We start from the raw sequence: 56733 nt of genomic DNA on the forward strand, positions 1-56733 counted from the left end.
GACGGCCGCATCAAGGCGATGAACCTGGACGTCATGGAGGACGACAAGCAGTTCTTCCCCAACTACACCGCCGCCCCCGCCATCCACACGGCGACCCTCGACAAGTACCCGGAGATGGCCGAGCTGCTGGCGCCGATCACCAAGAAGCTGACGACGCCGCTCGCGCAGGAGTTGAACTCCAAGGTGGACGTCGACGGGCAGGACCCGCACGAGGTGGCGAAGGACTGGCTGGTGAAGGAAGGATTCATCAAGGAGGGCTGAGCGGAACGGCGACTTCCAAAGAAGTCGTTGCAAAAAACGTGTTGCAAAGCTGTCTTTGCAACTCTATGGTCGTGACATGCCCACGAACGAGCCGTCGGAAGACGGCACCTCCCCGCATGCCGATGACCTGAAGATCCACCACGTCGACACCCGCACCCTGCGTGGCCTCGCACACCCCCTGCGGATCCGGCTGCTGAACGCCCTGCGGGAGTTCGGCCCCGCCACCGCATCTGGACTCGCCGACCGGCTCGGCGAGTCCAGCGGGGCCACCAGCTACCACCTGCGCCAGCTCGCGACGTACGGCTTCGTCGAGGACGACCCGGAGCGCGGCAAGGGGCGCGAGCGGTGGTGGAAGGCCGTCCACATGGGCACGTCCTTCGGGCACAGCGAGAACTTCCTGCAGCACCCGGACCCCGAGGTACGCGGCGCCATCGGAATCGTCCTTCACGAGGTCGCCGGCACACACACCCAGGAGCTGAACACCTGGCTGGGGACGATGCACGAATGGCCCGAGGAGTGGCGCCGGGGCTGGGACCTCAGCGACTTCAAGGTGCGTCTCACCCCGGAGCTCTCCCTGGAGCTCGCGGAGAAGATGCAGGAGCTGGTGAACAGCTACCGCGGCCGCGTCCCCGAGGACACCGAGGGATCAGCCGTCGTCCGCACCCACGTGCACGTTTTCCCGCGCCCCACCGACTGAGGGGATCACCGTCATGCACAGCGACATCCACACCCTGCTGCACACCTACCGGGCCACCGAACTCCAGCGCGAAGCAGTCGAGTTCAGCCCGCAACCACGCCCCCGGCTGCGCCAGCGCATGGGCTGGACGATGATCGAGCTGGGCCTCCGGCTGGCACAGAGCCGGCCGCACCCCATGCGCGCCGCACGAACGGCCTGACGGTGGACGGGGGGTACTTCCTGGCGACGCTGAGCCCGCTGGTCTTCCCCGCGTGGCGGACCATGGAGGGCCCCCAGCCGCAGGTCAGCAGCCCGGGGCCTTGCCCCCCTGGTCCAGGGCCCGCAGCGAGGACACCGCGCTCTTCAGCGTCGTGACGGAGATCAGCCGCAGGCCCTCGGGCCGCTCGGCCTTCGCCTCGTTGCACTCGGCCTTCGGCACCAGGAAGACGGTCGCCCCGTCACGCCGGGCGGCCTGCGTCTTCAGGGAGACCCCGCCGACCGGGCCGACCGTACCGTCGGACTCGATCGTCCCCGTACCGGCGATGGTGCGGCCGCCGGTCAGGTTGCCTCCGGAGCCGTTGTCGGAGAGCTTGTCGATGATGCCGAGTGAGAAGAAGAGGCCCGCGCTCGGGCCTCCGACGTCGGCGAGGTGCAGGGTGACGTCCACCGAACCGGGCTTCATGTCCAGGTAGTTCAGAGCCGCGTCGACGGCGACGTTCTGCGACTCCTCCATGTCCTGGAGGTTGTGCTGCTCGATCTCCTTCTCGGAGCCACCGGTCGGATAGACGGCGTCTCGCGGCATGACCGCCCGGTCCGTCCTGAACCAGCTGTCCACCACGTCCCCGACGCCGACGTCGGCCGTCGGCGACGTCGCGAGGATCGTGGTCATCAGCAGCTTGCCGTCGGTGGGGTGGGTCGGCGCGCCCTTGATCGTGATGACCGGTGCCCCCTTGTCGTCCCCCAGGACGTTCGCGGTGGTGCCGGGCTGCGCCAGGGTGAAGGGCAGCGGCGCGAAGGCGGCCGTACCGAACAGTGCGAGGACCGGCAGCGCGCAGAGGGCGAGAACGCGGGGGCGAGAGAGACGAATGGCCACCCGACCAATCTATCCGCCGCGCACCGCCGGCTCCGACCGCCCCGGCGCGGATCCGGCACCGCGGGCGGTCGCAGGCCGGCGCGGCGGCCGGCCGGAGCCGGCACCGCAGCCGGTCGCTCTAACGCAGCGCGTCGGCGACCTCACGGGCCGCGTCGAGGACCCTCGGCCCGACCCGTTCCGGCACGGCGTCCGCGAGCATGACCACACCCACGCTGCCCTCCACGCCGGAGACCCCGACGAGCGGCGCCGCCGCCCCGCAGGCACCGGCTTCGAGCTCGCCCTGGGTGAGGGTGTAGCCCGGGTGGTCGACCGTCTTCTGCCGGGCGGTGAGGATCGCCCGGCCCGCGGCGCCCCTGTCCAGGGCGTGGCGGAAGCCGGCCCGGTAGGCCACGTGGTAATCCGTCCAGGTCGGCTCGACGACGGCGACCGCGAGCGCGTCCGACCCGTCGACGAGCGTGAGGTGGGCGGTGGCCCCTATGTCCTCGGCCAGGGAGCGCAGCGCGGGCAGCGCCGCCTCCCTGACGAGCGGATGCACCTGCCGGCCCAGCCGCAGCACGCCCAGGCCCACTCGGGCCCGGCCACCCAGATCACGGCGGACGAGGGCGTGCTGTTCCAGGGTGGCGAGCAGTCGGTAGACCACGGTGCGGTTGACACCGAGTTTGTTCGACAACTCGGTGACGGTCAGGCCGTGATCGGTATCGGCGAGCAGTTTGAGGACACGCAGTCCCCGGTCGAGCGTCTGAGAAGTCTCCGCGGTCACGACGCCCATCTCCCTCGTGGTGAGCGGGGCGGTTGTCTCTCCGGAATGCCGACGCCGGTCCCACGGCGACGCACCGAGAGGCCGCCGACTGGCCATGGCACCGGCTGCGCTCCGCGGCCACACTGCCACGGGGCGTTCATGTTTCGGGGACATTAGCGAGGGAGTCCGCTCAGCGGAAGACCTCGTCCAGAATCCGGTCTCCCTCCGGGACGGCGTTGCATAACCGCCGGTCAGCGGCGGACCGTCCGGAACGCGAACATCTACGCGCGTTCAAGTCGGGTGACGCGGCCGCCACGCTCCGTGCATCATGCGTGAACGATTGTTAACACACCGTGAATAATTTTCGTAAAAATCTTCCCGCCCGGGCGCCCGGCACACCCTCACGCGCCCCGAAGGACGGAGCGCGCCCCGCGTCGCTCCGGCACCGCGACGCCCGCAACCTCCGCACTGAAACTCCCCGCATCAGCTGTTACCAATTCTCCACACATTACTTACAATTGATCACTTCAATGCATGGTCGACTCTTGGGAAAAGTGCCGGTCCCGATCGATGGAGCGGCCCGCCGTAGACCCACCGCAAGAGGGGCATACGGGAATATATCGGTGACACGGGGAGGGCATCCGCCAATGGCGTGGGACGAATGGGAACAGCTGAAATCCGAGGCGGCCGAGAGGAACTCGGCGCGCATGCAGTTGAACCAGCTGCCGCCCGAAGCGGGAGGCGGGCCGCCACCCCAGGGCGACCTGAAGGTGAACCAGAAGGATCTGGCGGCGATCGGCAATGTCGCGTACCGGATGTACGGCGACCTCGAGAAGGCCGGTGACCACGCCCGCGCCTCCACCCAGAAGGCAGCCGGAACGCTGAAGACGGAGACATTCGCCCTGGGCGGGGCCCTCGAACACGTGGCCACACGCTGGATCGACCAGGTCCGCTCCCTGATGGACGCGTGCGCACACATCTCGAACCACCTCGACTACACCAAGGGCGCCCACGCCGGCGACGAGGTCTACATCGGCACGGTGGTCAGCAATATCGACATCCTCGGCAAGGGCTTCGACGAAAAGGCGGGCGGCTGATGGATCTCGACTCCCTGCGCTTCGCGAACTTCACCGACCTGGACGCGGCGATCACCGACTGGGAACAGATGGTCGCCAAGCTCAAGATTCTCCAGGAAGACGCGAAGGACGACCTCAAAGCCAAGTCCGACAAAGCGAACTGGGCCGGCGAGAACGCCACCGTCACCCGCACCTTCGTGGACAAGACGGCCGGAGAGTTCGCCGACGCGCACACCCAGGCCGAGACGATCAAGAAGATCATCACCGACACCCGCGGTGAACTGGTCGGATACCGCACCCAGCTGAACGCGGCCATCGAGCGCGGGCTGACGAAGAACCTCACCGTGCGCGACACGGGAGAGGGGGCCTTCACCGTCACCATGAACATCCACCCCGACCGGGCGGCGAAGGGCACCACGGTGCCGGAGCACTCCCAGGACGACGTCGACAAGTTCTGCACAGAGATCCAGCACATCCTGAAGAACGCCACGGAGAGCGACACCTCGGCCGCCAAGGTGCTCACGCTCTTGGTCGACCAGGCGAAGTACGGCTTCTCCGACGCCAGTTACGCGGACCGGGACTCCGCGGCCAAGGCCGTGGCGGAGGCGGAGAAGCTCGCCAAGATCCTCAAGAAGGACCCGCACGACGTCACACTGACCGAGCTCAACACGCTCAACACCACCCTGGCCGCATACAAGAACGACCCGCTCTTCGCCGAGCGGTTCGCCACCCAGGTGGAGCCCAAGAAGATCCTGGACTTCTACGCCGGAGTCGCCGACCCGTACCAGGGCATGGGAAGGGACCCGAAGTTCTTCGAACAGGCGAAGCAGCTCCAGAAGAACCTCGGCATCACCCTGGGCACGGCCACGATCTCCGACAGCGACAAGATGCAGGAGTGGGAAGGGAAGATGGTGAAGCTGGGCCCGGGCCGGCTCGGCATCGACGACGCCAACGACCCGACGGGCTTCGGCGTCATGAGCAACCTCATGCGGTTCGGTGACTACGACGACCAGTTCCTCAACTCCTATGGCGACAAGCTCATCGCGTACGACAAGGAACGCAACGTCGAGGACATGAGCCCCTGGGTCAACAACTGGAACCAGGGCGACCTCAACTTCTGGGACAAGAACGACCGGGGCCGCGACCCGATGACGGGCTTCATGCAAGCCCTGGGCCACAACCCGGAAGCCTCCACGCAGTTCTTCGCACAGCCCGAGGGCGCGGGGGCCACGGTCGACAAGGACGGCGAGGTCAACGAGCACCTCAAGTACCTGACCCAGGACCGCATCTGGCTTGCGGACCCTACGCTGGACGGCGACGCCAAGGTCAATGCGGGCAAGGACGCACTCGGCTACGCGATGGAGTCCGCCACCACCGGCTACTCGTATGACTCCGATGTAATGACAGGGAAGGAGCCGATGATCCCCGGCAGCGGGGACCGCCGAACAGCCGCCGCAGCCGGTGTCATGGAGCAGGTGGCGTACTTGTACGGGAGCGAGAAGGGTCCCGACATGCTGCACGAGCAGTCCGAGCTGGCGGACAGCCTGGGCAAGATGGCCGGCGCCTACATCGACGATATCGACTACAGCTTGTCGGGTATCGGGGACCACGCGAAGGACGACGGCGCCTTCCCCGCCAAGTACGACGGGCGGGCGAACTTCGGCAACACCGGCGCCGTCAACTTTCTCAGTGTTCTGGGACAGGACGAGACATCCCACAAAGCGGTCACGACGGCGCAGCACCTCTACACGCTCAGCGCACTGGACGCCTACCCGGCCACCAGTGAGAGGAATATCGACAACGCTCACGACGCGTTGACTACTGGTGCCGAGGCGCGAGGCATCCTCGACCACGCGCGCGTACAGCAGGCGGAGATGGACTTCGAGAAGGGCTCCGAAGAGGCCAACAAGTCCCTGGGCCGTTCCGGGGACTGGATCAAGCTGGGTACCGGAGTGGTCGTAGGAGGCGGTATCGCGGCTGTCCCTCTGCCCGGTAGTACCGCCGCAGCCCTGGTCATTGCACCGATGGTGGCAGACACGGCGGGGGAGGCCATCAATACGTTCATCGGCCACCAGGTCGACAAGGGTATCGACGCCGCCGAAGAGAGCCCCACGGCGCAGGCACAATTGACCAGCCAGCAATTCTACGATCAGGGCACCTCGCAACTCGGGCAAGCCTACGTGGATTACACCGAGAGGAATCCGAAGATCGGGGAGTTCGTCGATGACGCGAACTGGACGCAGGAGATCGAGTACAGCTACGACTCAGGGTCAGGCCAGGGCGACCGACAGGGACGCAGCCCGCACGAGGACTGACAAGCAGTGCAGCAAACAGTCAGCTATGCACATGTCGGAGCGTTCATGAAGACAACAACGTACTGGGCTGCATTCGCGGCTCTGGTCATCGCTGGGGTGACCGGATGCAGCAATGACAGCAGTGAGGTTGAGGAACCGGACGTGCTCTCGTCCTCCCAGGTCTGCGACGGAACCCTGTCCCCTGCAGCGGCCGCCGCGCTGGAGCGCATCGGGGGCACTGATGGTTTCACGGAGATCCAGATCGCAGGCGACAAGGACTACCGATGGTCGCTGGAGGAGGCTGAAAAGCACCTCCAGGGCGCAGCGTTCTCTCACCGCTGCCATGTGTACAAGGAAGACGACGAGAGCGGGCATCCGCTCATGAGCATCCGCTTCTCAGCAAAGTCGAGCCACCCGGACCCGGTCGAGGCTGCACCGAATAGAGATCGCGACAAATTCATCTACCCTCTCGGCCTTTACGCAGCCACGACGGGGTATATCGGAGCTGATCTTTACTTCGCTTGCCCCACTGAGGGAGCCAAAGGCCGAATGCCCTATGTGCAGGCCGACATGTTCTCACTGGAGAACCAGATGAAACCCGGCAGCTCCGTCAAGGACCGCATGACAATCCTCAACTCCGTATCCCGCGCCCTGGCCGAGGAGCTCGGCTGCACCGCCCAGGCCAAGCTGCCCGCCAAGGTCCCCGACGCCCTGTCCGAATAACACCGAGGCCCCGGTGCACGCGCGGATCACACCGCCCGAGCACCGGGGCCTGTCGGACCTCCAAGCTCACCGCATCCGGGTGGCCCACTCCTGGACCTTCTTGATCCGGTCCTGGATCTGCCCGGCCGTCGCCTCCGCGCTCGGCGGGCCGCCGCACACCCTCCGCAGCTCGGTGTGGATCACCCCGTGCGGCTTGCCGCTCTGGTGCGTGTACGCCGAGACCATCGTGTTGAGCTGCTTGCGCAGCTCCAGCAGCTTCTTGTGCGTGACCACCGGCCGGTTCTCGGCCGCCTTCTCCAGCAGGTCCGCCTCTTCCGCCGGCTTCTGCCGACTGTGCGCGATCTGCCGGGTCTGCCGCTTCTGGAGCAGCAGTTGCACCTGGTCGGGTTCGAGGAGGCCCGGGATGCCCAGGTAGTCCTGCTCCTCCTCGCTCCCCGGGTGCGCCTGCATGCCGAACTCGGCGCCGTCGTAGAGCACCCGGTCGAAGACCGCGTCGGACTCCAGCGCCTCGAAGGGCAGCTGCTCCTCGGTCTCCTCGTCCTCGAGCTTCTCCGCGTCAGCGAGGAGCTGGTCCTCCTCGGCGAACGGGTTCTCCTCGTCGCTGCCCTTCTTCGGCTTGTCGAGCACGTGGTCGCGCTCGACCTCCATCTCGTTCGCGAAGTCGAGGAGCATCGGGATGGTCGGCACGAAGACGGAGGCGGTCTCTCCCCGGCGCCGCGACCGTACGAAACGTCCGACGGCCTGGGCGAAGAAGAGCGGCGTCGAGATCGTCGTGGCGTACACGCCGACCGCGAGACGCGGGACGTCGACGCCCTCCGACACCATCCGAACCGCGACCATCCAGCGCGACTCGTCCTCGCTGAACTTGTCGATCTTCTTCGACGCCGCCTTCTCGTCGGAGAGGACCACGGCAGGGGACTCCCCCGTCACCTTCTTGAGGATCTTGGCGTACGCGCGCGCCGACTCCTGGTCCGTCGCGATGACGAGCCCGCCCGCGTCCGGAATGCCCTTGCGTACCTCCGTCAGCCGCTTGTCGGCGGCGGACAGCACGTTGGGGATCCATTCGCCGGTGGGCGCGAGCGCGGTGCGCCAGGCCTGCCCGATGGCGTCCTTGGTCATCGGTTCGCCGAGCCGGGCCGCGATCTCGTCCCCGGCCTTGGTGCGCCAGCGCATGTTGCCGCTGTAGCTGAGGAAGATCACGGGGCGGACGACCCCGTCGGCGAGGGCGTTGCCGTAGCCGTAGGTGTAGTCGGCCGAGGAGCGGCGGATGCCGTCGTTGCCCTCCTCGTACGCGACGAAGGGGATCGGGTTGGTGTCGGACCGGAAGGGCGTACCGGTGAGCGCGAGCCGCCGCGTCGCCGGGTCGAACGCCTCCTGGCAGGCCTCGCCCCAGGACTTCGAGTCACCGGCGTGGTGGATCTCGTCGAGGATCACGAGCGTCTTGCGCTGCTCGCACCTGTTGCGGTGCAGCATGGGACGCACGCCGACACCGGCGTACGTGATCGCGACCCCGTGGTACTCCTTGCTCACGGGGCCGGCGCTGTAGTCCGGGTCCAGCTTGATGCCTATGCGGGCGGCGGCCTCCGCCCACTGCTTCTTGAGGTGCTCGGTGGGCGCCACGACGGTGATCTGCTGCACCACGTGGTGGTGCAGCAGCCATGAGGCGAGGGTCAGCGCGAAGGTGGTCTTCCCGGCGCCGGGCGTCGCAACCGCGAGGAAGTCGCGCGGCTGGTCCTGGATATACCTCTCCATCGCACCCTGCTGCCAGGCTCGCAGCTTCCCTGCCGTGCCCCAGGGGGCGCGGCCGGGAAAGGCGGGTGAGAGGTGGTGGGAGGCGGTAGTAGTCACGGTCTCCGGTTCGGGTCTCTCGGGTACGTGGGCGGCTGCCGATACGACAACCGGGCCACCCTACCGGCGGGCGGCGCGGAACCCCCCTGGGCGACGCCTCTCGGGAGGATAGTGCGACAGCGGTCACACCTCGGCGACGACCAGCTCGCGCAGCCCCTGGGCGATGACCTTCACCTCGTCCACCTCGCCGGTCGCCACCGCGATGACCAGCCGTTCCGCCGCATCGATGTCCGGGCGCAGATCGACTCCGTTCATCGCCAGGAACGAGACGCAGGACAGCCATGCAGTCCGCTTGTTGCCGTCGAAAAGTGGATGGTTGACCGCAAGCGACTGGAGGAGCGCCGCGGCCTTGTCGATCACGTTCGGGTAGGCCTCCTCCCCGAACATGGCAGCGGACGGACGGTGTGCCGCGGACTCCAGGAGACCGACGTCCCGCACGACGACCTGCATGTCGTCGCAGGCGTATCCCGCGATGACGAGGATGTCCTCGGAAGAGAGATAGACGCAGGTCACTTGAGCCGGTCCATGAGCTCGCCCCACTTGGCTGCCTGCTCCTTGGCGGTCTTACGGACGATGGCTTCCTGAGCCGTCCGGGCGAGGTAGTCGTCCACAGCCTTGAGCAGTATCGCGTGCATGCTGGTGCCCTCCTGCTCGGCCCGCTGCTTGAGTGCCTCGGTCTGGTCGTCGCGGAGACGCAGGTTCATGGCCATACCAGAACGGTACCACCGCGTGGGGCCACACCAGTACCACTCATTCCCGGCGAGGCTGTACTCGGCCCGCCACCCACACCCCCACCAGCGCCACAGCCGCCATCGGCAGGAACACCACCGCGAACGCCCCGGGATGCGCCGTGGCCGTACCGCTCCCCACGGCCCCGTGCGCGGCCGCACCCACCGAGCCGCCGCCGAGTGCGGCGAAGGCGGCACCACCGGCGGCGAGCAGCAGCGCGTTGGACAGCCCGTCCGAGATCTGGAGGGCTGCCGAGTTGGCGCCCGCTTCGTTCGGGGCCGACAGCTTCAGCAGCAGCACGCTCGTCGACGCGATCACCATGCCCATACCGAAGCACCCGAAGCCCCAGACCACGGCGAGCGTCCACACCGGTACCGCTTCGATCAGCACGCTCGGCGCGGCGAGGATCGCCAGCGTCACGAGCACCATGCCCACGGCCATGAGGGCCCCCCGGTGGGGCTCCATCCTCGGCCGGGCCAGTACGTACGAGCCGAGCGCCCAGGTCAGGCCACCGGCGGCCAGGGAGAGACCCGCCAGCGTCGGGGACAGGCCGCGCTGGGTCACGAGCATCAGCGGGACGAAGGACTCCGCGACGATGAACGAGCCGGCCGATATCCCCCGCAGCAGGATCACGGCAGGCAGCCCACGCGCGGCCCGCACGGTCCCCCGGGGCAGCAGCCCGCGCACGGCGGGAACGAGCAGCGCGGCACCGGCCAGCGCCGGAACCAGGGAGACCCACCGCAGCTCCTGCCCCGCGTACTGGAGCAGCCCGGCACCCGCCGAGATCCCGAGCGCGAGCCGGATACGGCGCCGGTCGAACGGCTCCGCCGCGGCCTCCGCGTCCACGGGCCCTCCCGCCATACGCCGGATCGCGGGCAGCGCCAGGCCGAGCGGCAGGAGGATGAGGACCGGGATGCCGACGAAGACCCAGCGCCACCCGAGGTGCTCGGTCACGGTCCCGGAGGCCAGCGGGCCGACGACGGACGGGACGATCCAGGCGGCCGAGAACCCGGCCATGATGCTCGGCCGGATCCGCTCCGGGTAGGCCCGCCCGATGACCACGTACAGCGCCACGATCACGAGACCGCCGCCTATGCCCTGGACGGCACGCCCCAGGATGAACGTCCACATGTTCGCCGCGGTCCCGGAGAGCAGCAGCCCGGCTCCGAAGGCGCCGATCCCGGTGGCGAGCGGGGCGAGCGGCCCACGCCGGTCGGCCCACTGCCCGGAGAGCACCATGGCGAAGAGGCTGGTGGTGAAGTACGCGGAGAAGGCGAACGCGTAGAGAGGGATGCCGTGCAGCTCACGGGCGGCGACGGGCATGGCCGTACCGACGGCGGTCGCCTCGAAGGCGATGAGCAGGACGACGGACACGATGCCGACGCTGAGCGCCCGATAGGTCCGCCCGAGCACGCTTTCCGCCGGTTCGGCGACGGTGGTCTCCACGAGGGCGGCGGTGACCTCGGCGTCACGGGGTTCCAGGGCGGTCATGCGCTCCAGAGTAAGGGCCACAACCACGGGTGACCCCTGTCGGTGGGCGGGATCAGGCTGGTCCCTTCGTCGTACGACCACGGCCACCGCTCGGCCTCTCCCGGGCCGCGAACGTGAACGCGGTATGGCAGTCACGTTGCGGCCGGCCCGGACCCCTTGGCCCGGCCACCCCGGCCCCGTACGGTCGACAGCAGATCAAGAAACGCACGGCCGTGTGCCCGAGAGGTTCAGGGGCTCGACTGCAACTCGAGTTACACCGGTTCGAATCCGGTCACGGCCTCCACGCGGGAGAAGCGAAAAGGAACGGCCGCCCCCATGGCGCGGGGGCGGCCGTCTCTGCGTGCGCGGGCCTGCCACCACCTCAGGATTTTGGCCGCGCCTTCTGCCGGGCCCGCTCCTCGGACTCCTGCATTTCAAGGATCCGGAAGACATGGGAACTCGCCCGCTTGCGTGCGCTCCCGCTCGTGAACAGCGCCGCACCCGCGACGGCGGGGGGTACGGCAAGAAATCCGATTCCGAGGAGTTCCGGCCAGTCTCGCTCGGCGCTGCACAGCTCTCCCGCGCCTTGGCTGTACGAGGTGCTCTCGCTGTCGTAGAACACCGGGGCCTCGCAGGCGATTTCATCAAGATGACCCTGGCCCTGCACACTGAACGGGATCAGCAGCAAGTACCCCAACCAGAGGAACAGGGCTGCGGACACCGCCATCAGACCGGCGCCCCAACTCTGCTGCCGTCCAGCCCGACGATCGAATTCCTGTCGCGCCGGCCATTGCATGAGAAATCTCCCAGTGGTTGTTCAACTCGCTTGTCCGGACACAGAGAGCAACCAGCGGGCCTGGACTGCGACGGACCGTTGGTGCGGTCAGGCCTTGGCCGCACTCGTCACGAAGGCCGTCCACACGGCAGGGGCGACGGTGAAGGTGGGGCCGTCGGTGACCTTGGAGTCGCGGACGTGGACGGTGTGGGGGCAGGTGGCGACCTCGACGCAGGCACCGCCCTCGTTGCCGCTGTAGCTGGACTTGAACCAGGTCAGCCGGGGTCCGTCGCTCACAGTTGCCTCACCTTCGTCTCGATGATCTCCGCAGACTTCCAGGGGTTGAGCGCCTGCGCCCAGGATGCCGAAGAGGTCGAGCTGGTCGCTCACTTGCTCCGGCTTTGAGATCAACCTACCGCCGCCCTGCGCCTCCACATACATCAAGTTGCGGCCTTCCGCCGTGGACATCAACTGCATAGGACCCATCAGTCCCGCATGCGTGTGTTGAGCCGACGGCATCACCTGAACCGTCAGGTGGTTGTGCCGCTCCACGCAGTCCAGCACGTGCCGCAGTTGCTCCTTCAGCACCTCCGGTCCGCCCAGAGTCCGGTCCAGGACCGACTCCTCGATGACGTACCCGATGCGCGGCGGCGGCGTGCGCGACAGCACCGTCTGCCGTTCCAGCCGTGCTCCGACGTGCCGGGCGATCTCGTCCTCCGTGTACGCCGGCACTCGCGACCGGTACAGCGCGTGCACGTACCTGACTGCTCAGGGGGTGCGCATCAGATTGCGGAGGCCGGCGACGAGGGCCGGGACGTCGCGTTCGACCTCGGCCGGGGCTGCGGCCCCTGACGATTCCGCCGACTGGTGCGTGATCCCGCAAGGGCGGCAGAGGCCGTCCGGGAGCGCTTCGGCCGGGCCGGGGCGGCCGCAGTCGGTGCACTCGACCAGGAGACCGCGCGCAGGACGAGCGGCGGGCGGGCCCTGGGTCGGTGCGGGCAGGTGGGGCGGCATCTTGTCGGTGAGGCGGCGGCGTACCAGGCCGACGGGTGAGCCGACGCGCTCGGGGAGCCCGGCCGTGAGCGCCGAGGCCAGGTGGTCGGCGCTGACGCCTCGCGCGAACCATGCGGCGGCGAGCGGCTCCGGCGTGGCGCAGTCTGCGGCGGAAAGCGCCAGGCGGGGCTCGCTGCGGCCGAGTTCGACGAGGGCGAGGTAGGCGGGGGGCGGGGCCGCGGCAGCTGTGGGTGCGTTCACTGCGGGTCGCCCCGCTGTGCGCTGCTGGGGTACGGCCGCCGGCTCGGCGGAGGGCACGGGTGCCCGCTCCGGGGCGGCGGCCGGATCGCCTGCGAGCTTGGCGGTCCACCACTCGTTGTCATGGGCGGTGCGGGACCAGTAGGTGAGCGTCACCCACCGGCACTGCCCGGCCCCTTCGACCCGGCAACGCACACGGCGCAGGTGTCCGGCCACGGCGAGGGCGCGCAGGGCGGTGCCGATGGCCATCTGGCCGTACAGCGGCAGGTCCTTGGCCAGCGACTTGATGTCCATGGCCGCACCGTCGGGCAGGTGGTCGACATACGCGGCGACGTAGCGTTCACGCTCGGGGAGGAGGGCGAAGGCGCCTGCAACGGAGGGGCCTTGGGCCGGAATCGTCTGCTTGCCGTAGCCGCTGTGGGCCCTGCGGTACGGGCGCGAGGCTGCGGGAGCGGGCGGGGCGGAGCTAGGCTGCTGGATAGCCACGAGATCGTCCTTCTTGGGTGTGCGATCTTGGGTCAGACCCCGGCCGGTGCGCCAAACACCGCGTCGGGGTCGTCTCGTTGTGGGCACCGTAAGCAGCCGCGACTCTCCGCCGCAACTCGATCACGACTAGTCATACTTGCTGGCCGTGATGGGGTTGGAGGGAGGGGAGGTTTCCCCAAAAAACCCTTACCTACCCCCCGGATGAACAACACGTCTCGAACCCCGGCCCTCGCGTCTCAGCCCTCGAAGCCCGAAGCTCAAGCGTCGACCCCGCAGGCATCCCCCAACCCTCGAACGAGTGACAGGACCGCACCCGGCGCTCGGGCCCCGAGTCTCGGGGCCCGAGCGCCGGGGTCACCATCCGACCCCGCTGAGCATCTACTTCGGCGTGAGATCGGGGGTCTCGGGCAGCCCCGCGTTGCTCTCGCAACCGAGTTCCTTCACCAGCTTGAGCGAAACGGCATGCAGGATGGTCATGTTCAGGTTGCGGTACTCACGATTGTCCGGAGCATCGCTCTCGCCACGCCCGAAGCTGCCATGGACGCGCAGGGGCGTCTCGTCCGAACCCTTCAGTTGAGGGGTGACGCACTCGAAGTAGAGTGCGGCGTTGCTGCGTCCAACGGAGGACTGGACGCCCATGGTGTAGAGCTCCTGGCCGGCCGGGAGCCCTTCATCCTCCACGTCCTGGGGGGCATACATGGAGAACTTCACCCCCCCTCTGTCGGTCTGTTTGGCGCCTTTCGGACTGAGCTCACAGAGCGTGTTCACCCCACCCCAGGAACGCCCTGATCCATACGCTTCCTTGAGCGCGGAGACAGCCTTCTCCATGCCCTTGGGGCTCTTCACGAAGAAAAGCTTGTCCCCGGTCACCTTTTCGACCATCCCCGCCAGAGAACCGGAGAACACATCCCCGCACACCTGCTCGGCCCCGACGAACGGGTCGTCCTGTTGCTCCTCCTCCGCGGCGCACGCCACGCTCCCGGCGCTCATGACCATCACCAGAGCGGCGGCCGTCAGCCATCGTCTCACCCGTGCACACCCACTTCACTCATGCCTACGCCTCTTCTCGCCATCGTCCGCTGCCCCGGTCGGCGACCGGCCGGCTCCGGGTGCACATCCGGCACAGAGCACCCCGCCCATGTCCCTCGCTCAGCACTCAGGACTCCGGGCTCACGCCCTGGACGCGCGCACGCAGATTCCCATCGCCGTAGCCGAGCATCCTGGAATCGTCCAGATCCTCGGCCAGGTCTCCGCCCGTCCTGGCGTCGAGCTTTTCGATCTCGTCCCTGTGCTGGGCGACGAACGTGTCGACCGGAGTCTCCGTATAGGTCTCTCCCGCCTTGTAGACGGCCGCCTGCTGTTCGGAGGTCAGATCGTCGACCTTCTCCTTGTTCTTGTCGACCGCCTCCTCCCCCATACCGCCGACCACGTCCCCAATGAGCGTCTCGGCGGCTCCGGTCGCTACGTCGGTGAACATCGGCACCAGCAGCGCACCCGCGCCGATGACCGGGGCTGCGGGCAGGAAGAAGGCGGCCGTCGCCACTCCCGCACCCAGCGCGGCGGTGCCACCGAACTCAGCCCAACCGGACCGTCGCTCCGCGGCCTTCTCGAAGTCCTCATGCGCTTTGACGCCCTCGGCCACGACCTGGTCCGCACGCGACTGGTCCAGCATTCCCTGGACCTCGGATCCAATCTTCACCGTTCGTCGGACATCGCCCGTGTCGATCTCGCCGTCCTTGCCGACCTGCGCCTCCAGCGCACTGGTCGTGTAGATCTGCTCGGCGGCGCTCAACGACGCGTAGGCATCGGGGTGGTGTCCCAAGGCGCCCAGGAACTGCCTGGTGATGTCACGCCCGTTGGAATCGAGGGTGTCGGAGAAGTCGAGATGGCCCTCCCGGCTCCCAGCGGGCGCGAAGACGCTGTCGTCCTTGTTCTTGTCCATCGCCCAGTTGATGTCATCAATGTAACCGGCGCCCATCGCACCCAGGCTGTCGGACAGCGATTCCTGGGTCTTCAGCAGCTTGGCGTCTGAGTACTTCTCCATCACGTCGCGCATGACCGCTGCGTTATCGTCGTCCCGCACCACGCTCGCGTCCGGGTGACCGGCCGGGTAGCCGAGAGTGGCCGACTCCAGTGCGTGGCCCAACGCGTCGGGCATCTGGTTGAGGGAGTTCTTGAGCTCGTCCTCGTCCAGCGAGTTGACGTCGGGGAAGGACTCCCACTTCTCGTTGCCGAAGAAGTCGAGGTAGTTGTCGATCGGCGTGTCGCCGTTCTTGCCCAGATCGGCCGTGGCGCCCTTGTTGACCGTGCCGTCCTCGTTGTACGCGGTCGGCGGGTCGTTGAAGAAGTGCTTCGACGCGTCCGGGCTGTTGCCGAGCGCTTCCAGCATGGCGGTCGCCGGGTCGTAGCCGGCCCCGTTCACACCGGACGGGTTGAACGGGTTCTTGAACGGACTGTTCACCACCTTGTTGTCGGCGAACATGTACGGGTCCTTCTGGTGCAGCTGCGCCACGTGTTCGGCGATCGGGTTGAGGAACGCCTTGTCGTAGTTCCCGTACCGCATGATGCCGCCGAGCAGCTGGTAACCGTACGGCCCGTTGGAGTCGTACTTGGCCAGCGGGACGCGCTCCGTGCCCATCTTGCGGAGCTCGGGGCCCCACTCGTCGGAGAACGCCTTGTCGTGGGAGGCGGTGGCCAGGTTGAGCCCCAGGTTCTTCTGGAGTGCCTGGACGTCCTTGAGCCGCTCCTTGTCGACCTTTCCGTACTCGTACGTGTCCGTGGAAAGCTGCCCGAAGAACGCCAGCGACTTCTCCGGGCCGAGCTTCTCGTAAAAGTTCTTCGAGAACTCCACCGACTTGCTGTTGTCCGCCAGCAGTTCGTTGAGCGCCTGGAGTTCGGTGTGTGTGATGTCGCGGCCCTTGGCAGCCAGTGCGGCGGCCCGGGCGGCCTCCTCCTGGTCCATCTTCGTGTACTTCGGGGCGTTGAAGTCCTTGCGGTCCGTGACGTTGGCTTCGAGGGAGTTCTTGAAGGAGACGTCGGTGTCGTTGCAGTTGTCGACGATCAGGTCGATCTTCTTCTGCCAGGAGGCAATATTCTCCTTCTCCTGCTGAAGATACTTGCTGTAATCGGGGTCGTGCCGCGCCGTGTTGTCCTCGGACAGCGGATGCTTGGCACTGACCTTGCCCGCGGCGTCGACCTTGATTCCCGCCGCGGGGCCGTCGTGGTCCCGGATGCTGATCAGGTCGTCCTTGGCCTTCTTGATGGCGGTGTGACCCTCTTCGAGGATCTGCTTCACGCCCTTGGCCTCGGCCGCCGCGTCTGCGACCTCCTTGACCGTCTTGCCGATGAACGCCTTCGTGACACCGGCGTTGAGGCCGTCCCAGTCGGCCTTCTCCGCCTTGGCCTTCATCCCGTCGGAGGCCTCGGTGGCGAGCCTGTCCAGATCGCCCGCCATCTTCGACCAGTCGTCGACCGCGGTCTTCAGCTTCCCCATGGGGGCGTCGACTATGTCCTCGTACTTGAGCGTGCCCATGTTCCCCCGCCCCCTACTTAATGTATTTCGAAAGCGCGGAGATCGGCGCCAGATCTCCCTGGATCTTCACGTCGTCCTTCGCGTGCTGGGCCTTGGTGTAATCCAGGTGATTCGAAATGTGCGCAAGAGAATCCAGCAGCGTCTTCAGGTGTGTGTTCCAGCGATCATGCACCTTGAGCACCGCCGAACCGCTCGCGAAATTGCCGTTGGTGAGCGCGATCGCCGCGTCGAAGGTCGCAGCCCGGGCGTGATCGCCCTCCCGCGACACCTTCACCCGCAGGTCATAGGCGTCATTTCCGATAGCGCCGAGGTCGTCCCGATTGACCACCAGATCGCCGCTGCTGCCCCCGCCGCCACCGCCCTCGGCAGGAACGTGGTTGATCTGCATGGCGGTCCGCTGGGCCGCCGACGCGCGCAGTTCCGCCCATTCTTCCTCGAACGACACGAATTTCCCCCACGTCCCACGTATGCAGACCGCTTCGCCCGACACATGCGGTCACCGACCTCCTCACCGTATCGTCTTCCGCCGCGCGGCATCCGTGTGATCCCGAGCCGGATATCGGCCCGCCCCTGCGCGCCAGTCAGGGCCGCACGGGGCCCGGTGCCGGCCGCCGCCCGCCGGCGCGTGCGCGACTACTTCTGCCAGAGCACGGGGGTCTTGAAGCGACCGCCGTTGTCCTACTGGTCGAGTTCTTCACCTGCTCGAGCGCCACCGCATGCAGGATGGTCATGTTCACGTTGCGATACTCACGCCGGTCACGGCCGACCAGGACGTTTCAGCAAGATCGTGTTACGCGCTCTGCAATGTCCGAGGGTGGCGCCCGTCGCGTCGTCCCCCGTCCGAACCTAGAAAGGCCCCTCGCGTTGTCTGCCCGTGGAATTCTCCGGCGTCACCGATTCATCGGCGCGGCCCTCTCCCTGTCGGCCGTCGTCGCCCTCGCCTCCAGCCTGTCGGCGTGCTCTGGCGACGACCCGCCCAAGAAGGCGTACACCGTGCCCACGTCGCTGTGCGGGGTCGACGTCGACCCCGCACAGGTGAAGGCCCTGCTGCCGGGCGGGGATTCCGTCTCCCCGGCGTCCTCGGAGCCGAACGGAGGAACGACCCGCTGCGACGTGTCCGTGGACGGCAAGGCCGCCCTGCGCCTCACCCAGACATGGTGGGGGGCGGGGGAGACCGGGGTGACTGTCGCGGAGGCGTACGACGGCACGGACGGCGGGGCGACGTCGCACGACTACCGGTTCGTCTACGCCGGGAAGGCCGGTGTGGGCAAGACCGCTTCTTCCTGCAAGTCGTCGGAGCATCCGGAGCAGGACCTCTACGCGGTAATCCAGGTCCTCGACTCCGGCATCGACGACCAAACGGCCATGAAGAGTCTGATCACCGACTACACCAAGGCGGTCGACCAGTCGGCGGCCTGTGAGTGACCTTGCCGCGCGGAGAGGGCCGAACCTTCGCCGACGCCGAGTGCCGTAACCGACACGATGTGGCCCTCAGCCGCCCCCATGGCGCGGGGGCGGCCTCTGTTTCTCTCTCTGCCGCCGGTGGTTCGGCCCGCAAGGCTGCGGAACCACCGGAGATACCGCGCCAGACACAACGTCTTTACTTCGGAGTAAGCACAGAGGTCTTCGGCAGACCGCCGTTGTTCTCGCAGTCGAGTTCCTTCACCAGCTTGAGCGCCATGGTGTGGAGGATGGCCATGTTCATGTTGCGGTACTCACGCGTGTCGGGCGCGCCGCTCTTCCCACGCCCGAAACCGCCCTGGATCCGCAGCGGCGTCCTGTCCGAACCTTCCAACTGGGGACTCACGCACTCGAAATAGAGCGATGCGCCACCTCGCCCCACCGAGGATTGCGTACCCATCGTGTACAGCTCGCTGCCATACATGGAAAACGAGATGTCGGCCTCGTCACCCAAACCACCGGGCCATTGCCAGACCGGCCGCCGTCGTCCATCGCCTCATCCGCGCGCTCCTGGTGCGGTCACGTGCATTTCAGCTCACGCTGCGTGAAGTCGGCGAATTGCTTCAGAAGACTCGGTAGGACCCGGCGAACCTCCTGCTCGTCATTCTCCGAGCGGAAGGTGGTCAGGCGCAGCTCGATGTACGAGCCAGGAGTAGAGGGATCCTTCGAGGGCTGACAGACGATGTATGAGGCTGCCCCGTTCTCCCATACGAGCCCCTTCTTTCCCACGTCGACCGAGCCGGGGGCTGGCCCGACGATGGACTTCCAGTCGATCCACTTCTCGTAGCTCCGGCGGATGGCCATCGCCTGGAATGACGGACGGCCGTCGATATCGACATTGCAGGTCGGCATGTCCAGGTTCTTTGCCAGCACGAACGCGCGCGTGTGCAGCGCGGCCTCCTTGCCTGTCGGTAGCAGCGGGGCTACGGAGTCGGCAGCGAAGACGTCCCAGCAGAGCCGCTCGGGGAGTTCCGGAACGGCCTCGGCCTCCCCGGAGCATCCGGCCAGGAGCGAGGCCAGTATTACGGGAGCTGCTACTGCGACGGCCTTCCTGAATTGCAACACGGCTACTTCCCCCGGGGCATAGAGCTGGCCACCAGGTCACGTCCGACGGAGTGAGCCGTTGCGGTCTGTGTGGAGGCGGAACCTTTGTAGTCATTGACCTGTTCGGGCGTCAGCCCTGCCGCCCTGCCGCCTGCATCGACCGCTGCCACGGCTGCGTTCTTGGCTGCAGTTTCCGAGTCCGTGTAGCCGGTTCCGGTTTCGCGGCGCGCCTCACCTGACGTGTCCTCCTTTGCACTCTCCAGTGCGGCTTCGGTGACATCCTCCTGAACCCAACCCACTACGTCGCCGGCTAGTGGGACCATCTCCAGGTACTTGGCACCTGCCGCCGAAAGGACGCGATTCGTCCATTTTGCATTGTCTGCCGTTCCCTTATCGCATTCCTCTGCTTCATGAGATTTTGCCTCGTGAACCGCCTGGGCTCTTGCCTCGGTCATCATGCCCGCGATCTCCCCTCCCGGATGGACGGCATTGCGCACTGCCTCACCCATGTCATGGTGGGCCTCGGGGTGACTGAATGCGTCGCTCACCAGTGCCGTCGTGTAAGCCTGCTGTGCGTTCGTGATCGCTCCATAGGCCTGCGGGTCCTGTGCCACAGAGCCGAGGAACCCGGCCATCTGTGACTTTTCAAACTCCGCGAGCTCTCCGAACGGCTTGATCTGGCCGGCCCCGTTTTCTGCCGTGGCCTGCAAATCCGGCATGTACTCCGCCGCCATGTTGCCGAACTGCTGGGAGAGCCCATTGAGCGGGCCCGGGGGGTCGCCAGGCTTGGCGGCCACGAGCTCGGGCTCTGTGCCGATCTTTTCCACGACCTGCTCCATCACCTCGGCCATGGCCTTGCTGTGGGAGACCGGCGGTGCATCGTCGTCACCCGGTACGCGGCCCGTGACCGCCGCCTCCAGGGCGTTGCCCATAGCCGTCTGGCCAGGGGTGTACTCCCCGTTGCCTGCCGCGTCGTACCAGTCCGCCGTCGGCTTCTTGTCAAGCATGTAGTCGACCACGCCCTGCGCGTCCTTGCCCTTGATCTCGGCGTCCGACAGCGTGACGATGCCGTCCTTGTTGGTGTCCTCGCGGATTCCCTCATTGAAGAACTCCGTGGCCGCCGCCGGGTTGTTGCTCATCGCTTCCATGAGGCCGGTCATCGGGTTGAAGCCCTTACCGCCGGTCTCGTCGAGGCTGATGGCCATCTTCAGGTCGGACGGCAGGTTCTGGGACCAGATCTCCGGGTTCTTCTTGTCCAGCGCCACCATGTCGCGGCCCACCGTGGTGAGGAAGTCCTTGTCGTACGTACCTTCCCGGAGGAGCGCTCCAAGCGCCTGATAGCCGTAGACCTTCGTGCCGATGCCCGTGACGCGCGATACGTCCATCTCCTTTCGGCCGGCCTTCAGGAGCTGTGTGGTCCAGGTGGCATCCAGATGGTTCGGCGTCGAGGTCTGGGTGGCCAGGCCGAGCATCGCGCCCATGTCGTTCTGCATGTTGCGGACCATGGAGGCCCGGTCCTGGCCGAGGGGGCCGAGCGAGGTCGCGTCCAGCGACATCTTCGTATAGGCCTCGAGCGTTCCCTCCGCACCGAGCCTGCGGTAGAAGCCGGTGGCGAACTCGGGATCATCTCGGTTGTCGTCGATGATGTCTTCAAGTGCCTTGAGCGCCTTCAAATTGCGGGCGGTGCCACCTTCGCCCGTGACCGTCCTCATCAGATCGGCGGCGCGGTCCACCTGCTCCGCGTCGAGACTGCTGAACTTCGGTGCGCTGAAGTCGTTGCCACCCTGCACGTTGGCCAGAAGGGCCCGCCTCAGGGAATCGTCGGCATCGGAGCAGTCCTCGACAAGCCGGTCGATCCGCTTCTGCCAGGTGATCACGGCGGCCTTCTGCCTCTGAAGAGCCTCCGGATAGTCCGGGTCGTTACGTGCGCCAACGTCGCCCTCCAGGTCGTACCGGGGCGACACCTTGCCGGCGGCGCTGATCAGGATCCCGGCCTTCCCTGCCTCCTCGTCCCTGATCCTGACGAGCTCGTCCTTGGCAATCCTGAACGAGGTGTGCGCGTCCGCCAGCAGCAGCTTGATGCCCTTGGCCTCGGCCGCCGCGTCCTCGAATTCCTTGGCTGTCTTGGCTATGAAGGGCTTGGTGACACCCGCGTTCACGCCGTCCCAGTCAGCCTTGTCCGACTTCGCCTTCATACCGTTGCGAGCGTCGTCAGCCAGTGTCTCCAGCTTGGTGACCATCTCCGACCAGTCGTCGGCAGCAGTCTTCAACTTGCCCACAGGGGCGTCGACTACGTCCGCGTACTTGAGTTCGGACTTCATTTCTGCGCTCCCCCGGCCACTACTTCAGGTATTCCCTGAGCTTGGAGATCGGCACCAGGTCGCCACCGATCTGCACATCGTCCTTGGAATGAACGGACTTGGTGTAATCCAGGTGGTTCGAAATATGTGCACAAGAATCCAGCAGCGTCCTCATGTGCGTGTTCCAGCGGTCGTGCACCTTGAGCAGTGCGGAACCGCTGGTGAAGTTGCCGTTGGTAAGTGCGATGGCCGCGTCGAAAGTGGAAGGACGGGCGTGGTCACCGTCCTTCGACAGCCGGACGCGCACCCCGTAGGCATCATTCCCGACAGCTCCCAGGTCGTCCTGGTTGACCACCAGGTCGCCGGCCCTGCCCCCGCTCCCGCCGCCCTCGGCCGGAACGCTGTTGATCTGCATGGCACTCCGTCGCGCTGCCGCCGCGTCGCAAAGCCCGGCCCATTCCTCGTTGAACGTCATGAATTCCCCATCCCCGTCCCGTCGCCCTGCGTGGCCGACGATCGTCACCACTGTCTCACTCCCGGTAGTTGTCCTGCCCCCAAGCTCCTCAGTTGGCGGAAATTGGATTCCTACGCTGGCGGAAAGAGATGGACCGATCCGAGCATTACGTACCAAAGTCATCAAGACCGGAGACCTAGCGAGCAGTTAGCAGCGGACGTATGGCAGGGCGTAAGATCTGGCGCCTTGTCCGGGCATGGATTCAACGGGTTCACGGGGAGTGCGTATGGCCGCCGTCGTCTTCTTGTTCGTCATCGCCGCCGCATTTCTGGTCATGGCGCTGGCCGGCCCCTACCGGCTGTACTGGCGGGCCCGGCCGCACGCACCGCGGCAGCCGTCGGACACGGCTCTCGCGCTGGGGCGGGTCGCCGCGTTCGGGGTCGCTGGGGTGTTCGTCTTCGGGGGGTGCTCGGTCCAGGAGGGCGTCGACAAGAGGGCCTGGAGTGCGAGCGAGGTCAGGGAGGCCGCCGAGCACGCGGCCGAGTTCATGGCCGCCGACACGCAGATTCGCGGTGACGCCACGGACGGCTACGCCTCGCTGATCGAGGCGCGCGTCATAAGGGCCGGCGAGGACCAGGGGCCCTCGTACGGCATCTACGTGGAACGGGCCGGTGAAGGGCACGACTACGAGATATCGGCGTCCGGATCGGGCGCCCCACCGTCTGCATGCACGTCGCGGAGGAGAAGTCGTCGGAGGGCGGAGTCTTCGTCCCGGGAGCGACCGGCGGCAACAGCAACTCCATTCCCGAGTACGAGATGACCGCCACCGTCGACGATGGCGCCTGCTGAATATCCAGGCGGTCCGGTACTGCGACGGCCCGCAGGTGTGGATCAGCCCGTGACCGTACCCGCCAGGAAAGCGGACCAGGCGGCGGGGGCGACGGTGAAGGTGGGGCCGTCGGTGACCTTGGAGTCGCGGACATGGACGGTGTGGGGGCAAGTGGCGACCTCGACGCAGGCCTCACCCTCGTTGTTGCTGTAGCTGGACTTGTGCCAGCCGTAGGCGACTTCGATACAGGCGCCGCCCTCATTGCCGCTGTAACTGGACTTGAACCAGGAGAGCTCCGGCCCGATGGTCATAGTCGCCTCACCTTCGTTTCGATGATCTCAGCCGACTTCCAGGGGTTGAGCGCCTGGGCGCGCAGGATGCCGAAGAGGTCGAACATATCGGCCACCTGCTCCGGCCTGGAGATCAACCTACCGCCGCCCTGACTCTCCGCGAAGACCAGATTGCGCCCTTCCCCTGTACACATCAACTGCATCGGCCCGTTCAACCCCGCGTGCGTGTGTTGGTCGGAGGGCATCACCTGCACCGTCAGGTGGTTCATCCGCCGCATGCAGTCGAGCAGATGCAGCAGTTGCTCCTTCAGCACCTCCGCGCCGCCGAGCGTCCGGTCCAGGACCGACTCCTCGATGACGTACCCGACATACGGCGGCGGCGTACGCATCAGCACCGCCTGCCGTTCCAGGCGCGCCTCGACATGCTGAACGATCTCGTCCTCGGTGTACGCGGGTTTGCGCGCCCGGTACAACGCGTACGCATACACCTCCGTCTGGAGCAGCCCCGGCAGCAGCATCGTCTCGTACGCGCTGATCACCCGCGCCTGCCGTTCCAGCCGTGCCCAGTCCAGGAACTTCGCCGGGTACTTCTCCTCGTCGATCAGCTCGGTGCACGCCTTGAGCGCACCGCCCGCGCCGAAGACCCGGTCCGCGTCGGCCAGCAGCTCCAGCCCAGGGATGCGCTCCGCCCGCTCGACCGCCCCTATCAGCGACTCCGAGATCAACAGCTGCTCCGCAGCGGCCTTCTGCGTGAGCCCTGCCCGCACCCGATGGATGCAGATCAGATCCCCCACCAGCCTCCGCACCCGCGACGGCTCGCCACTTGCGCCCACAGCCACCTCTACCTTCTCCACATCCCGCCGTTGTGCACCTCTTCCTACTGGTCACGCTACGCAGCGGTCGGAATGCTTAGGGTCATGACGAGCAACAAACGCCCCGAATGGGTACCTGTCTCCGGGCATCGACTCCACCTGACCGGCGTCCACTTCGATGCCATCCGACTGCGGGGCGTACGGGGCGAGGCAGTGCTGCACCACCTCGGGACACTGACCGACGGCGAACCGGGCCCGGTCGTGCGGGAAGTCGCGGGCAGCCGGTGGACCTACTTCCTGATCCCGCCCGGTTCGAGCAAAGAGTACGACTGGCCGCCGGGCGCCAGGTGCTTCGGGCCGGCAGCCCGCGACCAGTACGTCGGTATCCCCGCACCGGACGGCAACACCTATCCGCTGAGCTGGCGTTGCGGGGCGCCGGAGGAGGGCGAGTTCGTGGACGCGGAGCTGCTCTACGGGCTGGTGATGGCCCAGCTGGCACCGGAGGTCGAGTAAGACGGGCCCGGTCAACTGCCGGGCCGGGCGGGGAGCGCGTCCAAGGCCATGGCTCGTACGCGTCGCCCAGTACAGCCGTCAGGACTGAGGGCGTGCAGACGAATCGGCCGCCAGCCGAAGCTGACGACCGATCGCGAAAAACCGAGGGTCGGCCGGTGTGGCGACGAGCGTCACCCGGGGCCGCGGGGGCCTACTCGACGACTCGCACCGCACCCGAAGGACAGAGCGCGCCGGCTTCGCGTGCCAACGTGCGCTCCCCGGCACCGGGTTCGGCGGCCAGCACCGTCACCAGGCCCTCGTCGTCCTGGTCGAACACGTCCGGCGCCGTCAACGCGCACAGACCGGCTCCCACGCAGACATCCCGGTCGGCTGTCACACGCATGACTACTCCCTCCGCCGCGGTCACCAGGTGACCGGCAGTTCGTTCACGCCCTGGATCGTCGTCCCCGGACGCAGGTCCAACTGGTCGACAGACACCGCCAGTCGCAGGTTGGGCAGCCGTTCGATCAGCGCCGTGAGAATGACCTCCAGTTCGAGGCGGGCCAGGTTCTGGCCGAGGCACTGATGTACGCCGTAGCCGAACGCCAGGTGGTGGCGCGCCTCGCGTCGCACGTCGAAGACATCCGGGTCGGCGAAGACCGAGCTGTCGCGGTTGGCTATGGAGTTGGTGACCATGACGCCCTCCCCGGCCCGGATGAGCTGCCCGTCGATCTCGATGTCGGCCGTCGCGATACGCCCCCCGGCGATGTCGGCGATCGCCAGAAGACGCAGCAGTTCCTCCACCGCGCCCGGCACCAGTGACGGGTCAGCGCGCAATGCAGCGTACTGGTCGGGGTGTTCGAGCAGGGTGATGACGCTCAGCGACGTCATCGACGCGGTGGTCTCGTGGCCCGCAACCAGCAGGAGGATCGCGGTCGACACCAGCTCCTCCCGGTCGATCGTGCCCTTCTCCAACTGCTCCGTGACGAGGGTGCTCAGCAGGCCCGGCCCGGGCTTGCCTCGCAGAGTGTCCACCAGGCCGCCGAGGTACTCCTCCAGGTCGTCCCGAGCGGCACGCGCCCCCGCCGCATCCGGCGACTGGATCAGCCGCTGGGACGCGTCCTGGAAGAAGTCGTGGTCGGCGTAGGGCACGCCGAGCATCTGGCAGATCACCATGGACGGCACGGGCAGCGCGAACTGGCTGACGAGGTCGGCGGGCGAACCGGAGGCGATCATCCGGTCCAGAAAGCCGTGCACGATCTGCTCGACGTCCGCCCGCATCCCCTTGATGCGCCGGACGGTGAACTCACTGATGGTCATGCGCCGCTTCGGCCCGTGCTCCGGCGGATCCAAGCCGATGAAGGCGGGTCGGCGGTCACGGAAACTCTCCACTCGCCCCGAGGTCGCCGGGAAGTCGACGCTCCTCCGGTCGGAGGAGAGCCGGGGATCGGCCAGCAGCTTCCGGGCCGTGTCATACCCGGTCACCAGCCATGCCTGACGACCGTCGTAGAGGGTCACACGCTGCAGCGACCCTTCGCGTGCCCGGAGGTCGTTGTACTGATCGGGGAGACGGTAGGGGCAGGTGCGGTCACTGGGGAAAGCGGGCGCACCTGAGGGGGGCGTCGCAACGATCTCGGTCATCAGCAGTCCCTCGACACTCTCGACGCTTAAAGAACGGTCAGTTCTCTAACGCGAGGTTAGGCTGACCCATTCAGCGCTCGCAATGGGTGCTCAACAAATGGCTGGGAGTCATGCCTCCAACCAACGGGGACGCGCCGGACCGGATGGACGGCGACCATCGAAGAAACCCTCGCCGCCGAGGCGAGGAATTGAAGAACGCCATCCTGGCGGCAGCCCTCGATGAACTCGCCGAGGTCGGCTACGCGGGACTGACGATGGAGCGCGTGGCCGTGCGGGCCCGCACGGGCAAAGCCGCCCTGTACCGCCGATGGCCCAGCCGTGCCGAACTCGTCGTCGAAGCGTGCACCGTCCATCGCCTCTCCGACGTCGACATGCCCGACACCGGCGCTCTGCGTACCGACGTGATCGCCGCACTACGTCAGCTCTGCGCCAACCTGGCCACATCGCATGGCGATATCCTCCGCGGTCTGCTGGCCGAAGCCATGCACGACCCCGAGCTCGCCCGCCTGGTCCGCGAACGAGTGCACACCGCAGGCCCGGGGCCGATCCAGGCTGTTCTGCTGCGCGCAGTCGCACGTGGCGAGATCGAGCCGTGGATCCCCGCCTCACGGCGCGCCACCGTGGCGGTCGACCTGCTCCGCAACTACTACTTCCTCCACGGGGCGCCGATCCCGGAGGGTGTCATCACCGAGATCGTCGACGACGTCTATCTCCCGCTGCTCCTCGCGCCGCCGGGTCCCCTACAGAACACCGGCTCGGGCCAGGCAAGGAACGGCACTAGCGGAGACACCTAGCAACGGGTCATCACCCTGCGTGATACAGCCTGGTACCCCTGCGGGCTTCAGACGGTCGGGCCCGGAGGGCCTCCGTACGGCGCGTTGGCTCCAGGGCCACCGGGCGGGGGGCCGTACTGCGGGTACGGAGGCTGGGATTGCTGCTGGTGTGGGTACGGGGGCTGGTACGGCTGCGGGACAACCGTGGCTGCGCTCCGGCGGCGGGAGCGAACGACCAGGACGGCCGCCGCGACTCCGATGAGGGCTACCGCGCCGATGCCCAGGCCGATCCAAAGGGCGGTGTTGCCGTTGTCGTCGGTAGCCGAGGCTGCGGCGGCCGGCTTGTCGCTCTCTTCGGAACCGCCCGTGGCCTTGGACGGCTCGGCGGAGGGCTCCGGAGACTCGGCCGCCGCGAGATCCGGGAGCGGGTACTCGTCGGCGGGGCCCGGGTCGCCGGGCGTCTTCAGGGCGATCCGGGGGCGGACGATGCCGTAACCGATGTCGTCCACACGCTCCTCGCCGGTCGTGGGTCCACCCGCCGTGTTGAGCAGCACCCGCAGCACCTGGTTGTTGGTCCAGTCCGGGTGCTTGGACCAGATGAGTGCGGCGGAGGCGGAAGCGAGGGCTGTGGCGTCGCTGGTCCCGTGCGAGGTGCAGAGGTCTGTCTCGCTCTTGCAGGCGTGAATCATCTCCTCGCCCGGCGCGGAGAGGTCTACCTGGGGGCCGAACTGGGATTCCTCTGTCCTCTGCAGATTCTTGCCAATGGCCGCCACACCTACAGCCCCGGGAGTCGCTCCCGGGTATTTGACACTATTAGTGCTCTTGGCATCGTTACCCACTGCAGCGAAGACCAATGAGCCTTTCCCAAGCGCGTACTTGACGGAGTCGGTCAACTGCTGTGAACCCTCACTCGTACCCAGCGAGATGTTGATGACCTTGGCGCCCTTGTCGGCGGCATACCGGATGGCCCCAGGCACCTTCGCGTTGAACTGTTCAATGTCTTCCGCAAGGTTGGCAGCCTTGTCGGGGACCCGGACAGGAAGAATCTTCACACCGGGCGCCAAGCCGAACGCACCGTCTCCGCCCCGGCTGTCGCCCGTTCCTGCGATCAGGCCAGCCATCCCCGTACCGTGACCGTCGTAGTCAGAGTGCTCATCGCCGGACTCCCCCGGAGCGAAGTTCTTCCCGTCGAGCACCTGCCCTTGCAGATCAGGGATTGACGTATCGACCCCTGTGTCGATCACCGCAACGGTGACGCCGTTCCCTGTGCTGCTCCGCCACATCTCCTCGGCCTTCATCGACGTCAGGTGCCACTGATCCGAACGGACCGACTCCGCATGAGCAGTCCCTGCCGTGGCAGCTACCAGAAGTGTTCCAAGCACCACCAGAACAGAGGCCCTTGTCCAGCCCCCGTGCACACCGCTGGCAAGCATTCGCGTCCTTATCCGGAGTCGTTCCATCAGTCGATGACGGGCGGCACTGCTCGACGGCCACCCTGCTTCCACGTCTCTTCATCTTCGATCAAGTAGTCCGGACGCTCACCGCCCTCATCACGGCGGGGATCTCCGGGCCGACGGCTTGACGGTGCCCGCAACCCGCCTGCCGCCTGTCCAGCAGCACGCCCGTTTTCGTTGCCCCGAACAAGGCCGGTGCCACCAGGCGTGAAGGGACGTTCACCTGAACGCCCTGCTTGCCGAGGCCGGCCACCGACGACTCCGCTGTTTCCTCCAGCCGGTGGGCGCCCGCCCATGGCCCCGCTCCGAGCGGCGCCGCCGGCACCCATCCCGCCATTCCCCATGGGGCTCCGCCCCTGCGCCCCCTCACCGCCGACAACAGTTCCGCGAGAAAGCCCTCGGCTGGCGGGCTGGGCTACCGGCCGACCACCGGTGATGCCGGCATCACGAGGCATGCGGCTTGCCGAGCCCGAACTGGGCAGCCCTGCGCTCTTCGCGTTGCCGAAGGGACCTAGAGCCGACCGTGAACCGCCGCCGAACGCGGGGGGTACGGGGAGTCCAGAAGCCAGACCGCTGTCCGGCCTACCCGTCACCGGCGGTCCCTGCTGTGACACCGAGGGCGTGGGCGATGACTGTGGCAGAGTCGCTGTGCTGTTGACCTCCATGCTGACCGGGGTTTCCAGGTTGGGCAGCACGCGGACCACTGATGAGTCAGGAGCGCCTTGGCTTCCTGAGCCCGTTGCCTGCGAGGACTCGGAGTGCGTGGGCACCTCGCGAATCGCGCCTCCGCCCTCTCCGGCTCCCCTGCCGCCAGCTGGACCGTAGGTCTCGGAGCCACCGTAGCCAACTGCTCGCTCCGGCACGATCGCCCCCGGCGGCGGCGGAAACGCAGGCCTCTCCAAGCCGTCCAGCTGCGAAGCCGACAACGCGTACGACTGCGCCAGCTTCCGCATCTCCGCCGCAGCCTCCTGGCGGTTCGCCTCCTTCGCGGCGATCAGAGTCTCTGCCGACTTCTGCGCCACCGCGGACGCATCCGGGTCGTTCCGCGCCGCCCGCGCCGCATCCAGGTTCGCCTGCGCCCCCGCGTGCGTACGCGGGATGGCGACCTGCGCCGTGGCGAGCGAGTCGGAGGCCTGGGCCAGCCACTTCGACGCTCCCTCGCTGTAGTCGCCGAGGCGCAGCGTCGCGTTGGCAAGGTCGTCACTCCAGGTGCGAAAGGCCGTGGCGCCGTCGCCCTTCCACTCGACAGCCTGCGGACGGACCTTCAGCTCCTCCGCGATCTTGCGGATCTCGCTGGCAGCACTGATCAGTCGGTCCGACGCACCCTGGATCGCCCCACTGTTGGCCATGTCCAGCCAGGCCAGCATGGTCTCGTGGCTCATGCTGTCGAAAGGTGTGCCCTGCCCTGCTTCCCCGTGGTCCATCCCTAGCCCCCGTCCATCCGCCGTGCCGTTCTCATGCACGTCGTCATCATCAGATCGCCCCGGTGGTCGGCACCGGCTCGGGCACGTCCGGGGTCGCCTGCCCGTTCTGCTGCCCCGTCGGGTCGTACTCGCCGCCGTAGTGCTTCTTCGCCTCGTCCGAGATCGCGAGCATGCGGCGCCGGGTGTCGGCATCCAGGTTCTCGTAGCCGTTGTGCGACGCCAGGACCGCGATGCTCATGCCCTCTATGCAGTCCGAAAGGGTCTTCGAAAGCGTTTCGAGCTCGGTGATCACCGTCTGGTACGACACGAACAGACTTGCCGCTTCGGCCCAGTTATTGTCGCCCCCACCGAACTGGGCGCGCTTCACCGTGTCCTGTCCGAGCTGGGTGGCGTCCGCCGGTGACTCCTTGAGCGCGACCAGTATCTCGTCGATTCGACTACGGAACTTCTTGAAAGACGTGAGTTCGGTGGCCAGTCCAACGGCGGCAGCCGCCGTTGTGACACCCATGAACGGCACGCCGACCAGTCCCGCTCCGGAACCCTCACTCGGCAGCACAGCACCCTCCCCCGGATACAGCCGACTACAAGCTTCAGGGTCACTCTAGCCAGCGCCTGTGACACACCGCGCCCCAGGTTGCACATGCGGTGCTCAACTACATCCGAAGCGTTACGCCTTGGGCGGTGTCGCCACCGCCGCCTGCGGGCGGATCGGGAGGCGGTTGACCGGGCGGCCCGTCGCGGCGCGGACCGCCGAGGCGACCGCCGCCGGGGAGGTCACCACCGGGGCCGCCGAGGCCGGCTTGGCGCCGAAGGGGGCCACCACGTCGCGTTCCTCGATCAGTTTGACGATGCGGATGTCCGGCGCGTCCAGGGCCGTCGGAAGCGCGTAGCCGGTGAGGTCCGGGTGGCGGATCAGGCCGCGGGCGGTGCGGAGGTTCTCCGTGAGGGCCGCGCCGATGCCCTGGGTGACGCCCGCCTCGATGCGGGTCGCCAGCTGGGACGGGTTGAGGATCCGGCCGACGTCCTGGGCGACGGCCATCTCCACCACCCGGACCGAGCCGAGTTCGATGTCGACGTCGACGACCGCGCGGACCGCGCAGAACGCCAGGCCCACGAACGCGTCGCCCTGGCCGGACTCGTCGAGGGGCTCCGTGGGATGGGGGCGGCACTGGGCGGTGGCCCAGAGTTCCTTGCCGTCCATCGCCTCCATGACCGTCGTGGACAGCACACCGTCGTACGAGGTGATCTTGCCGTCGGCGATCTGGAGGAGCTCCGTGGACATCCCGAACTTGTGGGCCAGGGGCTGGAGCAGCTGGGTGCGGACCATCTTGGCGGCGCGTTCGATCGCGCCGCCCGAGACCCAGGTGTGGCGGCCGTGCGTCGCCGGACCCGCGGGGGGCTGGTCGGTGTCCACCGCCGCCACATGGACCTCTTCGACGCCCAGAGTCTCCTGGACGATCTGGCGGGCGAGCGTGGTGAAGCCCTGGCCGGTCTCGACGGCCGCGCAGATGACGGTGGCGACGCCGTCGTGGACCCGGACCGTGGCCGTGGAGACCTCGTCGGTGCCCTCGGCGCCGAGCATGTGGACCATGCCGAGGGCGTAGCCGACACCTCTGCGTACGGCCCCGGGTTCGCCGGCGCCCTCCGGGCCCCCGGGGAGCAGCCAGTCGTCCTCGGGAGTGTCCTTGGGGAGCGCGGGGAGCGGGAAGTCACAGAGCGCGCCAAGGAGTTCCGCGACAGGCGCGGGGCAGGTCACGGTCTGGCTCGTGGGCAGGATGTCGCCCGTGGAGAGGGCATTGCGCAGACGGAGCTCGACCGGGTCCATGCCCAGCTTCGCCGCCAGCTTGTCCATCTGGCCCTCGTACGCGGCGCAGACCTGCATCGCGCCCTCGCCCCGCACATGCCCGGAGGGCGGGTTGTTCGTACGGACCGCCCAGCCCTCGATGAAGGCGTGCGGTACGACGTACGGACCGCAGGCGAAGGCCACGGCGGCGGCCAGGGATTCGGACGAGGAGTCGGCGTACGCGCCCGCGTCGAGGAGGATCTGTGCCTCGACCTTGACCAGCCGTCCCTCGGCGTCCGCGTGGTGGCGGTAGCGCAGCAGGGTGGGGTGTCGGTGGGCGTGTCCGAGGAAGGACTCCTCGCGGGTGGCGGCCAGTTTCACGGGGCAGCCGGTGCGCAGGGCGAGCAGGCCCAGCGGGATCTGGAAGCCGGGGTCCTCCCGGTCGCCGGTCGCTCCGGGGACACCGGTCACGACGACCTTGACCCGCTCGGGGTCCAGGCCGAAGCAGGCGGCGGCCAGATCGCGGTCGGTGTGCGGGTCGGTGGACGCCGTGTAGAGCTCGACGCCGCCGTCGGGGCGGGGCACGGCGAGGCCGGCCTCCGCACCGATCGGGGCGGGGTCCTGCCGGCCGATGCGGTACAGCCCCTCGACGATGACCTCGCCCACGGTGTCCGGGTCGCCGTAGCGCAGGGGGATGTGGCGGATGAGGTTGCCGTCGGGGTGCAGCGGTTCGGCGGCGAAGGCCTTCTCGGGGTCGGTGACGGGTTCGAGGACCTCGTACTCGACGGTGATCGCCGCGGCGGCCAGCCGGGCGGTGTCGGGGTGGTCGGCCGCGACGGCGGCGATGGCCTCGCCGTGGTGGCGTACGAGCTCCGAGGCGAACACGGGACGGTCGACGACCCTGCGGCCGTACGAACCGTCCCCCGGGATGTCCTCGTGCGTGACGACGGTACGTACCCCCGGCATGCCCGCGGCGGCCGTCGTGTCGATCGACAGGATGCGCGCGTGCGGGTGCGGGGAACGCAGCACCGCGGCCCACAGCAGCCCCTCGGCCCACAGGTCGGCCGCGTACGGGAAGGTGCCCTCGGTCTTGGCACGGGCGTCGGCGGGCGGCAGCGAGGTGCCCAGTCCGAGCGCGGGCAGCTCCTGGTCCGGGTCGGGGCCCTCGGGCGGCGGTGTCGTGTGCGTGGTGGTCGCGGTGGCTGCGTCGCTGGTCACGCCGCCTCCTTGTCGTTCGCTCCGCTACGGCGGCTGGTGGGGGTGGGGATGACCGGTGGTGCGGGAGACGGCGCGGTGTTCACCGGACGTCTCCCTCGTGTGCCTGGACGCTGCCCGCGCCGGGGGCGGCCTGGTGCGGGATGCGTGGTTCGGCGTCGTCCGGGGCGGTCGCCGCATCCGCGGTCGCCTCGCGGCCCGCGACGACGTCGCGTACGGCGTCGAGCACACCCCGGTAGCCGGAACACCGGCAGAGGTTGCCGCACAGGGCCTGCCGGGTCTCCAGCTCGCTGGGGGCGTGGTTGCCCTCCAGGAGGTCGTGGACGGTCATGGCCATCCCGGGGATGCAGAAGCCGCACTGGACGGCCCCGCACTCGGCCAGGGCCCGCTGGACGTCGGACGGTTCGCCGTCCACCGCGAGTCCCTCGACGGTACGGACCTCGCTGCCCGCCGTGGTGGCGGCGGGTACCAGGCAGGAGGCCACGAGCCGGCCGTCGACCTGGACGTTGCAGGCACCGCACTCGCCCTGCGAGCAGCCGTCCTTGGCGCCGGCGAGGCCGAGGCGCTCCCGGAGGACGTAGAGCAGTGATTCACCGATCCAGGCGTCGCTGACAGGGCGGTCCGCGCCGTTCACATGGAGGACGTACGAGGCGGAGGGGTGCTCGCTGGGCCCGGCCGAGGGGGCCTGGCCGGCCGGCTCCTCCGGGGGCGCCAGGCCGTGTTCGGGAGCGGGTTCGAGGCCCGGGCCCCCCTCCGGCGCCTCGGCCTCGGGGGTCTCGGTGGCCGGCTCCAGGATCTCCGCGTCCGGCTCCGGGGCTTCGGCCACGTGTCCAGCGGCTTCGGCCACGCGTCCAGCGGCTTCGGCCACGCGTCCTGTGGCCTCCACGGCGGCCTCGGGGCCCTCAGGGGCCTCCTCGGTGGCCGCGTCGGTCTCCGGAGCTCCCACGGGATCCGAGGCCCCGGGCGGGGCCTCCTCCGGGGCGGCCTCGGGTTCGGCGGCGTGCTCCTGCGTCGCCCACGGGGCGGGCGCACCGCCCGGCAGTGTGGCCGGGGGCGCGTCCGCGTACCACTGGGAGGCCATCGCGGACGCCGCGAACTCGCCGGACTCCTCCGGGAGGTCGCCGTTCGCCACCGGGATCGTCCACTCGCCGGTGTGGCCGGCGGGCTCGGGAGCCGGTTCGGGTTCGGGCTCCGCGGGGACGGCCTCGGTGAAGTTCCACTGGGCCGTCGTGGACGACGTCTGCGCGTACTGCGACGTGTCCGGGTAGGGCTGCCGGTACGGATCCTGCTGCTGGTTCGGGTCGGGCCAGTGCACCGGCCCCGGTACGGACTCCGCACCCTCGGAGGGGCCGGCCGCCCGCTCCTGCTGGCTCTGCGTCTGCACGACCCAGCTGCCCGTGGCCGCCGGGTCGAGGCCCGCGGCCGGGGTCAGCGGCAGGATCATCGGCGGTACGTAGCTGTGTCCTGGGGCGGCCAGCGGGTCGCTCCCGAGGCCGGCGAGGTCCTCCGGCGGGATGTGGACGAAGGCGGTCGCCTCGGCGTCGTACTCACCGCCCTGCGGGGTCGGCTGCCAGCCGGCGTACGGGTCGGGCTGCCCGTGCTGCTGCTCGGGGTTCTCTTCATTGCTCACGACAGTGCCCTCCCCAGTGCGCGTCGGGCGAGCGCGGCGACCGTGCGCCGCAGGTGCAGGACGGCGGGCGACAGCGGAGGTGCCTCTCCCCCGTCGTCCGGTGGAGCCTGGTCCGGGATGCAGGCCGCCGCGACGTACTCGCCGAAGGCGGCCAGAGCGTCGGGGGCCAGGCCGCGTTCGCCGTCCCAGTCGATCAGGGAGGCGATCCAGCGTTCGGCCTCCAGGGGCCGCAGAGGCATCGGGGCGATCGCGCCGACCGCGCAGCGCACCCCGCGCCGCGCCGGGTCCAGGACGATCGCGACGGAGGCGGTGGCGCGGCCGGGCCCGGTGCGGCCGGTCGCCTTGAGGAAGACCTGGGGGGCGTGGAGCAGCGGTACCCGGACGAAGCCGATCAACTCGGCGGGCTCGAGCATCTCGCGGCCGGCCAGCAGGTGCGAGACGGGGATCTCACGGCGGGAGCCCCCGGGGCCCGCGATGACCAGCTCGGCCTCCAGGGCGGCCAGGACCGGCAGGGAGTCGCCGGTCGGGGCCGCGGTGGCGATGTTCCCGCCGAGCGTCCCGGCGTTACGGATCTGGGGCGGGCCCGCGGCGCGGGAGGAGGCGGCCAGCGCGGGGATGAGCGCGGCGAAGTCGGGCCGGCCCATGCGTGCGTGGGTGAGGCCGGCTCCGAGCAGGGCGTGGCCGTCCTGGTAGTGCCAGCCGCGCAGCTCACTGATCCGGCCGAGACCGACCAGCCCCGAGGGACGCAGGAGCCCCTTGTTGACGGCCGACATGAGGTCCGTGCCCCCGGCGACGGGGACGGCGGCAGGCATGGCGCCGAGAGCCGCCACGGCCTCGTCGAGCGAGGCCGGGAGCGTCACCGACCGCATCGCCTGCGGTGCGTGCGTGGTCAACCCAGCTGCCCCTTCCCGGTGTCCCGGCAGTCCCGCCTGTCCGCCGTACGGTACGTGCTCACGGCCGGGACGTGGCAACTCTGGCACATCTTCCAGGCTGCCCGACGCGAGGGTCCGCGAAGGGTGTTTCCGTCCACGACCAGGGGAAAAGTCACTTTTGGCAGTCCTTCTGCCCTGCGCACGAATTGACACTCTTCAGCGGGTTCGTACGACTTATTCGGGCCCCCTGGCCGACAGACGGGGCGGGGGTCACACAGTCGGGGGCGGTCCCTCGATCGGGCGACCCAGGACGCCGGGCCGGCGTTGCCACGGCCGGGGGCCCGTCGGCGGCCGGTAGCCGACCCCCAGGGCGTCGAGGCGGGCGTAGTGGGTGTTCATCCGGCGTTCGAAATCGGCGAAGTCCCGCTCCCCCGGGGCCGGGAGACACGACCAGGCGACCTCGGCGAAGGCGGCGAGCCTCGGGAACACCTGGTAGTCGACCCGGTCCCGGTTCTGCATGACCTCGGTCCAGACGTTGGCCTGGGTGCCCATGATGTGCCCCGACGCCTCCTCGGAGAGGCCCGGGGGCACGGGCTCGAAGCGGTATACGTCCTCCAGGGTGCGGACGTATCCGATGGGCATCGGCTCGTCGGGGCCACCGTCCTGACGGTAGTCCAGGTACACCTGCTGCAGGGGGCACATCACGACGTCGTGCCCGGCCTCGGCGGCGGTGGTGCCGCCCGCGTAGCCCCGCCACGACGTCACGGCCGCGCCCTCGGCGAGGCCACCCTCCAGGATCTCGTCCCAGCCGATGAGGCGGCGGCCCCTGGCGGTGAGCCAGCGGTCGAAGTGGCGGATGAACCAGGACTGGAGCTCGTCCTCGTCGGCCAGTCCGGCGTCTGCCATGCGCGCCTGCGCCGTCGGCGACGCCTTCCACTGGTCCTTGGGGCATTCGTCACCGCCGATATGGATGAACGGCGAGGTGTCGGCCGGGAAGAGTTCGAGCACCTCTTCGAGCACCCCCTCGAAGAAGCGCAGGGTGTTGTCAGTGGGGGCGAGTACGTTCGGATTGACGCCCCAGGTGTCCCACACGGAAAGCGCGGAGGTGTCGATGACGTCGGTGTTGCCCAGTTCCGGATACGCGCTGATGGCTGCCTGCGAGTGGCCCGGGATATCGATTTCGGGGACCACCCGGATATGCCGCTCGGCGGCGTACGCGACGATCTCGCGAATGTCGTCCTGCGTGTAGAAACCGCCGTGCGGGGTCTCGTCCCAGAGTTCGGAGGCGCGGTGGCCGTATTTGGTGCGTGCGCGCCAGGCGCCCGCCTCCGTGAGCCGGGGGTGACGCTTGATCTCGATGCGCCAGCCCTGGTCGTCGGTGAGGTGGAAGTGGAAGACGTTCAGTTTGTGTGCGGCCAGCAGATCGAGCATGCGCAGCACGCCGTCCTTGGGCATGAAGTGCCGCGCCACATCGAGCATCAGACCGCGCCAGCGGAAGCGCGGGCCGTCCTCGATCTCCGTGAAGGGGACGGCCTTCCGCGCACCGGCGGCGACAGGCGCGCGGCGGAACGCCTCGGGGTCGAGGAGCTGACGGAGGGTCTGCGCGCCCCAGAACACTCCGGCCGCGCTTCCCCCGGTGATCCGTACGCCCCAGGTGGGCGCCACACCCAGCCGGTAGCCCTCGGGCTCCAGCGAGGGGTCGATGCCCAGTTCAATGGTGTTCGGGGCGCCCTCGGCGTCCACGCCGGCCGGAGCGAGCGGCAGCCCGAAGGCGGCTCCGAGCGTGGTGCGCAGCCAGCGCTCCGTGGTCTCGGTGCCGGGGCCCGCCGACAGTGTCGTGGCCTCGTCGAGGACGAATCCACCGCTGCCTTCGCCGCCGGTCCGAGCCGGTGCCGGAATCAGGTTGTCCATGTGTCAGTCCTTCACCGCGCCGCCGAGTCCGGAGACCAGGCGCCGCTGTACGAGGACGAAGAAGACCAGCACGGGAATGGTCATCACCGTCGAGGCAGCCATGATCCCTCCCCAGTCGTTCTCGTCGGGTTTGAAGAAGACCAGCAACGCCATGGGCAGCGTCGACTGGGAGGTGTCGCTGATGATGAACGACTTCGCGAACAGGAAGTCGTTCCACGTCGAGATGAACGAGAAGACACTGGTCGCCACGAGACCGGGAAAGACCAGCGGGAAGAGGATCTGCCACAGGAACCGGGTGCGGCTCGCCCCGTCGATGTAGGCCGCCTCCTCCAGGGCGTCCGGGACCGCCCTGACGAAGCCGCGCAGCATCCAGATCGCGAAGGGCAGCGAGAAGGCGAGGTGCGGCAGGATCAGTGATCCCAGCGTGTTCAGCTGCCCGAAGTCCCGCATCAGGAAGAACAGCGGGATCGTCAGTGCTTCGACCGGCACCATCTGCGCCACGAGGAACATGATGAGCAGGGTCGTGCGGAATCTGAAGCGGAACCGGGTCACGGCTGTCGCGGCGAGGAAGGCGATCAGCGCGGACGCGATGACCACCGTGCCGGCGACGACCAGGCTGTTGAGGAAGTAGCGGCCGAATTCCTGCTGTTCGAAAACCCGGCGGAACGAGTCCAGGGACGGTGCAAGCGTCCAGGGGCGGGCCTCGGTGGACTGGACCTCGCCCGCCGGCTTGAAGGCGGAGAGCACCATCCAGTACAGCGGGAAGGCCACCACGACGGCGATGACCAGAGCCGTGGCCTCCGCCGCCAGCCTTCCGGGCCGGCGGACGCGCAGCAGCGTGCGTGCGCTCACAGTTCCTCCCCCTGGCGCCGCACCAGGCGCAGATAGACGAGCGTCACGGCCAGCAGGATCACCAGCATCACGACGCCGATCGCCGATCCGAGGCTGTACTGCGAGGACGCGAACGCCTTCTGGTACGCGTACACGTTGAGCACCAGGTTCTGTCCGGCGATGCCGCCGCCGTTGGTCATGACGTAGATCTGGGTGAAGACCTTGAAGTCCCAGATGACCGACTGGATGGTGACGACGACGAGGATCGGCCGCAGCATCGGTGCCGTGACCGCCCGCCAGATGCGCCACTGCGAGGCGCCGTCCAGCGAGGCCGCCTCCAGCACCTCGGTGGGGATCGCGCGGATGCCGGCGTACACGGTCACCATCACGAACGGGAACGAGCACCAGAGCACTTCCAGGAGCACCAGTGCGAAGGCGCTGTAGCGCCCGTACGTCCAGGAGAAGTCGCCGAGTCCCAGCACCTTGTTGACCGGGCCGAAGTCCGGGTCGAAGAGGAACACCCAGACGGTCGATCCGGTGATCGCCGGGGTCGCCCAGGCCCCCAGCGCGGCCATCATGAGCGCGAGCCGGGGCAGGGCGCGGATCCGGGTCAGCAGGACGGCCAGGGCGCAGCCGACGAACAGGGTGGCGAGCACACAGGCCGCGGCGAAGACCACGGTCGCGAGGAGCACCTGCCAGAACTGGCTGTCGCCGAAGAGCGTGGCGTAGTTGCCGAAGCCCTGGAAGGTGGTCGGTTCGCCGCCGCTGACCTGGGCCTGGGTGTACTCCAGGAAGGAGATCAGGCCCAGCTGGTAGATCGGGTAGACGAGGAGCCCGCCGAGCAGGACGAGCGCCGGGAGCAGATAGAGCCAGGGGGTCCAGCCGGAGCGGCGCGCGGGCGACGCCGGACGGCGCCGGGGCGGGCGGGCCGGCGCCCCGCCCGCACGGGGCGGGGCGGGGGCCTTGTGCGGTGCGGTGTTCGCGGTCATCGTCAGCCCGCTTCGGCGAACGCCGCGTCCATCTTCTTCGCCGCGTCGTCCGAGGCGGCGGCCACGTCCTTACGGCCGCTGACGATCTCCTGGAACATGGTCGGCAGGATCAGCGAGGCATCGATCTGGCCCCAGGCCGGGGAGGCCGGGACGAACTTCGCGCCCGCGCCGAGCGTGTCGACGAAGGGGCCGACGAAGGGCTCCTTCTTCGCGGCGGTGCCGAGCACGTCCGTGTACGTCGGCAGGAAGCCCATGGCGTCGAACATCTTCGCCTGTGTCTTCTTGCCGGTCAGGGACTTCATCAGGTCGACCGCGAGGGTGCGGTGCGAAGTGCTCTTGAGCACGCCGATGTTGTTGCCGCCGGCGAACGCCGGGGCGATCGAGTCCTTCTTCACACCGGGCAGCGGCACGACGGCGTACTTGCCCTTCACGGTGCCCGCCTCGACCGCGGTGTGGCTGAAGTCGCCGCCGATAGCCATGGCCGCCTTGCCGGACGCGAAGGCGGTGACGGTCGCGTTGCCGCCCATGGCCGCGCACTTGGAGGCCGGGCAGTTGTCGTCGCCGAAGAGCGAGGTGTAGGCCTCGATGCCCTTGCGGGCCTTCGCGCTGTTGACGGCGGACCGGTAGGCCACCCCGGTCTCGTCGGCCAGCTCGCCGCCCTGCGCCCAGATGAAGGGCATCGCGCCGTAGGTGTACGCGCCGCCGACCGCGAGACCGTAGAGGTCCGGCTTCTCCTGGTGGATCTTCTTGGCGGTGGAGATCAGCTCGTCCTGGGACTTCGGGGGCTCGATGCCGAGCTCGTCGAAGACATCGGTGCGGTAGTACAGCGCCCGTACGCCGACGAAGAGCGGCGCCCCGTACACCTGGCCGCCGACCGTCACGGACCGCTTGGCGGTCGGGTCGGTGTCCTTGGCCTCGTCCCAGGCGGCGAACTCCTTGCTGACGTCGGCCAGTCCGCCGTCCTTCACATAACCGGCGGTGTCCGTGTTGCCGTACTCGATGAGGTCGGGGGCGCTCTTCGGGTCGTTGAAAGCGGCCTTGATGCGCTGGGCCCGGGTGTCGACGGGTATGTACTCCACCTCGACCTTCGCGCCCTCGTGGGACTTCTCGAAGCCGGCGACCGCGGCGTCGACGACCTTCTCCTTGGGCTTGTTGCCGACCTCCTGGAAGAGCCAGACGCGGAGCGTCCCGGACTTCTCGTCACCCTCGGCGCCGGTGTCGGAGGTCTGCGGCGCACAGGCGGTTGCGGTGAGGCCGGCCAGCACAAGTGCCGTGGCCGGAGCTGCGATTCGAGCAGAAAGCTTCATCCGGGACCCCTACCGGTCAATCGTTGCATTCCATGCAACGCGCGTTTCGTTCTGCACAACTCGCAGGAGACTAAGGGCGCCTCAGCATGCCGACAAGTGGTCTCAACCACTCTGTGACCTCGCGGCGCAGCCCGTGCAACGCGGACCCGCGCTCCCGCCGCGTCAACGGCGGGAGCGCGGGGGTGCCCGGGCATGCGAACGGCCCCCGCGCCACGCGTCTCCGCGCGCCCCGGGGGCCGGGTCAGGGTCCGGAAAGAGTTATGAAGGATAAAGGGACATAAGGGCTGGAACGGGCTACTTCTTGCCGCTGTTGTCCTTGCCGCCCTTGCCCTTGTCCTTGTCGCCGCCGGCGCCCATGGACTCGTAGATCTCCTTGCACATGGGACAGACCGGATACTTCTTCGGGTCGCGGCCGGGGACCCAGACCTTCCCGCACAGTGCCACCACGGGAGTGCCCTCCAGGGCGCTCGCCATGATCTTGTCCTTCTGGACGTAATGGGCGTAGCGCTCGTGGTCACCGTCGCCGTTCGACACCTGCGGCGTCGGCTCTACGAGGGTCCCCGTACCTGCCCCGCGCTCGGGCTCAAGAGTGCTCATAACTGCCAAGCGTACTGAAAGCTCCGCGCATCAGTTCAGCGAAGGGTCGTCCGGATACGTCGCGATCATCGCCAGTTCGCTGCGCTGCCGCCGCAGAACCGAACGCCAGAGGTTCTCCGGGCGTGGCGACGAGACGTCGCCGGGTTCCGACTCGACCACGAACCAGGCGCCGTCCGTCAGCTCCGTCTCCAGCTGGCCCGGCCCCCAGCCCGCGTATCCGGCGAAGATCCGCAGCGAGCCGAGCGCCGCCGCCAGCAGCTCCGGCGGCGCGTCCAGGTCCACCAGGCAGATCGCCCCGTGCACCCGGCGCCAGCCGATTGGTGCTCCCCCGCCCGATCGGGGCCGGGAGCCGGGGAGAGCCCCCTCGTCCCCCGGGATCACCGCCACCCCCAGCGCGGAGTCGAGCGAGACCGGACCGCCCTGGAAGACCACGTCCGGCTCGCCGGTCAGGCCGGCCCAGGACGCGAGGATGTCCCCGACGCCGACCGGGGTCGGGCGGTTCAGGACCACGCCCAGGGAGCCCTCCTCGTCGTGGTCGAGGAGCAGCACCACCGCACGGTCGAAATTCGGGTCCGCCAGGGCGGGTGCGGCCACGAGCAGCCGTCCTGTGAGCGAGGACACCTCCGTCATGGCACAGATGATCCCGCATCTCGGCCCTCCGCGGGGGCCAAGTGGCGCGCCCGGCCCCGGACGGCGCCCCTCCGCAGCTCAGGGCGCACGGGCGCCGCACAGACGCACGGGGAGCGCACGATCGCGGGGCTCCAGGACGGTCCGTACGGACGGTGACGCTCCGCAAGGGCAGGGGATCAGAACGTGTTGTGGCGGATTCATGACGCTCATATACCCCCCGCAGCCTTACGGAAGGAGGGCGGAAGCCCATTACCCTTTTGGTGGCCCCCTGCCCGACCACTCCGGAACGCGAGTTACATGACCGGCACAGACGATGTCCTGCTTGTCCACGGCGGCACCCCGCTGGAGGGCGAGATCCGCGTCCGAGGCGCCAAGAACCTGGTGCCCAAGGCAATGGTCGCCGCGCTGCTCGGCAGCGGGCCCAGCCGGCTCCGCAATGTGCCCGACATCCGCGATGTGCGGGTGGTCCGGGGGCTGCTGCAGCTGCACGGCGTGACCGTCCGCCCCGGCGACGAGCCGGGCGAACTCATCCTCGACCCGTCGCACGTCGAGAGCGCGAACGTCGCCGACATCGATGCCCACGCGGGCTCGTCGCGCATCCCGATCCTCTTCTGCGGCCCCCTGCTGCACCGTCTGGGCCACGCCTTCATCCCCGGCCTCGGCGGCTGCGACATCGGCGGCCGGCCGATCGACTTCCACTTCGAGGTGCTCCGCCAGTTCGGCGCCACCATCGAGAAGCGGGAGGACGGCCAGTACCTGGAGGCCCCGCAGCGGCTGCGGGGCACGAAGATCCGGCTGCCGTACCCGTCGGTGGGCTCCACCGAGCAGGTGCTGCTGACCGCCGTCCTCGCCGAGGGCGTCACCGAGCTGTCCAACGCGGCGGTCGAACCGGAGATCGAGGACCTCATCTGCGTACTGCAGAAGATGGGCGCGATCATCTCCCTGGACACCGACCGGACCATCCGGATCACGGGTGTCGACCGGCTCGACGGTTACACCCACCGGGCGATCCCGGACCGCCTGGAGGCCGCCTCCTGGGCGTCCGCGGCGCTGGCGACCGAGGGCAACATCTATGTGCGCGGCGCCCAGCAGCGCTCGATGATGACCTTCCTCAACACCTTCCGCCGTGTCGGGGGCGCCTTCGAGATCGACGACGAGGGCATCCGCTTCTGGCACCCGGGCGGCGCGCTGAACGCCATCGCCCTGGAGACGGACGTGCACCCCGGGTTCCAGACCGACTGGCAGCAGCCGCTCGTGGTGGCCCTGACGCAGGCCGCCGGACTGTCGATCGTCCACGAGACGGTCTACGAGTCCCGGCTCGGCTTCACCTCGGCACTCAACCAGATGGGTGCGCACATCCAGCTCTACCGCGAGTGCCTCGGGGGCTCCGACTGCCGTTTCGGGCAGCGGAACTTCCTGCACTCGGCGGTCGTGTCCGGCCCCACGAAGCTCCAGGGCGCGGATCTGGTCATCCCGGACCTGCGCGGCGGGTTCTCGTACCTGATCGCCGCCCTGGCGGCCCAGGGCACGTCCCGTGTGCACGGCATCGACCTGATCAACCGCGGCTACGAGAACTTCATGGACAAGCTCGAGAAGCTCGGCGCGAAGGTCGAGCTCCCCAACGGTTCACTCGTCTGACGCTCCCCCGGCGCGCTCCGGCGCGCGCACAGTGCTGCCGCACACAGCATTGCGCACCCTCGCACCACAGTCCGCCGCCCCGGCCCCCACGAGGGACCGGGGCGGCGGACTTTTCCGTGCCCGGCCCACATCGGCCCGGCGCCACATCGGCCGCGGCGCCGCATCGGCCCGGCGCCGCGTCAGCACGACGCCCCAGAACGCCCGTACAGAGCCGAACGGGGCGTACGGCCCTCCCTGGGGACGCCGGAGGGCACCGGGGCGCCGCAGGGCGCCTCACAGCGCCCGCACGGGCGGTGTGCGCGGGGATGAAGGCCCCCGGATGCGGTTCCGGGTATGCCGAAGGGCGGCCGCCCCGGTCAGGACGGCCGCCCTTCTTGTTTGCCTTGGGGACTTACTTACCCTTGGCGGCTTCCTTGAGCTTCGAGCCCGCGGAGACCTTCACGCTGTAGCCGGCCGGGATGTTGATCGGGTCGCCGGTCTGCGGGTTACGAGCGGTGCGAGCGGCACGGTGGGTGCGCTCGAAGGTCAGGAAGCCGGGGATGGTGACCTTCTCGTCGCCCTTGGCGACGATCTCGCCGACGGTCTCGGCGAGGGCGGCCAGAACGGCGTCGGCGTCCTTGCGGGTCACCTCGGCACGGTCGGCCAGGGCGGCCACCAGCTCACTGCGGTTCATGTTTGTACTCCCGTGTTCTTCTTGCCTGTGAGGCGTGAGATCGAAGCCGATGCTGCCAGGGCCCTCTGACAGTCCCCGGACCCGGGTCTGCTGTCAGACCCTCGCGCCCGAATACGCATCCTGCCCCCACCTGCGGCGCTAACGCCAATCCGGAACCCCTCGGCGTCACACGAAAAGCACCACTGATTGCCCGTGATGACGTTCCGTCGACTTGTTGGAGCGGTCCGCAGCGGATGCCGGGCCTGTGGGGCTCGCTGCCCGCCCACCCTAAAGGGGCGTTTGGGACGCCGCGACCCGCGACGCGCCGTACGGAGCACCCGGACGTGAGCTACGGCACCGTCCGCAGGAGCCGTGGCCGACCCCCGCGGACGGCGTGTGACAGGGCCGTCGGGACCGAACGGCCCAGGGCACGCGAGCCCAGCATGATCCGAACGAAGGGCCCTCAAGCGGGGTCGGGCGCCGCCTCGGCGACTCCGGCCGCTTTCGCGGCCTCCCTGACGGCTCCCGCGACGGCTCCCGCGACCTTGTCGTTGAAGACCGAGGGGATGATGTAGTTCGCGTTCACCTCGTCCTCCGCGACGACGTCGGCAAGGGCACCCGCGGCGGCGAGCATCATCTCCGTGTTGACGGTGCGGGACTGAGCGTCCAGCAGACCGCGGAATACACCCGGGAAGACCAGCACGTTGTTGATCTGGTTCGGGAAGTCGGAGCGCCCGGTGGCCACCACAGCCGCCGTCTCCCGGGCGATCGCCGGGTCCACCTCGGGGTCCGGGTTCGCGAGCGCGAACACGATCGCGCCCTCCGCCATGGCCGCGACGTCCGCGCCGTCCAGGACGTTGGGAGCAGAGACGCCGATGAAGACGTCGGAGCCTGCGACGGCCTGCTTGAGGGTGCCGGTGACGCCCTCGGGGTTGGTGTTGTCGGCGATCCAGCGCAGCGGGGAGTCCGGGGTGGCGTCCACCAGGTCCTCGCGGCCCGCGTGCACCACACCATGGATGTCGGCGACCACCGTGTGTTTGACACCGGCCGCGATGAGCAGCTTCAGGATGGCCGTACCGGCCGCGCCGGCGCCGGACATGACGACCCGTACGTCACCGATCGCCTTGCCCACCACGCGGAGCGCGTTGGTCAGCGCGGCGAGCACGACGATCGCGGTGCCGTGCTGGTCGTCGTGGAAGACGGGGATGTCCAGCGCCTCGCGCAGCCGTGCCTCGATCTCGAAGCAGCGGGGGGCGGAGATGTCCTCCAGGTTGATGCCCGCGAAGCCGGGGGCGATCGCCTTGACGATCGCGACGATCTCGTCGGTGTTCTGCGTGTCCAGGCAGATCGGCCAGGCGTCGATGCCGGCGAAGCGCTTGAAGAGGGCCGCCTTGCCCTCCATCACGGGGAGCGACGCCATCGGGCCGATGTTGCCCAGGCCCAGCACCGCCGAGCCGTCCGTGACCACCGCGACGGAGTTCCGCTTGATGGTGAGACGCCGCGCGTCCTCGGGGTTCTCGGCGATGGCCATGCAGACCCGCGCCACACCGGGGGTGTAGATCATCGAGAGGTCGTCACGGTTGCGGATGGGGTGCTTGGACGCCATCTCGATCTTGCCGCCGAGGTGCATCAGGAACGTACGGTCGGAGACCTTGCCGAGGATGACACCCTCGATGTCGCGCAGGCCTTCGACGATCTCGTCCGCGTGCGAGGTGGAGGAGGCCGCGATCGTGACGTCGATCCGCAGCTTCTCGTGGCCGGAAGCGGTCACGTCGAGGCCGGTGACCGAGCCCCCGGAGGACTCCACAGCCGTGGTGAGCTGGGAGACCGCTGTGCCGCTCGCGGGCACCTCCAGCCTGACCGTCATCGAGTACGAGACGCTGGGCGCCGTTGCCATGGCCGAGTCCTTCGCTTTCCTGAGCTTCGTTGCCGCACGCAGTCGGGGCTCAGCCCCGCACGTGCGTTCCGATCGTCGCACCTACCGGCCGGTAGCAGGTAATGACTGCCACCTTTCGGAAAGTTTTTTCCACCATACGAGAAGTAATCGTGATGCGTAACCCGTAAACAAGAACAGACCCGCGCCACCAGGAGGTGACGCGGGTCTGTCTTCTTCGAGCTGGATGACACCGGCCCGCCATGCTCGCCTCGCGGCAAGTGGTCGCTCGAAGCGACTAAGGTTGGGCCCGGGGGCTTGGATCGAGCCGGTGCCGTCTCCAGGCTAACAAACACCCCGGAGAAGTGATTCCCGCGCGACGGGTTGACCCCGGAAAAGTACTCCGCACGCGGGAACCGGCCGCCGCCCCTCAGTCCCTCAGCAGGTCGGGGACACCGTCCCCGTCCGGCATGTCGCGCTCCCCCGAGACCACGGTGAGCTGCTGCGTCGCACGGGTGAGTGCCACATACAGAACCCGCAGCCCCGCCGGGGACTCGTCGGCGATCTCCGCCGGAGAGACCACCACCGTGGCGTCGTACTCCAGGCCCTTCGCCTCCAGGCTTCCCAGCGCCACGACCCGCTCGCCGAGCTCCTCCAGCCAGGCGCGGGCCTCGGCGCGGCGGTTCATGGCGACGACCACACCCACGGTGCCGTCCACCCGCGCGAGCAGCCTCCGCGCCTCCTCGCGGACGGTCGAGGCGAGGTCCCCGTCCCGCACCGTCTCGAAGCGCGGTTCGACCCCCGTCGAGCGGACCGCCACCGGGGACTCCATCCCCGGCATGGCCAGCGCAAGCACCTTGGCCGCGAGCTCGGCGATCTCCGCCGGGTTGCGATAGTTCACGGTGAGGGTGAACCGGCGCCGCGGCCGGTTGCCGAGCGCCTCGTCACGGGCCGCTGACGCCTCGTCCGGGTCCGACCAGGAGGACTGCGCCGCGTCACCGACGATCGTCCAGGTCGCGTGCCGGCCACGGCGGCCGACCATCCGCCACTGCATCGGCGTGAGGTCCTGCGCCTCGTCGACGATGACGTGGGCGTACTCGGTACGCTCCGCCGCCAGCCGCTCGGCCCGCTCCCACTGGGTCTCCTCGCGCTGCGGCATCAGCTCCTCCAGACCCGTGAGCTGGTCCAGCGGGCCCGCCTCCCGCTGCCTCTTCGGCCGGGCAGGGGCGCCCAGGAGGGTCTGCAGCTCGTCCAGGAGCGCCACGTCGTGGACGGAGAGCGGGCCCTTGCCGTCCTCGTCCAGCCGCCTCAGCGAACGGGCGAGACGGCGCACCTCGCCCTGGTTGAGGATCCGGCGGGCCCATCGGCCCAGCCGCCGCTCGTCGGAGAGCGCGGCCAGCACCCGGCGGGGGGTGAGCTCCGGCCACCAGGCGTTCAGGAAGGTGAGGAACGGGGTCTCGGTGGACACGTCCTCGTCGAACGAGGAACGCAGCTCCGCGGCCAGCTGCGGGTCGGTGTAGCGGCCCCGGCCGGACGACTTGTTCCAGAGGGCGTCCAGCAGCAGCTTGCGGGCGCGCGGGCGAAGCAGGTTGACCGGCGCGGTGCCGCCGAGGACGTTGTGCCGGATCCGCCGGAGCTCGTCGGCCTCCAGCTCGACGCGCGCGCCGAAGGCCACCACCCTCAGCCGGGTGGGGGTGCCCGCCTCCGCGGGGGCCTCCCCGAACTCCAGCTGCCCCTCCTGGGGGGCGGGCCGGGGCGCGGGCTGCTCAAGCGCCCCGCGGGCCGCCTTGCGCAGCACATGGAGCATCCGGGACGAGCCCTTGATCCTGGCGACGGCGGGCTCGTCGTACGTGGTCGCCCCCTCCGCACCCGCGGCCTCGTCGGAGAGCGAACCGACCGCACGGATGGCGACCTGGCCCTCCTCACCGAGCGAGGGCAGCACCCCTTCGGTGTACGCGACCAGGAGGGGGGTCGGCGAGACGACGAGGATGCCGCCCGCGTACCGGCGGCGGTCCTGGTAGAGGAGGTACGCGGCCCGGTGCAGGGCCACCGCCGTCTTGCCCGTGCCGGGCCCGCCCGAGACCTCCGTGACGGAGGCGGCGGGGGCGCGGATCACCAGGTCCTGTTCGGCCTGGATCGACGAGACGATGTCCCGCATCGTGTGACTGCGGGCCTGGCCGAGCGCGGCCATCAGGGCGCCGTCGCCGATGACGGGCAGCTCGTCGCCCTTCAGCCGGGCGGTCAGCTCCGGACGCATCAGGTCGTCCTCCACCCCGAGGACCCTGCGGCCCTTGGAGCGGATGACCCGACGGCGTACGACCCGGCCCGGGTCCTTCGGCGTCGAGCGGTAGAACGGCGCGGCGGCCGGCGCCCGCCAGTCGATCACCAGCGGCGCGTAGTCGGAGTCGAGTACTCCTATGCGGCCGATGTGGAGGGTCTCCGCGATCTCCGCGGTGCTGTCCTCCCCCACGGCGTCGTCGGCCGCCTCCACGGAGGTGAAGGCGCCGTCCGGGCCGCGTTCGCCGTCCTTGCCGGGCAGCAGGTCGATCCGCCCGAACAGGAAGTCCTCGAACTCACTGTTCAGCCGGTTGAGATGAACTCCGGCTCGGAAGACCTGCGCGTCCCGTTCCGCGAGTGCCCCGGGGGTACCTACCTGGCCCCGTTTACTGGCGTCCTGCATGAGAAATTCCGCCTCGTCGATCTTCTCTTCGAGACGGCGGTAGACCCGGTCCAGATGTTCTTGTTCGACACCGATTTCCCGGTCCCGCAGTGAATCGACAGCGGCATCCTGCGCGGCCACCGAGGCCCCCTTCTGACGTGCATCAAGCAGCCGTCAACCGTACGTGAAAGGGGGCCCCCGGCGCACCTGCCGCCCGGATCGTGTTTCGGGGCCTTTGTGCGGATCAGGGGGCGTCACGGCGCAGCCTTCACGCGGCGCCGGTGCCTGGCCACCCGCTCCCGGTTGCCGCAGACCTCGCTGGAGCACCAGCGGCGGCGCCGCCCCCGCGACGTGTCCAGGTAGAGCCGCCGGCAGGCGTCGCCCTCGCACCGGCGCAGCCCCGCCCGCGCGACCGGGTCCGTGAGCAGGTCCACGGCGTCCCGGGCCACCGCGGCGAGCAGTTCGCCGCACACCGGGTCCGCAATCGGCGCCCGTACGAGCGCTCCGCCCTGGCCGCGCACGGCCCGCAGCCCCGGCGGGGCGGCCGCCGCCAGCGTGTTGACGCGCTCCAGCGCGTTGTCGGCGCTCCCACCGGCCAGTTGGGCCGACATCAGCCGGTCGATTCCCGTACGCAACTGCCGGAAGCGCGCCACCCAGGTCTCGTCGACGGCCGTCAGCGGCGTCCCGAGCGGGACCAGCCGCGAGGCCACCAGCCACTCGGCGAGACGCGCGGGGCGGTCCAGCCGCTCGCAGGCGCCGGAGGCCGCCCCTGTCGCCACCAGGTCCAGACAGACGCGCCCCGAGTCGAACCGCCGGCCGTACGCTCCCGTGCCCGCCGCCATGAGCCTGTCACCGCCTCGGGGGTCACCTGTGTCACCTGTGGGAGAGAGTCATCCCCAGAGTGCCCTCATCCGGCCCGGCCCGGAACCCCTCCTGCCGGGTAGCCCGGGCCGGTCCCGCTCAGCGCTGCGGCGGGCCGTCGTGCAGGATGCGCTGGAACATCCGGTGGTCCTGCCAGGCGCCGTCGATGTGGAGATAGCGCGGCGCCGTGCCGTAAAGCTCGAATCCGCACTTCGCCAGCACCCGCTGCGAGGCCGCGTTGTCCACGACCGTCCCGGCCTCGACCCGGTGCAGGCCGAGCCCGTCACGTGCCGCCTCGCAGACCCGGTCGACGGCCGCCGTGGCCAGGCCCCGGCCCGCCCGGTCGACGTCGATCCAGTAGCCGAGGCGGGCGTTGCGGAACACCCCGTGTTCGATGGAGGCGAGCGTCATCGCCCCCACGACCCGGTCCTCGTCGTCGGCCAGCGCCCAGGGCATCGCACGCCCCGCGTCCCGGTCCGCCAGCAGCGTGGTCAGCCGCTGGAGCTGGCCCTCGGGGGTGTAGAAGGCTTCGGGGCGCACGGGGTCCCAGCGCCGCATGTACGCGCGGCTGCGGGTGAGGGTCTCGGCGAACGAGGCGGCGTCGTCGAGGGTCACGGGCCTCAGCCGGACACCGTCGGTCAGGGGGTGGATGTCATTGATCATCCCCTGACCGTAGCGGCCCTCAGGAGGCGCCGTACTTGGTGTCCGCCGAGGGATCCAGCGCCAGCCGGTAGCCGCGCTTGACGACCGTCTGGATCAGCCGTGGCTCCCCCAGCGCCGTACGCAGCCGGGCCATCGCCGTCTCCACCGCGTGTTCGTCGCTGCCGCTGCCGGGCAGTGCCCTCAGCAGGTCGCCGCGCGAGACCACCCAGCCCGGCTTACGGGCCAGCGTGTGCAGCAGGGCCATACCGGCCGGCGGCACCGGGCGCAGGGCGCCGTCGACCAGCACCGCGTGACCGCGGATCTCGACGTGGTGGCCCGCGACGGGCAGCGCACGGGCCCGCGCGGGCAGCTGGGCGCAGAGAACCTGGACGAGCGGCCCCAGCCGGAAGCGCTCCGGCTGGACGGTGTCGATCCCCTTGGCCTGCAGGGGCAGGGCCGTGACCGGCCCGACGCAGGCGGTGACGACGTCGTGGCCCAGGGCGTCCAGCACCTCCGGGAGCATGCCGCGGGCCTCCGCCCGGTTCAGGTAGGACGCGGCGGCGGGGGCACTGGTGAAGGTGAGGGCGTCCAGGCCGCGGGCGACGGTGACGTCGAGCATGCGGTCGAGCGGTGCGATGTCCTCCGGGGGCATCCACCGGTAGACGGGTACGCCGATGACTTCGGCGCCCGCCGCACGGAGCGACTCCACGAAGCCCGGCAGGGGTTCGCCGTGCAGCTGGAGCGCGATCCGGCGGGCCGGTACGCCTTCCCCCAGGAGCCGCTCCAGGACCTCGGCCATGGACTCCGACTGAGGCGACCACGCCTCGGTGAGCCCGGCCGCCCGGATGGCGCCCTTGACCTTGGGGCCACGGGCCAGCAGCTCTGTACCGCGCAGCAGTTCGAGCAGGTCGTCCCCGATTCCCCAGCCGTCGGCGGCCTCCACCCAGCCCCTGAAGCCGATGGCGGTGGTCGCGATCACCACGTCGGGTGCGTTGTCGATCAGTTCCTTGGTGGCGGCCAGGAGTTCGCTGTCGTCCGCGAGCGGCACGATCCGCAGCGCGGGCGCGTGCAGAACCGCGGCGCCCCTGCGCGTGAGGAGCGTCCCGAGCTCCTCGGCGCGACGGGCTGCGGTCACCCCGACCGTGAAGCCCGACAGGGGCCCGTGCTGTGCGTCGTCGTCGTGCATGGCGTGATACCCGGCTCTCGTCCCGCTGTTGCTCGATGATGCGGAGGACCGAGACTGTCAACCCTGCGTGACAGTCTCGGTTCACCTGTATTTCCCGCCCGTTACGTCGTACGACCTACTGTGGCCATCCTCACACCTCGGCATAGCTGAGCTGGGGCTTCGCGGCCACCGCTTCGGTACGCCGAAGGTATACCGCCCACGTGAGGGTGAAGCAGACGGCGTAGAAGCCGAGGAAGCACCAGAAGGCGGCCGTTCCGGTGCCCGAGGTGGCGAAGGACTGGCGGAACGCGAGGTTGATCGCGAGACCGCCCAGGGCCCCGACCGCCCCGATGAGTCCCATGGCCGCGCCGGAGAGCCGCCGTCCGTACGCCGCGGCCTCCTCGCCCCGCAGGCCCTTGGCGATGCCCTGCGCGTGGAAGATGCCCGGGATCATCTTGAACGTGGAGCCGTTGCCCAGGCCCGTCAGCACGAACAGCGCGATGAAACCGACGAGGAACACCGCCAGCGACTCGATGCCCGAGGCGTAGACGACGACACCGGTCGCGGCGGCCATGGCCGCGAAGTTCCACAGGGTGATCCGGGCGCCGCCGTACCGGTCGGCGAGCCAGCCGCCCGCGGGCCGGATCACGGAACCGAGCAGCGGACCGATGAAGGTGAGCGAGGCGGCCTGCAGCGGGGTCCGGCCGAACTGGGTCTGCAGGACGAGCCCGAAGGCGAAGCTGTAGCCGATGAACGAGCCGAAGGTGCCGACGTAGAGCAGCGACATGATCCAGGTGTGCGGCTCGCGTACGGCCTGGAGCGCCGCCCCCGTGTCGTTCTGGACGGGCCTGAGGTTGTCCATCCGCAGCGCGGCGCCGAGGGCGGCGACGACGATCAGCGGTACGTACACCCCGAGCACGATCCGAGGGTGCGTCGCACCCGCCGTGCTGATCACCAGCAGCCCGATGAGCTGGACGACCGGGACGCCGATGTTGCCTCCGCCCGCGTTGAGCCCGAGTGCCCACCCCTTCTTGCGCAGCGGGAAGAAGGCGTTGATGTTCGCCATCGACGAGGCGAAGTTGCCGCCCCCGATCCCGGTGAGCGCGGCGACGACGAGGAACGTGGTGTACGAGGTGCCGGGCTCCATCACCCAGAAGGCGGCGACCGTCGGCAGCAGGAGGGACAACGCGCTGAAGATCGTCCAGTTGCGTCCGCCGAACAGCGCGACCGCGAAGGTGTACGGCACCCGGACGATGGCGCCGACCAGGGTGGCCGTGGAGATCAGGAAGAACTTCCCGGCGGGGTCCACGCCGTACTCCGGGCCCATGAACAGGACCATGACGGACCACAGGGACCAGATGGAGAACCCGATGTGCTCCGAGAGCACGGAGAACCACAGGTTCCTCCGGGCGACCTTCTCGCCCGTCTCCCGCCAGAAGGTCTCGTCCTCCGGCTCCCACTGTTCGATCCAACGACCGGCCATCACGCGCCTCCACAGGGGGTCGGGGTGTTGTCCTGCCGACGCTAGGGAGTCCGCGTTTCGGTGCGGTGCCGTGAGGTGACCGGTGCGCAACCTTGCTCTCACTCGGCCGCCGGGGGTGCGGTGAGCCGGGCCCGCCGCACCCCTTCGGGCCGGTCAGGCCCGGCGGCCGCGGCCCGCCCCGTTCGGCCACAGGCGGGGCCGGCGCTTGGCGGCGACGTCCTCGACCCAGCCGAACGCCAGTATCGCGAGCCCTATCAGCGGCCAGATCGCGATCAGGACCAGCACCTCGTACGACTGTTCTATATACGTACCGAACGTGTCGCCGAACCACGGGACGGACCAGAGCTCGTCCACGAGATGCGCTGCCGCCATCAGCAGCAGGTTGTGCCACAGATAGATCGTCACGGCCCTGTTGTTGGCCAGCGTGACCAGGCTGTCCCACCCGGCGAGCCTGCCGGGGAGCTTCTGCCAGGACGGGGCGTAGATCAGGAGAATCGCGCAGAAGCCGAGTGACCAGGTGGCCTGGGCGAGCGGGATCTCGTCGAGGTTCCAGCCCTCCGCGGTGAGGTGCCCGGACGCCCACCACAGGCCGAAGCCCATGACGATCGCGGCGGACGACACCGCGATGTAGCGCGGGATCTGCTTGAGCAGCCCGTCGTTGTGTGCGAAGCCCAGGATCCAGCAGGACCCGAACACCGCGAAGTCGACGAGCCCCTCGCCGAAGGTGCCCGGGACCGTGACGAGGCCGGTGCCGATCACGGCGGTGAGGGCGAGCGGGGCGAGCAGCGTGACCCACGGGAGCCTGCGGAACGCCTTCAGCAGCAGGGGTGAGGCGAGCACGAACCAGAGGTAGGCGCGTATGTACCAGAGCGGTCCTGCCGCCTGGTCCGCCCAGCTCAGCTCCAGCCATCCGCCTTCCGAGCCGCTCTCCCAGGGGTACGGAGGCGAGCCGAGCGGGAAGAGGTAGCTGCCGAGCTTGATGAACCACCACAGCCCCTCCTCCCGGACGGGCTTCCAGCTCAGCGCGAACATCACCGGCACGATGACGAGCGAGAACGCCCACATCGGGGGGAGCAGCCTGCGGAGCCGGCTGCGGATGACGCTTCCCGCCGGCCGGGCCAGCGAGCGGGCCATCAGCGAACCGGCGAGGGCGAACATCACGCCCATGGAGGGGAAGAGGACGGTCAGCCAGGCCCAGCCGAAGAGGTGGAAGACGACGACCCGGACCAGGGCCACGGCCCTGAGCAGGTCGAGATAGCGGTCCCTGCCGGGCTTGGCGCGGGGCGCGGAGGCCGCGTCCGCCGGTGCCACGTCCGGAGCCGGGACGGTGGCGGCGGGCACGTGCTCCGGGTACGCGGCGGGCACGTGCTCCGGGTACGCCGCGGGGGCCTGCTGCGGGTACGCGGCCGTGTCGTACTCCGGGTACGCGGCGGTGGCCTGCTCCGCGTACGCGGCCGTGTCGTACTCCGGATACGCGGCGGTGACGGGCGGGACGGGCAGTGGAGCGGTGTGCGCGGGGTCGGCGGGCGCCGGGTAGGCGCTGCCCTGCTGCGACGGCGCCCAGGAGGCGTCGGAGGACGGCCAGGCACCGTCGTCGTATCCGGAGCCGTCCCGCAGAGGCCGGTCGGGGTAGGTCATGCCACCGGCCTCCGGTCCTTGTCCGTGTCCTTGCGGCGGTTCTGTGTGCCGCCCGGCGCCTCCACCACGCCCGTGCGCCGCAGCTTCTGCCAGCGCAGCCGGCCACCGGTGAGAGCGGTGATCCAGGACTGGAGCAGCACGACGTACATCAGCTGCCGGTACAGGATCTGCTGGAGCGGCAGGGAGATCAGATGGGTCATGCGCTCCCGGTCGAGCCGGAAGGCGTACGCGGCGCAGACGGCCTGCACCAGCAGCACGCCGAACCAGGCGGCGACCGTCTTCCCCGTCGGGCCGAAGACCAGTCCGTACAGAAGGAAGACGTCGATGAGGGGCGCCAGCAGGGGAGCGACGACCATGAACAGGGAGACGAACGGCAGGCCCACGCGCCCGAAGCGGCCCGAGGGCCCCCTCTCGATGACGGCGCGGCGGTGCTTCCAGATGGCCTGCATCGTGCCGTAGGACCACCGGTAGCGCTGCGACCACAGCTGCTGCACGGACTCGGGCGCCTCGGTCCAGGCCCGGGCGTTCTCGGCGTAGACGACGCGCCAGCCGTCGCGGTGCAGCGCCATGGTGACGTCGGTGTCCTCGGCGAGGGTGTCCTCGCTCATGCCGCCGATCCGGTCCAGTGCGCCCCGGCGGAAGGCGCCGACCGCACCGGGGATGGTGGGCATGCAGCCCAGGAGGTCGTACATCCTGCGGTCGAGGTTGAAGCCCATCACGTACTCGATGTGCTGCCAGGCGCCGATCAGCGAGTCACGGTTGCCGACCTTGGCGTTGCCCGCGACGGCTCCGACCCTGGGATCGGCGAACGGCTGGACGAGCTCTCGCACGGTGGAGGGTTCGAAGACGGTGTCGCCGTCCATCATCACGACGATGTCGTAGCGGGCGTGCGCGATGCCGTTGTTGAGGGCTGCGGGCTTGCCGGCGTTGCGCTGGCGTACGACCCGGACGTTCGGGATCCACATCGCTTCGACGAGGTCGGCCGTGCCGTCCGTCGAGCCGTCGTCGATGACGATCACCTCGACCGGATAGTCGCTGGCGACCAGCGACCGCACGGTGGCCTCGATGCACTCGCGTTCGTTGTACGCGGGAACGAGGACCGACACGGGCCGGGTGAGCTCCTCGCCCCAGCTGAAGTTCCTGCGGCGCACCTTCCTGGCGTGCAGGAAGGACAGCAGCAGCATCAGCCCGAAGCGGACCATCACCAGCACGCCGATGACCGCGAGCCCCACCACCAGGACACCGGTGATGCGCTCGGAGATCTCCACCGCTCCTACGAACGCCTTGCCCTTCCAGAGCGCGAACCCGGTGACCGGGGTGTGCGCGCTGGGGGCGCCGAGCGCCGACGTCAGGTTGGTGAAGTCGTAGCCGCGCTCCTGCATCTGCGGCAGGAACCTGCCCAGGGCGTCCACCGTCTGGGACCGGTCACCGCCGGAGTCGTGCATCAGGATGATCGCGCCCTTGCCGTGCTTGGGCGTGGCTCGCTCGATGATCGCGTGGACGCCGGGGCGCTTCCAATCCTCACTGTCGGTGTTGTTCACGACGGTGAGGTAGCCGCGGCTGCCGATGTACTGCGTGACCGGCCAGGACTTGTTGTCCATGGCGTCGGAGAACGAGGAGTACGGAGGCCGGAACAGCGACGTACGGATGCCGGCCGCGCCCGCCAGCACCAGCTGGTTCTGGGAGAGCTCCCAGTCGATGCGGCTGGTGGACTGGAAGGAGAGGTCCGGGTGGTTGAAGGTGTGCAGCCCGACCTCGTGCCCCTCGTCGACCATCCGCTTCACCAGGCCCGGGTAGCGCGAGGCCATGGTGCCGGTGACGAAGAAGACGCCGTGCGCGTGGTGCTTCTTGAGCTCGTCCAGGACCTTCGGGGTCCAGACGGGGTCCGGGCCGTCGTCGAAGGTCAGGACGATCTTGTGATCGGGTATCCGGAGCGTCGTGGCGTCCTCGTCCGCCGCGCGGGCGTCGATGACCGGACCGCCGTCGAGCACCTTGTCCGGTACCTGGCTGGTGGGAGCGGGCGCCTGGATCCGGTGGTCGGCGAGGATCTCGCTGTGCACGTATCCGCGCAGCATGAGCATGGCGAGCAGGGCCACAAGAAGGAGTGACGGAAGCAGATAGCGCATGGGAAGTCTGCGCCTGACGGTCCGCTTCTTCTTCCGGTTGTGTCTGCCCCGCGAAACGGGGGGTGTCATCTACTGAGCGCCTTCTTGTGGTTGCACCGCTGATTCCGAAGGGTCCGGGGAGGCCGGCGGACTGTCGTCGACGGACGGCTCGATGGTGGCCGGCGGTGGCGTGTCACCGGTCGGCTGTTCGGTGACCGGGTCGCCCGGGACGACCGGGGCCGAAGAGGTGCCGGTCCGCGGAGGCTTGCTGGACGCGGAGGCCGAGGTGCTCGCACCGGGCGCTGCCGGGCCGGACGCGGAGGCG

Annotated in this window: 53 protein-coding genes and 1 tRNA gene (2 of these 54 running past the window's edge); 12 read left to right on the forward strand and 42 right to left on the reverse strand. The window is 68.9% G+C overall.

All coding sequences use genetic code 11. From position 1 onward, the window contains the following. From ACIREO_RS29115 to ACIREO_RS29125, 3 genes are all read left to right on the forward strand, one after another. On the forward strand, positions 1–261 hold the end of the coding sequence (locus ACIREO_RS29115) for a glycine betaine ABC transporter substrate-binding protein (RefSeq protein WP_404115493.1). 711 nt of this gene lie to the left of the window's left edge; only the last 261 of its 972 coding nucleotides appear in the window; its start codon lies off the left edge, out of view; the stop codon is at positions 259–261. Positions 262–337: 76 nt separating this feature from the next. After that, a complete protein-coding gene (locus tag ACIREO_RS29120; RefSeq protein ID WP_404115495.1) occupies positions 338–958 on the forward strand; it encodes an ArsR/SmtB family transcription factor in 621 nt (206 codons plus the stop codon). Positions 959–971: 13 nt separating this feature from the next. Further along, entirely contained in the window at positions 972–1157 is a 186-nt protein-coding gene (locus ACIREO_RS29125) for a hypothetical protein (RefSeq protein ID WP_404115497.1), read from the forward strand. A gap of 84 nt (positions 1158–1241) precedes the next feature. On the opposite strand, the gene ACIREO_RS29130 is transcribed toward ACIREO_RS29125, so the two are convergent. Together ACIREO_RS29130 and ACIREO_RS29135 are read right to left on the reverse strand one after the other, a co-directional pair. Continuing rightward, the gene (locus ACIREO_RS29130; RefSeq protein ID WP_404115499.1) at positions 1242–2030 is read right to left on the reverse strand and encodes a S16 family serine protease; all 789 of its coding nucleotides are present in this window, start codon (positions 2028–2030) and stop codon (positions 1242–1244) included. A gap of 118 nt (positions 2031–2148) precedes the next feature. After that, positions 2149–2790: an IclR family transcriptional regulator gene (locus ACIREO_RS29135; protein WP_104786256.1), complete on the reverse strand. Its 642-nt coding sequence runs from the start codon at positions 2788–2790 to the stop codon at positions 2149–2151. Positions 2791–3476: 686 nt separating this feature from the next. Here ACIREO_RS29135 and ACIREO_RS29140 point away from each other — a divergent pair. Genes ACIREO_RS29140 through ACIREO_RS29150 form a run of 3 tightly spaced genes read left to right on the forward strand, consistent with a single transcriptional unit; the run spans position 3477 to position 6862 of the window. After that, positions 3477–3866 (forward strand): hypothetical protein, encoded by a 390-nt coding sequence (locus ACIREO_RS29140; RefSeq protein ID WP_404115501.1) that lies wholly within the window; start codon positions 3477–3479, stop codon positions 3864–3866. Then, positions 3866–6160 carry a hypothetical protein gene (locus tag ACIREO_RS29145; protein ID WP_404115503.1) on the forward strand — a complete coding sequence of 765 codons (2295 nt, stop codon included), beginning with the start codon at positions 3866–3868 and terminating at the stop codon, positions 6158–6160. The genes ACIREO_RS29140 and ACIREO_RS29145 overlap by 1 nt, the downstream gene beginning before the upstream one ends. A gap of 45 nt (positions 6161–6205) precedes the next feature. Continuing rightward, positions 6206–6862, forward strand: coding sequence for a hypothetical protein (locus ACIREO_RS29150; protein WP_404115505.1), 657 nt, complete (start codon positions 6206–6208; stop codon positions 6860–6862). 66 nt (positions 6863–6928) lie between these two features. On the opposite strand, the gene ACIREO_RS29155 is transcribed toward ACIREO_RS29150, so the two are convergent. The 4 genes from ACIREO_RS29155 to ACIREO_RS29170 form a co-directional block, all read right to left on the reverse strand. After that, the gene (locus tag ACIREO_RS29155; protein ID WP_404115507.1) at positions 6929–8710 is read right to left on the reverse strand and encodes a DEAD/DEAH box helicase; all 1782 of its coding nucleotides are present in this window, start codon (positions 8708–8710) and stop codon (positions 6929–6931) included. Between the two features lie 123 nt (positions 8711–8833). After that, complete coding sequence (locus tag ACIREO_RS29160) at positions 8834–9223, reverse strand: type II toxin-antitoxin system death-on-curing family toxin (protein ID WP_404115509.1); 390 nt, start codon at positions 9221–9223, stop codon at positions 8834–8836. Continuing rightward, complete coding sequence (locus ACIREO_RS29165) at positions 9220–9420, reverse strand: ribbon-helix-helix protein, CopG family (protein ID WP_129263580.1); 201 nt, start codon at positions 9418–9420, stop codon at positions 9220–9222. Before ACIREO_RS29165 ends, ACIREO_RS29160 begins: the two co-directional genes overlap by 4 nt. 40 nt (positions 9421–9460) lie before the next feature. Next, positions 9461–10930 carry an MFS transporter gene (locus ACIREO_RS29170; protein ID WP_404115511.1) on the reverse strand — a complete coding sequence of 490 codons (1470 nt, stop codon included), beginning with the start codon at positions 10928–10930 and terminating at the stop codon, positions 9461–9463. Between the two features lie 208 nt (positions 10931–11138). On the opposite strand from ACIREO_RS29170, the gene ACIREO_RS29175 reads away from it, so the two are divergent. Beyond that, positions 11139–11213: transfer RNA gene (locus ACIREO_RS29175), tRNA-Cys, on the forward strand. Between the two features lie 78 nt (positions 11214–11291). Here ACIREO_RS29175 and ACIREO_RS29180 read toward each other — a convergent pair. The 6 genes from ACIREO_RS29180 to ACIREO_RS29205 form a co-directional block, all read right to left on the reverse strand. Beyond that, on the reverse strand, positions 11292–11705 hold the full coding sequence (locus ACIREO_RS29180; protein ID WP_404115513.1) for a hypothetical protein: 414 nt from the start codon (positions 11703–11705) through the stop codon (positions 11292–11294). A gap of 87 nt (positions 11706–11792) precedes the next feature. Then, the gene (locus ACIREO_RS29185) at positions 11793–12416 is read right to left on the reverse strand and encodes a DUF397 domain-containing protein (RefSeq protein ID WP_404115515.1); all 624 of its coding nucleotides are present in this window, start codon (positions 12414–12416) and stop codon (positions 11793–11795) included. A gap of 36 nt (positions 12417–12452) precedes the next feature. Then, positions 12453–13421, reverse strand: a complete 969-nt coding sequence (locus ACIREO_RS29190) for a MarR family transcriptional regulator (protein ID WP_404115517.1) — start codon at positions 13419–13421, stop codon at positions 12453–12455. Positions 13422–13799: 378 nt separating this feature from the next. Continuing rightward, positions 13800–14450, reverse strand: a complete 651-nt coding sequence (locus ACIREO_RS29195; RefSeq protein ID WP_404115519.1) for a hypothetical protein — start codon at positions 14448–14450, stop codon at positions 13800–13802. A 127-nt stretch (positions 14451–14577) separates the two neighbouring features. After that, positions 14578–16953: a hypothetical protein gene (locus tag ACIREO_RS29200; protein WP_404115521.1), complete on the reverse strand. Its 2376-nt coding sequence runs from the start codon at positions 16951–16953 to the stop codon at positions 14578–14580. Positions 16954–16966: 13 nt separating this feature from the next. Then, positions 16967–17398 (reverse strand): hypothetical protein, encoded by a 432-nt coding sequence (locus ACIREO_RS29205; RefSeq protein ID WP_404115523.1) that lies wholly within the window; start codon positions 17396–17398, stop codon positions 16967–16969. 419 nt (positions 17399–17817) lie between these two features. Between ACIREO_RS29205 and ACIREO_RS29210 the strand changes: the two genes are divergently transcribed. Continuing rightward, a complete protein-coding gene (locus tag ACIREO_RS29210; RefSeq protein WP_404115525.1) occupies positions 17818–18378 on the forward strand; it encodes a hypothetical protein in 561 nt (186 codons plus the stop codon). A gap of 175 nt (positions 18379–18553) precedes the next feature. Here ACIREO_RS29210 and ACIREO_RS29215 read toward each other — a convergent pair whose 3' ends face one another. From ACIREO_RS29215 to ACIREO_RS29230, 4 genes are all read right to left on the reverse strand, one after another. Beyond that, entirely contained in the window at positions 18554–18760 is a 207-nt protein-coding gene (locus tag ACIREO_RS29215; RefSeq protein ID WP_404115527.1) for a hypothetical protein, read from the reverse strand. A gap of 173 nt (positions 18761–18933) precedes the next feature. Further along, positions 18934–19476 carry a hypothetical protein gene (locus ACIREO_RS29220; RefSeq protein ID WP_404115529.1) on the reverse strand — a complete coding sequence of 181 codons (543 nt, stop codon included), beginning with the start codon at positions 19474–19476 and terminating at the stop codon, positions 18934–18936. A gap of 5 nt (positions 19477–19481) precedes the next feature. After that, positions 19482–21779 carry a DUF6571 family protein gene (locus tag ACIREO_RS29225; RefSeq protein WP_404115531.1) on the reverse strand — a complete coding sequence of 766 codons (2298 nt, stop codon included), beginning with the start codon at positions 21777–21779 and terminating at the stop codon, positions 19482–19484. 19 nt (positions 21780–21798) lie between these two features. Further along, positions 21799–22233, reverse strand: coding sequence for a hypothetical protein (locus ACIREO_RS29230; protein ID WP_404115533.1), 435 nt, complete (start codon positions 22231–22233; stop codon positions 21799–21801). 265 nt (positions 22234–22498) lie between these two features. Between ACIREO_RS29230 and ACIREO_RS29235 the strand changes: the two genes are divergently transcribed. Beyond that, complete coding sequence (locus ACIREO_RS29235) at positions 22499–23032, forward strand: hypothetical protein (protein WP_404115535.1); 534 nt, start codon at positions 22499–22501, stop codon at positions 23030–23032. Between the two features lie 71 nt (positions 23033–23103). Here the strand turns inward: ACIREO_RS29235 and ACIREO_RS29240 are convergent, their stop codons facing one another. Next, positions 23104–23352 carry a DUF397 domain-containing protein gene (locus ACIREO_RS29240; RefSeq protein WP_404115537.1) on the reverse strand — a complete coding sequence of 83 codons (249 nt, stop codon included), beginning with the start codon at positions 23350–23352 and terminating at the stop codon, positions 23104–23106. Continuing rightward, a complete protein-coding gene (locus tag ACIREO_RS29245) occupies positions 23349–24170 on the reverse strand; it encodes a Scr1 family TA system antitoxin-like transcriptional regulator (protein ID WP_404115539.1) in 822 nt (273 codons plus the stop codon). Before ACIREO_RS29245 ends, ACIREO_RS29240 begins: the two co-directional genes overlap by 4 nt. A gap of 78 nt (positions 24171–24248) precedes the next feature. Here ACIREO_RS29245 and ACIREO_RS29250 point away from each other — a divergent pair, with 78 nt between their 5' ends. Continuing rightward, a complete protein-coding gene (locus tag ACIREO_RS29250; RefSeq protein ID WP_404115541.1) occupies positions 24249–24656 on the forward strand; it encodes a hypothetical protein in 408 nt (135 codons plus the stop codon). A gap of 190 nt (positions 24657–24846) precedes the next feature. Here the strand turns inward: ACIREO_RS29250 and ACIREO_RS29255 are convergent, their stop codons facing one another. Together ACIREO_RS29255 and ACIREO_RS29260 are read right to left on the reverse strand one after the other, a co-directional pair. After that, on the reverse strand, positions 24847–25038 hold the full coding sequence (locus tag ACIREO_RS29255) for a ferredoxin (RefSeq protein ID WP_404115543.1): 192 nt from the start codon (positions 25036–25038) through the stop codon (positions 24847–24849). A 20-nt stretch (positions 25039–25058) separates the two neighbouring features. Then, complete coding sequence (locus ACIREO_RS29260) at positions 25059–26276, reverse strand: cytochrome P450 (RefSeq protein WP_404115545.1); 1218 nt, start codon at positions 26274–26276, stop codon at positions 25059–25061. 188 nt (positions 26277–26464) lie between these two features. Here ACIREO_RS29260 and ACIREO_RS29265 point away from each other — a divergent pair, with 188 nt between their 5' ends. Then, on the forward strand, positions 26465–27070 hold the full coding sequence (locus tag ACIREO_RS29265; RefSeq protein ID WP_404115547.1) for a TetR/AcrR family transcriptional regulator: 606 nt from the start codon (positions 26465–26467) through the stop codon (positions 27068–27070). A gap of 47 nt (positions 27071–27117) precedes the next feature. Here the strand turns inward: ACIREO_RS29265 and mycP are convergent, their stop codons facing one another. The 12 genes from mycP to ACIREO_RS29325 all read right to left on the reverse strand — a co-directional run bounded on the left by mycP (position 27118) and on the right by ACIREO_RS29325 (position 41692). Next, positions 27118–28509: a type VII secretion-associated serine protease mycosin gene (gene mycP / locus ACIREO_RS29270; protein WP_404115549.1), complete on the reverse strand. Its 1392-nt coding sequence runs from the start codon at positions 28507–28509 to the stop codon at positions 27118–27120. Next, positions 28509–29885 (reverse strand): translation initiation factor IF-2, encoded by a 1377-nt coding sequence (locus ACIREO_RS29275; RefSeq protein ID WP_404115551.1) that lies wholly within the window; start codon positions 29883–29885, stop codon positions 28509–28511. The genes mycP and ACIREO_RS29275 overlap by 1 nt, the downstream gene beginning before the upstream one ends. Positions 29886–29976: 91 nt before the next feature. Continuing rightward, positions 29977–30483: a hypothetical protein gene (locus ACIREO_RS29280; protein WP_404115553.1), complete on the reverse strand. Its 507-nt coding sequence runs from the start codon at positions 30481–30483 to the stop codon at positions 29977–29979. A 111-nt stretch (positions 30484–30594) separates the two neighbouring features. Beyond that, complete coding sequence (locus ACIREO_RS29285) at positions 30595–32928, reverse strand: xanthine dehydrogenase family protein molybdopterin-binding subunit (protein WP_404115555.1); 2334 nt, start codon at positions 32926–32928, stop codon at positions 30595–30597. A 79-nt stretch (positions 32929–33007) separates the two neighbouring features. Next, on the reverse strand, positions 33008–34555 hold the full coding sequence (locus tag ACIREO_RS29290) for a 2Fe-2S iron-sulfur cluster-binding protein (protein WP_404115557.1): 1548 nt from the start codon (positions 34553–34555) through the stop codon (positions 33008–33010). After that, positions 34552–35448, reverse strand: coding sequence for an FAD binding domain-containing protein (locus tag ACIREO_RS29295; protein WP_404115559.1), 897 nt, complete (start codon positions 35446–35448; stop codon positions 34552–34554). The genes ACIREO_RS29290 and ACIREO_RS29295 overlap by 4 nt, the downstream gene beginning before the upstream one ends. Positions 35449–35697: 249 nt before the next feature. Then, entirely contained in the window at positions 35698–37338 is a 1641-nt protein-coding gene (locus ACIREO_RS29300) for a beta-N-acetylhexosaminidase (protein ID WP_404115561.1), read from the reverse strand. A 3-nt stretch (positions 37339–37341) separates the two neighbouring features. After that, positions 37342–38190 carry a carbohydrate ABC transporter permease gene (locus tag ACIREO_RS29305; protein WP_404115563.1) on the reverse strand — a complete coding sequence of 283 codons (849 nt, stop codon included), beginning with the start codon at positions 38188–38190 and terminating at the stop codon, positions 37342–37344. Next, the gene (locus ACIREO_RS29310) at positions 38187–39158 is read right to left on the reverse strand and encodes a carbohydrate ABC transporter permease (RefSeq protein WP_404115565.1); all 972 of its coding nucleotides are present in this window, start codon (positions 39156–39158) and stop codon (positions 38187–38189) included. The genes ACIREO_RS29305 and ACIREO_RS29310 overlap by 4 nt, the downstream gene beginning before the upstream one ends. A gap of 2 nt (positions 39159–39160) precedes the next feature. Then, the gene (locus tag ACIREO_RS29315) at positions 39161–40465 is read right to left on the reverse strand and encodes an extracellular solute-binding protein (RefSeq protein WP_404115567.1); all 1305 of its coding nucleotides are present in this window, start codon (positions 40463–40465) and stop codon (positions 39161–39163) included. A 294-nt stretch (positions 40466–40759) separates the two neighbouring features. Beyond that, a complete protein-coding gene (locus tag ACIREO_RS29320; RefSeq protein ID WP_042837321.1) occupies positions 40760–41062 on the reverse strand; it encodes a DUF3039 domain-containing protein in 303 nt (100 codons plus the stop codon). A 30-nt stretch (positions 41063–41092) separates the two neighbouring features. Beyond that, positions 41093–41692 (reverse strand): YqgE/AlgH family protein, encoded by a 600-nt coding sequence (locus ACIREO_RS29325; protein ID WP_404115569.1) that lies wholly within the window; start codon positions 41690–41692, stop codon positions 41093–41095. Between the two features lie 297 nt (positions 41693–41989). Between ACIREO_RS29325 and murA the strand changes: the two genes are divergently transcribed. Then, positions 41990–43330, forward strand: coding sequence for a UDP-N-acetylglucosamine 1-carboxyvinyltransferase (gene murA, locus ACIREO_RS29330; RefSeq protein ID WP_404115571.1), 1341 nt, complete (start codon positions 41990–41992; stop codon positions 43328–43330). A 391-nt stretch (positions 43331–43721) separates the two neighbouring features. On the opposite strand, the gene ACIREO_RS29335 is transcribed toward murA, so the two are convergent. The 10 genes from ACIREO_RS29335 to ACIREO_RS29380 form a co-directional block, all read right to left on the reverse strand. Continuing rightward, positions 43722–44003 (reverse strand): HU family DNA-binding protein, encoded by a 282-nt coding sequence (locus ACIREO_RS29335; RefSeq protein WP_003968811.1) that lies wholly within the window; start codon positions 44001–44003, stop codon positions 43722–43724. A 442-nt stretch (positions 44004–44445) separates the two neighbouring features. Continuing rightward, positions 44446–45879: an NAD-dependent malic enzyme gene (locus ACIREO_RS29340; protein ID WP_404115573.1), complete on the reverse strand. Its 1434-nt coding sequence runs from the start codon at positions 45877–45879 to the stop codon at positions 44446–44448. Between the two features lie 406 nt (positions 45880–46285). Continuing rightward, positions 46286–48655 (reverse strand): HelD family protein, encoded by a 2370-nt coding sequence (locus ACIREO_RS29345; protein WP_404115575.1) that lies wholly within the window; start codon positions 48653–48655, stop codon positions 46286–46288. A gap of 113 nt (positions 48656–48768) precedes the next feature. Further along, positions 48769–49356 carry a CGNR zinc finger domain-containing protein gene (locus ACIREO_RS29350; protein ID WP_404115577.1) on the reverse strand — a complete coding sequence of 196 codons (588 nt, stop codon included), beginning with the start codon at positions 49354–49356 and terminating at the stop codon, positions 48769–48771. A gap of 118 nt (positions 49357–49474) precedes the next feature. Beyond that, positions 49475–50038, reverse strand: coding sequence for a GNAT family N-acetyltransferase (locus ACIREO_RS29355; protein ID WP_404115579.1), 564 nt, complete (start codon positions 50036–50038; stop codon positions 49475–49477). Between the two features lie 19 nt (positions 50039–50057). Next, positions 50058–51203 (reverse strand): uroporphyrinogen-III synthase, encoded by a 1146-nt coding sequence (locus ACIREO_RS29360; RefSeq protein WP_404115581.1) that lies wholly within the window; start codon positions 51201–51203, stop codon positions 50058–50060. 130 nt (positions 51204–51333) lie between these two features. Next, positions 51334–52665 carry a nitrate/nitrite transporter gene (locus tag ACIREO_RS29365; RefSeq protein WP_404115583.1) on the reverse strand — a complete coding sequence of 444 codons (1332 nt, stop codon included), beginning with the start codon at positions 52663–52665 and terminating at the stop codon, positions 51334–51336. Between the two features lie 153 nt (positions 52666–52818). Next, positions 52819–54303, reverse strand: coding sequence for an acyltransferase (locus tag ACIREO_RS29370; protein WP_404115585.1), 1485 nt, complete (start codon positions 54301–54303; stop codon positions 52819–52821). Beyond that, on the reverse strand, positions 54300–56498 hold the full coding sequence (locus tag ACIREO_RS29375) for a glycosyltransferase (protein ID WP_404115587.1): 2199 nt from the start codon (positions 56496–56498) through the stop codon (positions 54300–54302). Before ACIREO_RS29375 ends, ACIREO_RS29370 begins: the two co-directional genes overlap by 4 nt. Next, a protein-coding gene (locus ACIREO_RS29380) for a hypothetical protein (RefSeq protein WP_404115589.1) crosses the window boundary here: on the reverse strand, positions 56499–56733 show its 3' end. It continues 413 nt past the right edge of the window; 235 of the gene's 648 nt are visible here — the last part of the coding sequence; the start codon falls outside the window, past its right edge; its stop codon occupies positions 56499–56501.

Source organism: Streptomyces sp. NPDC102441 (assembly GCF_044765585.1).
In the GTDB taxonomy this organism is placed as follows: Bacteria; Actinomycetota; Actinomycetes; order Streptomycetales; family Streptomycetaceae; genus Streptomyces.

Bases quoted from the DNA above. Each gene is read 5' to 3' on its own strand.
- ACIREO_RS29340 (WP_404115573.1), bottom strand. From the start codon at position 45,879: ATGGCAACGGCGCCCAGCGTCTCGTACTCGATGACGGTCAGGCTGGAG.
- ACIREO_RS29365 (WP_404115583.1), bottom strand. From the start codon at position 52,665: ATGGCCGGTCGTTGGATCGAACAGTGGGAGCCGGAGGACGAGACCTTC.
- ACIREO_RS29310 (WP_404115565.1), bottom strand. From the start codon at position 39,158: ATGACCGCGAACACCGCACCGCACAAGGCCCCCGCCCCGCCCCGTGCG.
- ACIREO_RS29275 (WP_404115551.1), bottom strand. From the start codon at position 29,885: ATGAGCCACGAGACCATGCTGGCCTGGCTGGACATGGCCAACAGTGGG.
- ACIREO_RS29120 (WP_404115495.1), top strand. From the start codon at position 338: ATGCCCACGAACGAGCCGTCGGAAGACGGCACCTCCCCGCATGCCGAT.
- ACIREO_RS29320 (WP_042837321.1), bottom strand. From the start codon at position 41,062: ATGAGCACTCTTGAGCCCGAGCGCGGGGCAGGTACGGGGACCCTCGTA.
- ACIREO_RS29140 (WP_404115501.1), top strand. From the start codon at position 3,477: ATGCAGTTGAACCAGCTGCCGCCCGAAGCGGGAGGCGGGCCGCCACCC.
- ACIREO_RS29360 (WP_404115581.1), bottom strand. From the start codon at position 51,203: ATGCACGACGACGACGCACAGCACGGGCCCCTGTCGGGCTTCACGGTC.
- ACIREO_RS29250 (WP_404115541.1), top strand. From the start codon at position 24,249: ATGACGAGCAACAAACGCCCCGAATGGGTACCTGTCTCCGGGCATCGA.
- ACIREO_RS29255 (WP_404115543.1), bottom strand. From the start codon at position 25,038: ATGCGTGTGACAGCCGACCGGGATGTCTGCGTGGGAGCCGGTCTGTGC.
- ACIREO_RS29180 (WP_404115513.1), bottom strand. From the start codon at position 11,705: ATGCAATGGCCGGCGCGACAGGAATTCGATCGTCGGGCTGGACGGCAG.
- ACIREO_RS29200 (WP_404115521.1), bottom strand. From the start codon at position 16,953: ATGGGCACGCTCAAGTACGAGGACATAGTCGACGCCCCCATGGGGAAG.
- ACIREO_RS29145 (WP_404115503.1), top strand. From the start codon at position 3,866: ATGGATCTCGACTCCCTGCGCTTCGCGAACTTCACCGACCTGGACGCG.
- ACIREO_RS29230 (WP_404115533.1), bottom strand. From the start codon at position 22,233: ATGACGTTCAACGAGGAATGGGCCGGGCTTTGCGACGCGGCGGCAGCG.
- ACIREO_RS29350 (WP_404115577.1), bottom strand. From the start codon at position 49,356: ATGGCGGCGGGCACGGGAGCGTACGGCCGGCGGTTCGACTCGGGGCGC.
- ACIREO_RS29355 (WP_404115579.1), bottom strand. From the start codon at position 50,038: ATGATCAATGACATCCACCCCCTGACCGACGGTGTCCGGCTGAGGCCC.
- ACIREO_RS29225 (WP_404115531.1), bottom strand. From the start codon at position 21,779: ATGAAGTCCGAACTCAAGTACGCGGACGTAGTCGACGCCCCTGTGGGC.
- ACIREO_RS29370 (WP_404115585.1), bottom strand. From the start codon at position 54,303: ATGACCTACCCCGACCGGCCTCTGCGGGACGGCTCCGGATACGACGAC.
- murA (WP_404115571.1), top strand. From the start codon at position 41,990: ATGACCGGCACAGACGATGTCCTGCTTGTCCACGGCGGCACCCCGCTG.
- ACIREO_RS29240 (WP_404115537.1), bottom strand. From the start codon at position 23,352: ATGACCATCGGGCCGGAGCTCTCCTGGTTCAAGTCCAGTTACAGCGGC.
- ACIREO_RS29375 (WP_404115587.1), bottom strand. From the start codon at position 56,498: ATGACACCCCCCGTTTCGCGGGGCAGACACAACCGGAAGAAGAAGCGG.
- ACIREO_RS29325 (WP_404115569.1), bottom strand. From the start codon at position 41,692: ATGACGGAGGTGTCCTCGCTCACAGGACGGCTGCTCGTGGCCGCACCC.
- ACIREO_RS29260 (WP_404115545.1), bottom strand. From the start codon at position 26,276: ATGACCGAGATCGTTGCGACGCCCCCCTCAGGTGCGCCCGCTTTCCCC.
- mycP (WP_404115549.1), bottom strand. From the start codon at position 28,509: ATGGAACGACTCCGGATAAGGACGCGAATGCTTGCCAGCGGTGTGCAC.
- ACIREO_RS29235 (WP_404115535.1), top strand. From the start codon at position 22,499: ATGGCCGCCGTCGTCTTCTTGTTCGTCATCGCCGCCGCATTTCTGGTC.
- ACIREO_RS29150 (WP_404115505.1), top strand. From the start codon at position 6,206: ATGAAGACAACAACGTACTGGGCTGCATTCGCGGCTCTGGTCATCGCT.
- ACIREO_RS29335 (WP_003968811.1), bottom strand. From the start codon at position 44,003: ATGAACCGCAGTGAGCTGGTGGCCGCCCTGGCCGACCGTGCCGAGGTG.
- ACIREO_RS29300 (WP_404115561.1), bottom strand. From the start codon at position 37,338: ATGGACAACCTGATTCCGGCACCGGCTCGGACCGGCGGCGAAGGCAGC.
- ACIREO_RS29165 (WP_129263580.1), bottom strand. From the start codon at position 9,420: ATGGCCATGAACCTGCGTCTCCGCGACGACCAGACCGAGGCACTCAAG.
- ACIREO_RS29170 (WP_404115511.1), bottom strand. From the start codon at position 10,930: ATGACCGCCCTGGAACCCCGTGACGCCGAGGTCACCGCCGCCCTCGTG.
- ACIREO_RS29125 (WP_404115497.1), top strand. From the start codon at position 972: ATGCACAGCGACATCCACACCCTGCTGCACACCTACCGGGCCACCGAA.
- ACIREO_RS29315 (WP_404115567.1), bottom strand. From the start codon at position 40,465: ATGAAGCTTTCTGCTCGAATCGCAGCTCCGGCCACGGCACTTGTGCTG.